Annotated in this window: 48 protein-coding genes and 1 other RNA gene (2 of these 49 running past the window's edge); 11 read left to right on the forward strand and 38 right to left on the reverse strand. The window is 64.8% G+C overall.

The window, feature by feature from the left end; all coding sequences use genetic code 11:
* From F3H41_RS05510 to F3H41_RS05625, 24 genes are all read right to left on the reverse strand, one after another.
* Positions 1–726, reverse strand: the 5' portion of a protein-coding gene (locus F3H41_RS05510; RefSeq protein WP_149737579.1) for an outer membrane protein assembly factor BamD. Its footprint begins 141 nt before the window's first position; only the first 726 of its 867 coding nucleotides appear in the window; its start codon is at positions 724–726; its stop codon lies off the left edge, out of view.
* A 235-nt stretch (positions 727–961) separates the two neighbouring features.
* Complete coding sequence (lpxC, locus tag F3H41_RS05515) at positions 962–1921, reverse strand: UDP-3-O-acyl-N-acetylglucosamine deacetylase (protein WP_149737580.1); 960 nt, start codon at positions 1919–1921, stop codon at positions 962–964.
* A 355-nt stretch (positions 1922–2276) separates the two neighbouring features.
* Positions 2277–4100: a cell division protein FtsZ gene (gene ftsZ, locus F3H41_RS05520; RefSeq protein ID WP_149737581.1), complete on the reverse strand. Its 1824-nt coding sequence runs from the start codon at positions 4098–4100 to the stop codon at positions 2277–2279.
* 95 nt (positions 4101–4195) lie between these two features.
* Entirely contained in the window at positions 4196–5527 is a 1332-nt protein-coding gene (gene ftsA, locus F3H41_RS05525) for a cell division protein FtsA (RefSeq protein ID WP_149737582.1), read from the reverse strand.
* Complete coding sequence (locus F3H41_RS05530) at positions 5524–6426, reverse strand: cell division protein FtsQ/DivIB (protein ID WP_280177036.1); 903 nt, start codon at positions 6424–6426, stop codon at positions 5524–5526. The genes ftsA and F3H41_RS05530 overlap by 4 nt, the downstream gene beginning before the upstream one ends.
* A gap of 29 nt (positions 6427–6455) precedes the next feature.
* Positions 6456–7382 carry a D-alanine--D-alanine ligase gene (locus tag F3H41_RS05535; RefSeq protein ID WP_149737584.1) on the reverse strand — a complete coding sequence of 309 codons (927 nt, stop codon included), beginning with the start codon at positions 7380–7382 and terminating at the stop codon, positions 6456–6458.
* Between the two features lie 356 nt (positions 7383–7738).
* Positions 7739–8713: a UDP-N-acetylmuramate dehydrogenase gene (murB, locus tag F3H41_RS05540; RefSeq protein WP_149737585.1), complete on the reverse strand. Its 975-nt coding sequence runs from the start codon at positions 8711–8713 to the stop codon at positions 7739–7741.
* On the reverse strand, positions 8710–10125 hold the full coding sequence (murC, locus tag F3H41_RS05545) for a UDP-N-acetylmuramate--L-alanine ligase (protein WP_149737586.1): 1416 nt from the start codon (positions 10123–10125) through the stop codon (positions 8710–8712). Before murC ends, murB begins: the two co-directional genes overlap by 4 nt.
* Positions 10122–11246 carry an undecaprenyldiphospho-muramoylpentapeptide beta-N-acetylglucosaminyltransferase gene (gene murG, locus F3H41_RS05550; RefSeq protein WP_149737587.1) on the reverse strand — a complete coding sequence of 375 codons (1125 nt, stop codon included), beginning with the start codon at positions 11244–11246 and terminating at the stop codon, positions 10122–10124. Before murG ends, murC begins: the two co-directional genes overlap by 4 nt.
* A gap of 3 nt (positions 11247–11249) precedes the next feature.
* Positions 11250–12404 (reverse strand): putative lipid II flippase FtsW, encoded by a 1155-nt coding sequence (gene ftsW / locus F3H41_RS05555; protein ID WP_149737588.1) that lies wholly within the window; start codon positions 12402–12404, stop codon positions 11250–11252.
* A 94-nt stretch (positions 12405–12498) separates the two neighbouring features.
* Positions 12499–13887, reverse strand: a complete 1389-nt coding sequence (murD, locus tag F3H41_RS05560) for a UDP-N-acetylmuramoyl-L-alanine--D-glutamate ligase (protein WP_149737589.1) — start codon at positions 13885–13887, stop codon at positions 12499–12501.
* A gap of 4 nt (positions 13888–13891) precedes the next feature.
* Positions 13892–14992: a phospho-N-acetylmuramoyl-pentapeptide-transferase gene (gene mraY, locus F3H41_RS05565; protein ID WP_149737590.1), complete on the reverse strand. Its 1101-nt coding sequence runs from the start codon at positions 14990–14992 to the stop codon at positions 13892–13894.
* Between the two features lie 84 nt (positions 14993–15076).
* A complete protein-coding gene (locus F3H41_RS05570; protein WP_149737591.1) occupies positions 15077–16534 on the reverse strand; it encodes a UDP-N-acetylmuramoylalanyl-D-glutamyl-2,6-diaminopimelate--D-alanyl-D-alanine ligase in 1458 nt (485 codons plus the stop codon).
* A gap of 1 nt (position 16535) precedes the next feature.
* Positions 16536–17996, reverse strand: a complete 1461-nt coding sequence (locus tag F3H41_RS05575) for a UDP-N-acetylmuramoyl-L-alanyl-D-glutamate--2,6-diaminopimelate ligase (protein WP_149737592.1) — start codon at positions 17994–17996, stop codon at positions 16536–16538.
* A 68-nt stretch (positions 17997–18064) separates the two neighbouring features.
* The gene (locus F3H41_RS05580; protein WP_149737593.1) at positions 18065–19798 is read right to left on the reverse strand and encodes a penicillin-binding protein 2; all 1734 of its coding nucleotides are present in this window, start codon (positions 19796–19798) and stop codon (positions 18065–18067) included.
* The gene (locus F3H41_RS05585) at positions 19798–20232 is read right to left on the reverse strand and encodes a hypothetical protein (RefSeq protein ID WP_188129346.1); all 435 of its coding nucleotides are present in this window, start codon (positions 20230–20232) and stop codon (positions 19798–19800) included. The genes F3H41_RS05580 and F3H41_RS05585 overlap by 1 nt, the downstream gene beginning before the upstream one ends.
* A 5-nt stretch (positions 20233–20237) precedes the next feature.
* Positions 20238–21263 carry a 16S rRNA (cytosine(1402)-N(4))-methyltransferase RsmH gene (gene rsmH / locus F3H41_RS05590; protein ID WP_149737594.1) on the reverse strand — a complete coding sequence of 342 codons (1026 nt, stop codon included), beginning with the start codon at positions 21261–21263 and terminating at the stop codon, positions 20238–20240.
* Positions 21264–21277: 14 nt separating this feature from the next.
* A complete protein-coding gene (mraZ, locus tag F3H41_RS05595) occupies positions 21278–21718 on the reverse strand; it encodes a division/cell wall cluster transcriptional repressor MraZ (protein WP_244616125.1) in 441 nt (146 codons plus the stop codon).
* Between the two features lie 474 nt (positions 21719–22192).
* Positions 22193–22638: RNase P RNA component class A (gene rnpB, locus F3H41_RS05600), an RNA gene on the reverse strand.
* Between the two features lie 46 nt (positions 22639–22684).
* Positions 22685–23887: an FAD-binding oxidoreductase gene (locus tag F3H41_RS05605; RefSeq protein WP_149737596.1), complete on the reverse strand. Its 1203-nt coding sequence runs from the start codon at positions 23885–23887 to the stop codon at positions 22685–22687.
* Positions 23888–23971: 84 nt separating this feature from the next.
* Positions 23972–24562, reverse strand: a complete 591-nt coding sequence (locus F3H41_RS05610) for a lytic transglycosylase domain-containing protein (protein WP_149737597.1) — start codon at positions 24560–24562, stop codon at positions 23972–23974.
* Positions 24563–24871: 309 nt separating this feature from the next.
* Positions 24872–25636 carry an N-acetylmuramoyl-L-alanine amidase gene (locus F3H41_RS05615; protein ID WP_188129347.1) on the reverse strand — a complete coding sequence of 255 codons (765 nt, stop codon included), beginning with the start codon at positions 25634–25636 and terminating at the stop codon, positions 24872–24874.
* On the reverse strand, positions 25633–26340 hold the full coding sequence (locus F3H41_RS05620; RefSeq protein ID WP_149737598.1) for a DnaJ family molecular chaperone: 708 nt from the start codon (positions 26338–26340) through the stop codon (positions 25633–25635). Before F3H41_RS05620 ends, F3H41_RS05615 begins: the two co-directional genes overlap by 4 nt.
* A gap of 182 nt (positions 26341–26522) precedes the next feature.
* A complete protein-coding gene (locus tag F3H41_RS05625) occupies positions 26523–27095 on the reverse strand; it encodes a hypothetical protein (protein ID WP_149737599.1) in 573 nt (190 codons plus the stop codon).
* 235 nt (positions 27096–27330) lie between these two features.
* On the opposite strand from F3H41_RS05625, the gene F3H41_RS05630 reads away from it, so the two are divergent.
* The 3 genes from F3H41_RS05630 (at position 27331) to F3H41_RS05640 (ending at position 30581) form a co-directional block, all read left to right on the forward strand.
* A complete protein-coding gene (locus tag F3H41_RS05630; RefSeq protein WP_149737600.1) occupies positions 27331–28545 on the forward strand; it encodes a pyrophosphate--fructose-6-phosphate 1-phosphotransferase in 1215 nt (404 codons plus the stop codon).
* A gap of 131 nt (positions 28546–28676) precedes the next feature.
* Positions 28677–29336: a LysE family translocator gene (locus F3H41_RS05635; protein ID WP_149737601.1), complete on the forward strand. Its 660-nt coding sequence runs from the start codon at positions 28677–28679 to the stop codon at positions 29334–29336.
* 123 nt (positions 29337–29459) lie between these two features.
* Positions 29460–30581 (forward strand): lytic transglycosylase domain-containing protein, encoded by a 1122-nt coding sequence (locus tag F3H41_RS05640; protein WP_149737602.1) that lies wholly within the window; start codon positions 29460–29462, stop codon positions 30579–30581.
* A gap of 127 nt (positions 30582–30708) precedes the next feature.
* Here the strand turns inward: F3H41_RS05640 and F3H41_RS05645 are convergent, their stop codons facing one another.
* Positions 30709–32127 (reverse strand): serine hydrolase, encoded by a 1419-nt coding sequence (locus tag F3H41_RS05645; protein ID WP_149737603.1) that lies wholly within the window; start codon positions 32125–32127, stop codon positions 30709–30711.
* A gap of 192 nt (positions 32128–32319) precedes the next feature.
* The gene (locus tag F3H41_RS05650) at positions 32320–33807 is read right to left on the reverse strand and encodes an EAL domain-containing protein (RefSeq protein ID WP_188129348.1); all 1488 of its coding nucleotides are present in this window, start codon (positions 33805–33807) and stop codon (positions 32320–32322) included.
* Positions 33808–34092: 285 nt separating this feature from the next.
* On the opposite strand from F3H41_RS05650, the gene F3H41_RS05655 reads away from it, so the two are divergent.
* The 5 genes from F3H41_RS05655 to F3H41_RS05675 all read left to right on the forward strand — a co-directional run bounded on the left by F3H41_RS05655 (position 34093) and on the right by F3H41_RS05675 (position 39737).
* Positions 34093–35340, forward strand: coding sequence for a DUF3419 family protein (locus F3H41_RS05655; protein ID WP_149737605.1), 1248 nt, complete (start codon positions 34093–34095; stop codon positions 35338–35340).
* The gene (locus F3H41_RS05660) at positions 35337–35996 is read left to right on the forward strand and encodes a class I SAM-dependent methyltransferase (protein ID WP_149737606.1); all 660 of its coding nucleotides are present in this window, start codon (positions 35337–35339) and stop codon (positions 35994–35996) included. The genes F3H41_RS05655 and F3H41_RS05660 overlap by 4 nt, the downstream gene beginning before the upstream one ends.
* Before the next feature lie 258 nt (positions 35997–36254).
* A complete protein-coding gene (locus F3H41_RS05665) occupies positions 36255–37043 on the forward strand; it encodes a GH25 family lysozyme (protein WP_149737607.1) in 789 nt (262 codons plus the stop codon).
* Positions 37044–37320: 277 nt separating this feature from the next.
* Positions 37321–38550 (forward strand): lytic murein transglycosylase, encoded by a 1230-nt coding sequence (locus F3H41_RS05670; RefSeq protein WP_149737608.1) that lies wholly within the window; start codon positions 37321–37323, stop codon positions 38548–38550.
* A gap of 197 nt (positions 38551–38747) precedes the next feature.
* Positions 38748–39737, forward strand: a complete 990-nt coding sequence (locus tag F3H41_RS05675; RefSeq protein WP_149737609.1) for a DMT family transporter — start codon at positions 38748–38750, stop codon at positions 39735–39737.
* 468 nt (positions 39738–40205) lie between these two features.
* Here the strand turns inward: F3H41_RS05675 and metF are convergent, their stop codons facing one another.
* The 6 genes from metF to F3H41_RS05705 all read right to left on the reverse strand — a co-directional run bounded on the left by metF (position 40206) and on the right by F3H41_RS05705 (position 47749).
* On the reverse strand, positions 40206–41138 hold the full coding sequence (gene metF / locus F3H41_RS05680; protein WP_149737610.1) for a methylenetetrahydrofolate reductase [NAD(P)H]: 933 nt from the start codon (positions 41136–41138) through the stop codon (positions 40206–40208).
* Between the two features lie 2 nt (positions 41139–41140).
* Entirely contained in the window at positions 41141–42163 is a 1023-nt protein-coding gene (locus F3H41_RS05685) for a metalloregulator ArsR/SmtB family transcription factor (protein ID WP_149737611.1), read from the reverse strand.
* A 178-nt stretch (positions 42164–42341) separates the two neighbouring features.
* Positions 42342–43991 (reverse strand): energy-dependent translational throttle protein EttA, encoded by a 1650-nt coding sequence (ettA, locus tag F3H41_RS05690; RefSeq protein ID WP_149737612.1) that lies wholly within the window; start codon positions 43989–43991, stop codon positions 42342–42344.
* A 137-nt stretch (positions 43992–44128) separates the two neighbouring features.
* On the reverse strand, positions 44129–45802 hold the full coding sequence (locus tag F3H41_RS05695) for a thiamine pyrophosphate-binding protein (RefSeq protein ID WP_149737613.1): 1674 nt from the start codon (positions 45800–45802) through the stop codon (positions 44129–44131).
* A gap of 33 nt (positions 45803–45835) precedes the next feature.
* Positions 45836–46798: a DMT family transporter gene (locus F3H41_RS05700; protein ID WP_149737614.1), complete on the reverse strand. Its 963-nt coding sequence runs from the start codon at positions 46796–46798 to the stop codon at positions 45836–45838.
* Between the two features lie 3 nt (positions 46799–46801).
* Positions 46802–47749: an alpha/beta hydrolase gene (locus F3H41_RS05705; RefSeq protein ID WP_149737615.1), complete on the reverse strand. Its 948-nt coding sequence runs from the start codon at positions 47747–47749 to the stop codon at positions 46802–46804.
* A 195-nt stretch (positions 47750–47944) separates the two neighbouring features.
* Between F3H41_RS05705 and F3H41_RS05710 the strand changes: the two genes are divergently transcribed.
* Complete coding sequence (locus tag F3H41_RS05710) at positions 47945–48715, forward strand: ribonuclease (protein WP_188129349.1); 771 nt, start codon at positions 47945–47947, stop codon at positions 48713–48715.
* Between the two features lie 62 nt (positions 48716–48777).
* On the opposite strand, the gene F3H41_RS05715 is transcribed toward F3H41_RS05710, so the two are convergent.
* Positions 48778–49116 (reverse strand): TIGR01244 family sulfur transferase, encoded by a 339-nt coding sequence (locus F3H41_RS05715; protein ID WP_149737617.1) that lies wholly within the window; start codon positions 49114–49116, stop codon positions 48778–48780.
* 223 nt (positions 49117–49339) lie between these two features.
* Positions 49340–50143, reverse strand: coding sequence for a DUF4432 family protein (locus F3H41_RS05720; protein ID WP_244616081.1), 804 nt, complete (start codon positions 50141–50143; stop codon positions 49340–49342).
* Between the two features lie 496 nt (positions 50144–50639).
* Here F3H41_RS05720 and F3H41_RS05725 point away from each other — a divergent pair, with 496 nt between their 5' ends.
* Both F3H41_RS05725 and F3H41_RS05730 read left to right on the forward strand, forming a co-directional pair.
* Complete coding sequence (locus F3H41_RS05725) at positions 50640–52058, forward strand: L,D-transpeptidase (protein ID WP_149737619.1); 1419 nt, start codon at positions 50640–50642, stop codon at positions 52056–52058.
* 476 nt (positions 52059–52534) lie between these two features.
* Positions 52535–53824, forward strand: coding sequence for an FAD-binding oxidoreductase (locus F3H41_RS05730; RefSeq protein WP_149737620.1), 1290 nt, complete (start codon positions 52535–52537; stop codon positions 53822–53824).
* A gap of 83 nt (positions 53825–53907) precedes the next feature.
* On the opposite strand, the gene F3H41_RS05735 is transcribed toward F3H41_RS05730, so the two are convergent.
* The 4 genes from F3H41_RS05735 to F3H41_RS05750 form a co-directional block, all read right to left on the reverse strand.
* Positions 53908–55425, reverse strand: a complete 1518-nt coding sequence (locus F3H41_RS05735) for a globin-coupled sensor protein (RefSeq protein WP_149737621.1) — start codon at positions 55423–55425, stop codon at positions 53908–53910.
* A 199-nt stretch (positions 55426–55624) separates the two neighbouring features.
* Positions 55625–56338: a ParA family protein gene (locus F3H41_RS05740; protein ID WP_149737622.1), complete on the reverse strand. Its 714-nt coding sequence runs from the start codon at positions 56336–56338 to the stop codon at positions 55625–55627.
* A 237-nt stretch (positions 56339–56575) separates the two neighbouring features.
* A complete protein-coding gene (locus F3H41_RS05745) occupies positions 56576–57322 on the reverse strand; it encodes a ParA family protein (protein ID WP_149737623.1) in 747 nt (248 codons plus the stop codon).
* A gap of 271 nt (positions 57323–57593) precedes the next feature.
* Positions 57594–57671, reverse strand: partial view of an iron-containing alcohol dehydrogenase gene (locus tag F3H41_RS05750; RefSeq protein ID WP_149737624.1) — the 3' portion only. It continues 1068 nt past the right edge of the window; 78 of the gene's 1146 nt are visible here — the last part of the coding sequence; the start codon falls outside the window, past its right edge — the gene reads right to left on this strand; it ends in the stop codon at positions 57594–57596.

A 57671-nucleotide genomic window follows, 5' to 3' on the forward strand; every position in this document is an offset into this window, starting at 1 on the left:
CGCCGTCTGGGCCTCGCTCTCAACGCCCATCGCATAATAGGTCTCGACGAGACGGGCGAGCGCTTCCTCGATCTGGTTGGTGTTCTGGTACTGCTCCACCACGGTGCGGAAGCGCGTCAGAGCAGCCAGATATTCCTTGCGCTCCAGATAGTAGCGGCCGATCTGCATTTCCTTGCCGGCCAGCTGGTCGCGCGCAAAGCGGATCTTGGCCTTGGCGTCGTCGACATATTCGCTGTCCGGATAGTTGTCGATCACGGCCTGCATCGCCTCGATCGTCTTCAGCGCCGGCTTCTGGTCCTGTGTGACGGTCGGGATCTGCTTCGAATAGGCAAGACCCTGGATATACTGGGCATAGGCCGCTTCTTCCGACTGCGGATAGAGCGAAAGATAGCGCTGCGATGCCTTGATCGCTTCCGCATACTGGCCCTGACGGTAGGAGACGAAGGAGCTCATCACCAGCGACTTGCGGGCATATTCGGAGAAGGGATGCTGCTTGTCGACGGCCTCGAACTTGCGCTGCGCCTCGCCGGTCTTGCCGGCATTGAGGTTTGCAAGGCCCTGATTGTAGAGCACGTCCGGCGGATCGGTATCGGCGGTGAGCTTCGTGATGTCGATGTCGGGATCGTTCTGGCAGGCTGACAGGAGCCCGCCTGCCGCGATGAGGGTGGCAACCGTGAGGCCGACACGCACCGACTTTTTCAAACCGAACGAAGCTGCAAACACCATAAGACGATCCAAATCCTGGCCAGTACCGGCCCATTTTCGGTATCCTGTTCCCCTCCATCGCAGGAAGTCAGGCAACCGGATACTTACACGAGCGTAGCCGCATCACCGGCGTTTCTAGCCGTAAACGCGGGGCCACCGCAATCACATGATCGGCAATTCATGCAAATTTGTGGCGCGCAAGACATGAAAAAGCCGGCCCATCGGCCGGCTTTGGAAATCGGAGCGGTTCTGGTGCTCACGCCGACCAGGGCGCAAATTCCGGTTCCTTGACGGCAACGAGGTCGCGGGCATAGGTGCGGCCACGCGGCATGGCGGTTTCGACCAGCTCATAGGCGGAGCGATCGGCCATCAGTGCCTTCAGCGCATTGGCATTCATCTTGTGGCCGCCGCGATAGGAGCGGTAGCAACCAATGAAGGGCGCACCGGCGAGCGAAAGATCGCCCACGGCATCCAGCGTCTTGTGACGGACGAATTCGTCGCCGGCGTAACGCAGGCCCTCGACGTTCACGACCGTATTGTCGTCGGAGATGACGACGGAATTTTCCAGCGAGGAGCCGAGCGCAAAGCCGGCGGCCCACAGGCGCTCGACATCGCGCATGAAGCCGAAGGTACGGGCCCGCGACAGCTCGTTCTTGAAGGTGGCGGGCGTCATATCGCCCTTCCAGGACTGACGGCCGATCAGCGGGCAGTCGAAATCGATCTCGACCTCGAATCGCATGCCAAGCTCATAGGGCACGAACTCGGCCCAGGAGGCGCCCGATTCGATACGCACCGGCTTCAGGATGCGAATGTAGCGGCGCTTCTTGGCCAGAGCCTTGATGCCGGCCTGTTCGATGGCTTCGATGAACGGAGCGGAGCTGCCATCCATGATTGGCATTTCCGCATCCGTCACCTCGATGGTGAGGTTGTCGAGGCCAAGCGCGTAGACGGCGGCCATGACGTGCTCGATCGTGGCAACGGCCGTCGCCATCGAAAATCCGAGAATGGTGCAAAGATCGGTGTTGCCGACTTGGGAGGAAATGGCGCGGTGCTCGACGGTCCGGCCATCGGGCAGAACGCGCTGGAAGACGATGCCGCTGTCGACGTCGGAAGGATGGAAGGTGAGCGTCACGTCCTTGCCGGAATGCACACCGATGCCCGACAGGCTGACCGGCTTTGCAATCGTCGTCTGGAAGCCCAGCAGTTCAATTCCCATGATCGTCACTTTCCGTCTCTGCCGGAAAAACCGGCAATACCGAGCCAAGGCGCCACGAGGGGCGCGTCAGGCGCTTTCATTGCAAGGCAACACATGGAGGCCGGGAGCACGGCCGACGGGAGCGTCCTGCTGCCCGAGGCCGGATGGTTCCATGTACGAAGCGGCGGCGTGATGCCTGTCTTCCCTGCTGTCCTGATTCTGAATTTAGCGTCGTGTCCCCGCCAATCCAAATCACTGTTGATGTCGCTTTGTAACGCGTCCTTCACCACCTTCGACCGCGCCAAGTCATTGAAAACACGAAAAATGCCTGGGCGTGAAGCCCAGGCATCCGGCAAGGTGGAAGGAGGAGCGAAGATCAGTTCGACTGACGGCGCAGGAAGGCCGGGATTTCGAGCTGATCGTCGTCCTGCTGACGCGACTGCGGGGTAACGCGGCCGCGGTCGTCAAGCTGGCCCTTACGCGGTGCGTAGAGGCTGGCTTCGGGCGACAGGGGTCTGCGCTGCTGCGAGGCAGCGCTCGGTGCACCGGCCGTCATGTCGGAGGCAACCGACGGTTCCTCCTCATCACGGCGGCTGAGGGACGAGGTGATGCGCTTCAGCAGGCCCATCGGACCACGCTCTTCGGCCTGCGGGGCCTGGGGCTGGGTGCGATGATCAAGCTCGGCCTTCACGACCGGCGAGAAGTCCTCGACCTTCGGCATGCGGACGGTCTCGGGCTCGCGGCGGACGACCGGCTCGAACCGCGGCTCGGCGGCCATCGGCTGCTGCGGCGCGGGCTGGGTCTGCATGACCGGCTCGATGACCGGCTGCGGGCGAGCCATGACGGGCTGGGCTTCTGCCGGCGCTGCGCCTGCAAAGAGCTTGCTTTGCGGGCGGAACTCGGGCTCGGCCTGCTGCGCGACGGGCGCCGGCTGCTGAACCGGGGCAGCGGACGCCTGCTGGGCGGCGGCGCGCTGGGCAAGTTCCAGCTCGCGCTCCATTTCGGCGATGCGGATCGCGCGGGCGATCTCGTCCGTCGTCTGTGCCTCGGGCTGGCGGGCAACCGGCTGCTGGACCGGGACCTGCTGCACGGGAGCCGGTTGGACCGGAGCGGACTGCATTACCGGCTGCTGGACCGGCTGGACGGAGGGAGAAACGGCTGCAGCCGGGCGGACGATGGGCTTTGCGACATTCAGCGGGCGAAAGTCAGCATTCCGGCCAGCCACCTCCGAGACCGCCCGATCGATACCCGTAGCCACAACAGAAACGCGGATGATGCCTTCAAGCTCTTCGTCGAAGGTGGCACCAAGGATGATGTTCGCATCCGGGTCCACTTCTTCGCGAATGCGCGTGGCAGCTTCGTCCACTTCGAAGAGGGTCAGGTCGCGACCGCCGGTGATGGAGATCAGCAGGCCCTGTGCACCCTTCATCGAGGTTTCGTCGAGCAGCGGGTTGGCAATGGCGGCTTCGGCAGCGGCCATCGCACGGCCTTCGCCGGAAGCTTCGCCGGTGCCCATCATGGCGCGGCCCATCTCGCGCATCACCGAGCGGACGTCGGCGAAGTCGAGGTTGATAAGGCCTTCCTTGACCATGAGGTCGGTGATGCAGGCAACGCCCGAATAGAGAACCTGGTCGGCCATCGCGAAGGCGTCGGCGAACGTGGTCTTGTCGTTGGCAATGCGGAAGAGGTTCTGGTTGGGGATGACGATCAGCGTGTCGACCGACTTCTGCAGCTCGGCGATACCCTGGTCGGCAAGGCGCATGCGGCGCTGGCCTTCGAAGTGGAAGGGCTTGGTGACGACGCCGACGGTCAGGATGCCCTTGTTGCGGGCGGCCTGGGCCACGATCGGGGCAGCACCCGTGCCGGTGCCGCCGCCCATGCCGGCGGTGACGAAGCACATGTGGGTGCCGTTCAGGTGATCGATGATCTCGTCGATGCACTCTTCGGCGGCCGCGCGGCCGACTTCCGGCTGCGAACCGGCGCCAAGGCCCTCGGTCACGGCCACACCCATCTGGATGATGCGTTCGGCCTTGGTCATGGTCAGCGCCTGGGCGTCGGTGTTGGCGACGACGAAATCGACGCCTTCGAGGCCTGCGGTGATCATGTTGTTGACGGCGTTGCCGCCGCCGCCGCCGACGCCGAAGACGGTGATGCGAGGCTTCAGCTCGGTAATATCCGGCTTTCTCAGATTGATGGTCATGTTACCCGTTCCTTCCTTGTTTCTGGCCGCCTTGCCGAGCCGGCCAAACCGTGTTGAGTGGCCTTACCCGGCCACCGCAGACGCCGTTTCCAGCGTCAGAAACTTTCCTTGATCCACTGCCCGACCCTCGCGATCCGGCCATTGCCGGAACCAAGTGCGGAGAGCAGACCGCGATCGCCCGCATGCGTCTCCTGATCGGCGACCTGCGGATAGATGATGAGGCCGACCGCCGTCGAAAACGCCGGCCCCTTGGCCGCCGTCGGCAGACCGGCGACGCCGAGCGGACGGCCGATGCGCACGTTGCGGGCGAGAATGCGGCGGGCCGCTTCCGGCAGTCCGGTCAACTGGCTGGCGCCCCCCGTCAGCACGATCCGCTTGCCGACGATCGGCGAGAAGCCGGAGCGCTGGATACGGTCGCGAATGAGTTCGAGCGTTTCCTCGATGCGGGCCTGCACGATGCGCGAGACGAGCGCGCGCGGCACATGCGTCGGCTGGTCGCGGTCATCCTCGCCGATCGGCGGGATGGCGATGATGTCGCGTTCGTCGCCGGCATTGGGAATGGCCGAGCCATGCACCACCTTCAGCCGCTCCGCATCCTCGATGCGGGTCGAAAGGCCGCGGGCAAGATCTGTCGTCACGTGATGCCCGCCGAGATTGACCGCATCGGCATGCACCAGCTTGCCTTCGGCAAAGACCGAGATCGTCGTGGTGCCGCCGCCCATGTCGATGGCGGCGCAGCCGAGCTCGACCTCGTCGTCGACGAGCGCCGCAAGGCCGCTGGCATAGGGCGTCGCAACGATGCCCTCGACCGACAGGTGCGCCCGGTTGATGCACAGTTCGAGGTTTTTCAGCGCCGCGCGCTCGGCCGTCAGCACGTGCATGTCGACGCCGAGACCATCGCCGAACATGCCGAGCGGATCGCGAATGCCGCGCTCGCCGTCGAGCTGGTAGCCGGTCGGCAGGGAGTGCAGGATGGCGCGATCGGCGCGGGCCGACTGCTGGCAGGCCGCCGCCAGAACCTTGCGCAGGTCGTTGGCGTCCACTTCCTGGCCGCCGAGATCGATCGTGGCGGTGTAGACGTCACTCTGCAGGCGCCCGGCCGAGAGGTTGACGATCAGGCTGTCGATGGTCAGCCCCGCCATGCGCTCGGCCGCGTCAACGGCGTGACGCACCACGCTTTCGGCCGCGTCGAGATCGGCGATCACGCCGTTCTTCACGCCACGCGACTTCTGGTGACCGATACCGATTACCTCGATATGGTGCGAGCGGTTCGGCAGGATCTGGCTTTCCTCGCGCGGCGTCAGCCGGCCGATCATGCACACGACCTTGGTCGAGCCGATGTCGAGCACCGAGACGATCTGCGTGCGCTTGGAATTCAGCGGCTTCAGCCGCGGCAGGCCGAAATGGGAGGAACCGAAGATGCTCATAGCGTCGGGGCCTCCAGCTTCTGGCTCTTCTTCAGGGCCTTGGCGCGCGCCTCGACCATTTCCTTGCGTCGCTCGGCGGCGCCCGCCGTCAGCTGGATCGTGGTGCGATCGGCAAGACGAAGATCGACCGCCGCAATGTCACGCTCAAGCAGTTGATGCTCGCCCTCCATGCGGGCCAGCACGTCCATGGCGCGCGGCAGATCGTCTTCCGGCAGCTTCACGACAATGCCATTGTCGAGCTGCAGGTCCCAGCGACGGCCGGCGACACGAATGAAGGCTTTGACGCGGGCATGGAATTCGGGCCAGCGGGAGAATTCGCGGTAGAAATCGGCCGCCGAGGTCTCGGCGTCGCGTCCGACAAAGAGCGGCAGGGCGGCGAACTTGTTGTCGCGCAGCGGCGCGATCACGCTGCCGCTTTCCTCAATGAGCGACAGATCCGAGCCGTGCTGCCAGATGCCGAAGGCCTTGCGCTCCTTCAGGTCGACCTCGATCGTGCCGGGATAGACCTTGCGGACCGAAACGCTCTGCACCCAGGGCAGCTGCGAAATCAGCTTGCGCGCCTCTTCGACATCGAGCGCCACGAGCGAGGTCGTGCCATCGAGGCCAAGCTGCTGGAGAATATCGATTTCCGAGGTCTGGGCATTGCCGGAGACCTTGACGTCCTCGATGGCGAAACCGGCGGCCGTCGTCGTGGTCTGGGCAAAATCCTGCCCGTGGCCACCGAGATGCATGCCGTAAAGGCCGGTTGCCGCGAGAAAGGCGACTGCGGACACGGAGCCCGTGTGGGCCGGAAACTGGACGCGGCCGGTGCCAAGGCTGACGAAGAACCGCACCACACGGCGCAACGGGCGCGGCAACACGATGGCGCCATCACCCTCCGCCATGGCGCGTTCCGCCATGTCACGCTTCCTGCGCGATCTTTTGCCCTTCAACGCGAACAAGACGCATCCTCCACGAGCCAATTGAGAAATTCACCGAAAGAGTAGCCAGCATGAACAGCCATCTCGGGCACGAGGGAGGTCGGGGTCATGCCGGGCTGGGTGTTGATCTCCAGCCAGATAAGCTCGCCTTCTTCGGAGCGGCTGTCATCGAATCGGAAATCCGACCGGCTGACGCCGCGGCACCCGATTGCCCGATGTGCCTCGAGGGCGAGTCTTTGTATTTTTTGGTAAATATTCGGTGAAATTTCTGCCGGGATGACGTGTCGTGAACCACCTTTCACATACTTTGAATCGTAATCGTAGAAGGCATGCCCCTGCGGGATGATTTCGGTGACACCGAGCGCCGTATCCCCCATGATCCCGCAGGTGAATTCCCGGCCGGCGATGTAGCGCTCGACCATGACGCGATCGCCGTATTTCCACTCCGCCGACGAAATGACCTGCGGGGGATGCGACTGATCCTCCTTGACGATGACGACGCCGAAGCTGGAGCCCTCGCGCACCGGCTTCACCACATAGGGCGGGCGCATCGGGTGCACGGTGCCGATCTCGAAGCGATCGACCACCCTCGCCTCGGCCACGGGAATGCCGGCAGCGGCGGCCACGAGCTTGGCCTGCGCCTTGTCCATGGCGAGCGCCGAGGCGAGCACGCCGGAATGCGTGTAGGGAATTTCGAGATATTCCAGGATGCCCTGAATGGCACCATCCTCGCCATAGGGACCGTGCAGCGCATTGAAGCACACGTCAGGCTTCAGCGCCGTCAGCACCGAGGCGATGTCGCGATCGACATCCACCCGCGTCACACGGTGACCGAAGGCCTCGAGCGCATCCGCACAGGCGTTTCCCGAGGAGAGGCTGACCGGCCGCTCCGAGGAAAACCCACCCATCAGGACGGCCACATGCTTGCTGTTCATCACTATCCCCGACATTACCACAGGCTAGGGGCCGGTCCTTGCGTCTGGCTTGTAGGCCGGCCGACTCGTGGCGAAAATCTTGCGCCCAATAGACCCGCTTATGGTTAATGAACCGTTTACTTTGGTTAACCGGATCAACGGGTAGGCACCCGAAAGCGCCAGGGCATGATTCGCCGCCACGCGAAATCGACGCCTTGAATCAAAGTGTTAGGGCGAGCGCAAGGCGGGGGGATGGATTTTTCGCAACACCGGCAGGAAGGTTCGAGGCGGCGCCCCGGCAAGGACCGGAAACGAAAAGGCCCGCCGCATCGACAAACGCGGCAGGCCCTTCAGAACGTGAGAAGGCGGTTCGGACGTCAGGCCGTCAGTTCGCCCATGAAGGCCTTGACCTCGCGTCCAGGCATGAACTGGCCGAGCCGCTTGATTTCCCATTCCAGCATGATGTTCGAGGTCTCGTAGACGCGCTGGCGCACGGTCTCGCCGAGATATTCGAGATCGTAGCCCGTCGCCTGCCCCGTATTGATCATGAAGTTGCAGTGCATCGGTGACATCTGCGCGCCGCCGATCATCATGCCGCGGCAGCCCGCCTCATCGATCAGCTTCCAGGCGGAATGTCCCTCGGGATTCTTGAAGGTCGAACCACCGGTCTTCTCGCGCACAGGCTGCACGGTTTCGCGGTGCAGGCGGACAGCATCCATATCGGCACGGATCTCGGCCTTGTCGCGGGTGAAGCCTTCGAAGATGCCGTAAGTGAAGATGAGGTCGGCGGCCGCGGTCGAGCTGCGATAGCTGTAGCCCATGTCGGCATTATCAAGCACATGCCGGTTTCCCTTGCGATCCACCGCATGCACTTCGACGACACGATCCTTCGTCTCGCCGCCATTGGCGCCGGCATTCATGCGCAGCGCCCCGCCGATCGAGCCGGGAATGCCGTAGTAGAATTCGAAGCCGCCGATGGAATGATCGAGCGCCATGGCCGCAATGTTCTTGTCCGGGCAGATGGCACCAGCCTTGATGCGGTTTTCCCCGACGAGTTCGACATCGCCGAAGCCCTTGGCCGACAGGCGCACCACGACGCCGGGAATGCCGCCATCACGCACCAGAAGGTTCGAGCCGACGCCGGTGACGATCAGCGGCACATCCTCCGGCACGAGCCTGAGGAAGGTGATGAGATCGTCTTCGTCATGCGGCTGGAACATCAGTTCGGCAAGGCCGCCGGCCCGGAACCAGGTGACGCGATCCATCGGCGCATCGGGCGTCAGCCGGCCGCGCAGCGCCTCAACGCCGGGACCGAGCTTTTCGAGGAGCTTTAGACCATCTACCTGTTTCATGCCGTCTTTCCTGCCAATGCCTCAAGGTCGCGTGGCAGAGCCTGCGCCCAATAGGTGATGCTACCTGCGCCCAACAGAACCACGAAGTCACCCGGTTGCGCAATGGAGGCGACGATTGGCGGGATGGCGTCCGGACCCTCGATGGTCCGTGCGTCCCGGTGGCCGCCGGCCTTCATGCGCGAGACCAGCTCTTCCGCGCTAGCACCCTCGATCGGCTCCTCGCCGGCGGCATAGACGGGGGAAATCAATACGGTATCGGCTTCGTTAAAGCAGGCGGCGAAGTCTTCGAAGAGGCTCGACAGACGCGAATAGCGGTGCGGCTGATGCACGGCAATGATGCGCCCGCTGCACGCCTCGCGCGCCGCCCGCAGCACGGCGCGGATTTCCACGGGATGGTGGCCGTAATCGTCATAGACGTTCACGCCGTTCCACTCGCCGGTGAAGGTGAAGCGCCGCTTCACGCCGCCGAACGCGCTGATTCCCTTGGCGATCGCTTCGGCGCTGATCCCGAGACGGTTGGCAACGGCAATCGCCGCCGTCGCATTGGAGACGTTGTGGCGGCCCGGCATCGGCAACTTCAGGTCCTTCAGCTGGATCACCTTGCCGGTGCGGCGGCGGCGGATTTCCACGTCGAAGGTCGAGGTGCCGCGGTCGATGCGCACATTGTGGAAACGCACGTCGGCCTGCGGGTTCTCGCCATAGGTGATGACCTTGCGGTCCTCGATCTTGGAGACCATCGTCTGCACCTCGGGATGATCGAGGCACATGACGCCGAAACCGTAGAACGGCACGTTTTCCACGAACTGGCGGAAGGCCGCCCGCACCGCGTCGAAATTGCCGTAATGGTCGAGATGCTCGGGGTCGATATTCGTGACGATGGCGACATCCGCCGGCAGCTTGAGGAAGGTGCCGTCCGATTCGTCGGCCTCCACCACCATCCACTCGCCCTCGCCCATGCGGGCATTGGTGCCGTAGGCATTGATGATGCCGCCATTGATGACGGTCGGGTCGAGACCACCGGCTTCGAGCAGCGTCGCCACCATCGAGGTCGTCGTCGTCTTGCCATGCGTGCCGCCGATCGCAATCGCATTGCGAAAGCGCATGAGTTCGGCAAGCATTTCGGCGCGGCGCACCACGGGCAGCAGTTTTTCACGCGCGGCGATCAGTTCGGGATTGTTCTTCTTGATGGCGGTGGACACGACCACGACTTCCGCCTCGCCGAGGTTCTCGGCCTGGTGACCGACGAAGACCTCGATGCCCTTGTCACGCAGGCGCTGCACGTTCGCGCTGTCGGCCTGGTCGGAGCCCTGCACGCGGTGGCCGAGATTGTGCAGCACCTCGGCGATACCGCTCATGCCGATGCCGCCGATGCCGATGAAGTGGACGAGGCCGATGCTCTGCGGCATTTTCATGGATGCGTTTCCTTGAATGACGAGACGGAAGCACCGCCGGCAATCGCTTCGACGAGGTCGGCGAGGCGCTTGGCCGCATCGGGCTTGCCGGAGGTCCGGGCGCTTGCCGCCATGCGGGCGAGCTTGTCGGGATCGCCGGAGGCTTCCGTCAGGATGGAAGTGAGACGCTCGACCGAAAGCTCGGCCTGCGCGATGACTTTCGCCCCGCCCGTCGCCGCCAGCGCGGCGGCATTGGCCGCTTGGTCATGGTCGAGCGCATAGGGATAAGGGACGAGCACGGCCGGACGGCCGATGACGGAGATTTCGGAAACCGTCGATGCGCCCGAGCGGCAGATCAGCAGATGAGCGGAGGCGATGCGCTCTGCCATGTCGGTGAAGAAGGGCGCGACATCGGCATGAAGACCGAGCTTGTCGTAGACGGCGACCACAGCATCCTTGTCCTCGGGCCGCGCCTGCTGCGTGATCGTCAGCCGCGAGCGGACGCTATCGTCGAGTCGGCAGATCGCCTGAGGGATCGATTTCGAGAAGAACTGCGCGCCCTGGCTGCCGCCGAAGACGACGAGATGGAAGGCTTCGCCCGCATGCGAGGCTTGGTAGGCCCGCTCGGCGGCCGCCAGCACGGCCGGACGGACGGGATTGCCCGTCACGACGGTCTTGTCCGGATAGGCGCCACCTTCGGGCGGCAGGAAGCCGCCGGCAATCGCCTTGACACGCTTGGCGAGCGCCTTGTTGGCGCGGCCCATCACCGCATTCTGCTCATGGATCACGGTGGGAAGGCCGAGCCCGCTCGCCGCCATCAGGGGCGGTACGGTCGGGTAGCCGCCGAAGCCGACGACGATGGCCGGCTTCTGCTTCAGCATCAACCGGCGCGCCGCGCGCATGCCGCTCCACAGGCGCCACAGCGCCTTGGTCACCGCGACGGGGTTCTTCGACCCGATCGTGGCCGAGGGCACGACATGGATCTCGTCGGCCGGGAAGGTGCCGGCATAACGCTCGGCCCGGCTGTCGGTGACGAGATGCACGACATGGCCGCGCGCCTTCAATTCGTGCGCCAGCGCCTCTGCCGGGAAAAGATGACCGCCGGTTCCGCCGGCGGCAAGAAAGATCGGTCGTTTCGCCATGGTCTACTCCGCGGGAACGCCGACGCCCGCCCGGAACAGGCTGCGCTCCGAGGCGCGTTTTTCCGGCCGGTGGCGGGTCAGCGCCAGGATGAAGCCCGCCGTCACGCAGATCGCCACCATGGACGAGCCGCCATAGGAGATCAGCGGCAGCGTCATGCCCTTGGCCGGCAGCAATTCGAGGTTCACGCCGACATTGATCATCGACTGGAAGCCGATCTGCAGCACAAGACCCGCGACGGCGAAGCGGCTGAAGTCGTTCTTCTCGCGGAAGGCGTGGCTCAAGCCACGCAGGACGAGCACGGCGAAGATCATCACCAGAACCATGCAGAAGATGATGCCGAACTCTTCGGCTGCCACTGAGAAGATGAAGTCCGTATGGCTGTCCGGAATGATGCGCTTGACGATGCCCTCGCCCGGCCCCTGCCCGAACCAGTCGCCGCGAATGATCGCCTCGCGCGCCGTATCCACCTGGAACGTATCGCCCTCGCCGGTGAGGAAGCGGTCGATACGCCCGGCCACGTGCGGCAGCAGCGTATAGGCGACGAAGAAGCCGCCGACCGCGAGGCTGGCGAGCACGATGATCCACAGCCACGGCATGCCGGCCATGAAGAACATGCCGCCCCAGACCGCCGTCGTCAGGATCGTCTGGCCAAGGTCGGGCTGCGCGACGAGCAGCGCCGCGACGATGCAATAGAGGAGGATCGCGAAGAGATTGCCGGGAATTTCCGGCTGGCGCTGATGCTCGGCAAAGAGCCAGGCGCAAACCACGACGAAGGCGGGCTTCATGAACTCCGACGGCTGAATGGATATGCCGGCAAGCGACACCCAGCGCCTGGAGCCCTTGACTTCTGCGCCGAAGAACAGCGCCAGCACCATGGCCCCGAGCGAGAGGACCAGCAGCACGATCGCCGTGCGTCGCACCTGGCGCGGCGTGAAGAAGGAAATGCCGATCATCACCACCAGCGACGGAATGATGAACAGCGCCTGCCGCTTGACGAAGTGGAAGCTGTCGAGACCGATGCGCTCTGCAACCGCCGGGCTTGCCGCGAACGACAGCATCAGGCCGATGCCCATGAGAAGGATGAAGATCGCCAGAAAGAACCGGTCGATCGTCCAGAACCAATCGGCCAAAGGCCCACGTTCGGCTCGGCTCACCATTGTCTGTCCCTCGTCAGGCGCAAGATGCGCGCCGCTTGTCGTTTCGTATGGACCGCCGTCCGCCCCGGCAGCCCGTTCCTGTCGCGCTGGCCGGTCAGACCAGCATGGTCACACCTTCGAGCGCCGCGACATGCCCGACAAAGGCATCGCCGCGCGCTTCGAAGTTCTTGTACTGGTCGAAGCTTGCGCAAGCCGGGGATAAAAGCACCGCCGCCGGACGCCCGTCTGCCTGCGCATCCGCCGCCGCATCGGCCACCGCCGCCTCCAGCGTGGCGGAAATGATGAAGGGAACGGCGTCCCCGAGCGTGGCGGCAAAATCCTCAGCCGCCTTGCCGATCAGATAGGCCTTGGCAATCTTCGGGAAGAAGTCGGAGAGGCTCTCGATGCCCCCCTCCTTGGCTACGCCACCAGCGATCCAATAGATGCGATCGAAGCTCGACAGCGCCGGTGCCGCCGCATCCGCATTCGTCGCCTTGCTGTCATTGACGAAAAGGGTGGCGCCGATACGGCCGACCGGCTGCATGCGGTGCTTGAGGCCCGGGAATGTTGCGAGGCCCGCAAGGATCTCGTCATCCGCAAGCCCGACGGCCCGGCAGGCCGAAATCGCCGCCGCCGCATTCTGCCCATTGTGGGCGCCCTTCAGCGTCGGATGCGCCGCGAGATCGACGAGGACGGATGTCGCCCCCTGATGGGCATCGATGAGCCGCGTGCCCTCGCGATAAAGCCCATCGGCGAGCACCAGGCCCTTGGAGATTCGCACGACGCGCACGCCGTCCCGTTCGATCCGGTCGGCAATGCCGGCGCTGTATCGGTCATCGACGCCGCAGACCGCCGTGTCGCTCGCCGCCACCAGCCGCTCCTTGACGGAGGCGTAGTGCTCCATCGAGCCGTGCCGGTCGAGATGGTCGGGCGTCAGGTTGAGAAGGATGCCGGCCGTCGGGTTCAGCGACGGGGCAAGATCGATCTGGTAGGAGGAGCATTCCACCACGAAGAAGCGCCCAGCCTTCGGCGGCTCCAGCGTCAGCACCGCCGTGCCGATATTGCCGCCGAGCTGCGTGTCGCGGCCGCTCTCTTTCAGAATGTGGGCGATCAGCGCCGTCGTCGTCGATTTGCCGTTGGTGCCGGTGATGGCGATGAAGGGGCAATCGGGCGCAAGGCGCCGGCGCTCGCGCACGAAGAGCTCGACATCGCCGATCACCTCGACGCCAGCCGCCCTGGCAAGGTCCACGGTCCAGTGCGGCTTCGGGTGCGTCAGCGGCACGCCAGGCGAGAGGACGAAGGCGGAAACGCCGGGCCAGTCGATGGTCCGAAGATCCGCCGTGCCGATCCCGGCCGCAGCGGCCTTTGCGACGCTGTCGGCATTGTCGTCCCAGGCCAGCACATCCGCACCGCCCGCCGCGAGCGCCTTGGCCGTGGCGAGGCCGGAGCCGCCGAGACCGAAAAGGGCAACCGTCTTGCCGCGAAAGCTTGTCACCGCAATCATCGGCTTATCGCAGCTTGAGGGTCGAGAGGCCGACCATGGCGAGGATGACGGCGACGATCCAGAAGCGGATCACGACCTGGCTTTCGGTCCAGCCCTTCTTTTCAAAATGGTGGTGGATCGGCGCCATGAGGAAAACGCGCTTGCCGGTGCGCTTGAACCAGAACACCTGGATGATGACCGACAGCGTCTCGATGACGAAGAGGCCGCCGATGATGACCATGACGATCTCGTGCTTGGTCGCAACGGCGATCGAGCCGATAAGACCGCCGAGCGCCAGTGATCCCGTATCGCCCATGAAGATGGCGGCCGGCGGCGCGTTGAACCACAGGAAGCCGAGCCCCGCCCCGATCACCGCGCCGAGGATGACGGCCAGCTCGCCCGTACCCGGCACGAAATGGATCTGCAGATAGTTCGCGAAGACCGCGTTGCCGGCGAGGTAGGCGATGAGCCCGAAGGCGGCCGAGGCGATCATGACGGGCACGATAGCGAGACCATCAAGGCCGTCCGTGAGGTTCACGGCATTGCCGGCGCCAACAATGACGAAACCGCCGAACAGCACGAAGAAATAGCCGAGATTGAGCACCAGATCCTTGAAGAAGGGGAAGGTGACGGACGTTCCGAAGGTCGGCCCGTGCGTGGTGCTGGCAAGCGACGTCTTCATCATGAAGTAGACGGCAATGGCCGCGATGAAGAATTCGATGCCGAGACGCGCCTTGCCGGAGAGGCCGAGATGCGACTGCTTGGTGACCTTCAGATAGTCATCGTAAAATCCGATGGCGCCGAAGCCGAGGGTGACGAGCAGCGTGCAGACCACATAGACGTTGGAAAGATCCGCCCACAGCAGCGAACTGCCGACGATGCCGGCGAGAATCATCAGCCCGCCCATGGTCGGCGTGCCCGCCTTCTTGAAATGCGTCTGTGGCCCGTCGGCGCGGATCGGCTGACCCTTGCCCTGACGGATGCGCAGGCTGTCGATGATGCGCGGCCCGAACAGGAAGACGATCATCAGCGAGGTGAAGAGCGCCGCTCCGGTGCGAAATGTGATGTAGCGGAACAGATTGAAGATTTGAATGTGGTCCGCCAGTTCGACAAGCCAGATCAGCATAAGGGACCTTTCCCCGGGAAGACGCCGCCTGACGGGCGGAGGTGAATGAGCAATGGCCGCAGCGGCCGGACCGGACGGGCGCGATCAGGCGCCGACGCTTCCGGCCCCGGCCGGGGCGGCCTCCGTGTCTGCAATCGGCGGGTACTTGTCAAGCAAGGCCGCCACGATGCGGCCCGATCCTGTGCCGTTCGAGGATTTGACCATCACCACATCGCCCGGCCGCATCGATTTGACGACCATCGGCAGCAGCGCGTCGACGGTTTCGGCATGCACGACGTCGAGATCGCCGGACAGCGAATCGCGCAGGTGCGCCATGTCGGGCCCGGCCAGCCAGATGCTGCGGATGCCGGCGGTCATCAGTGGCCCGGCAAGCGCCGCATGGGCCTCGGCCGAATGCACGCCCATTTCCAGCATGTCGCCCAGAACGGCAATCCGCCGCCCCTCGCCTTCAGGCGCCGTATCCCGCAAAAGCGCGATCGCGGCGCGCATGGAAGCCGGATTGGCATTGTAGCTTTCGTCGATCAATGTCGCCGTACCGCCGCCGACCGAGAGGCGATGGCGCCGGCCCCGCCCCTTTTCGGGCGCCAGGGTGGCCATGGCCTCGACCACCGCGGGCATGTTCGCACCGGCCAGATGCGCCGCACCGAGCGCGGCAACCGCATTCTCGGCGATATGCCGGCCCGGCGCACCGAGCGTCACTTCATAGGTATGGCCGGCAACGGAGGCCCACAGCTGCCCCGTCGCACCATCGGCAACATATTCCGCCAGCCGATAGTCGGCCCGCGCATCGCTACCAAATCCATGAATATGGGCAACGCCCGCCGCCTGCGCCGCCGCTTCGAGCAGCGGATATTTCTCATTGTCGAGATTGATGATGGCATGGCCGCCCGGAGACACGCCCTCGAAGATCTCCGCCTTGGCCGCTGCGATCTCGTCGAGATCGCGGAAATTGCCGAGATGGGCCGCCGCCACGGTGGTGACAATGGCAATGTGCGGGCGCACCATCTTCACCAGCGGACGGATTTCGTCCGGGTGGTTCATGCCGATCTCGAAAACGCCGAAATCGACGTTCTCCGGCATGCGTGCCAGCGTCAGCGGCACACCCCAGTGATTGTTGAAGGAGGCGGCAGAGGCGTGCACCGTGCCGCAGGCCGAGAGCACGTGGCGCAGCATCTCCTTCGTCGTCGTCTTGCCGACGGAGCCGGTGACGGCAATCACCTTGGCGCGCGAGCGATCCCGCGCCGCCATGCCGAGCCGCACCATGGCGGCCAGCACGTCGTCCACCACCAGCATCGGCGCGACGAGGCGGCCCATCGCCGGCAGCTTGCCCTCGGATACGACGAGCATCGACGCGCCGTTGGCGAGCGCGACGCTTGCATAGTCGTGGCCATCGACCCGGTCGCCCTTGATCGCGAAGAAGGCTTCGCCGCGCGAAATCGAGCGGCTGTCGATGGAAATGCCGGAAATGCCGGCGGGCAGATTGCCGATCGGCCGCGCATGCATCGCGGCGATCAGATCACCCATTGTCCAGAGCCAGGCCATCCTATTCTCCTCCCAGTGCCTTGCGCACCTCGTCATGGTCGGAGAAGGGCAGGGTCACCGCGCCAACCGTCTGGCCTTCCTCGTGTCCCTTGCCGGCCACGATCAGCGTATCGCCGGATTTCAGCATGGCGATGGCGGTGCGGATCGCCTCGGCGCGGTCGCCGATCTCCGTCGCACCCGGCGCGCCGGCCAGAACCTCGCTGCGGATCGTGGCGGGCACTTCCGAGCGCGGATTGTCGTCGGTGACGATCACGACGTCGGCGAGCTGGCTGGCGATGGTACCCATGATCGGGCGCTTGCCCTTGTCACGATCGCCGCCGCAGCCAAACACGACCACGACCCGGCCGGTCGTGAAGGGCCTGACGGCCGTCAGCACGTTCTCCAGCGCATCGGGCTTGTGCGCATAATCGACATACACGGGCGCCCCGTCCTTCGTCTGGCCGACGAGTTCGAGACGACCGGAGGCGCCCTTCAGCTTTTCGAGTGCACGGAAGGCTGCGGCCGGCGACACCCCGCAGGAAATCGCAAGACCTGCCGCCACCAGCGCATTGCCGACCTGGAAATCACCGGCAAGCGGCACCTCGATTTCGAAGATATCGCCTTCGCAATGCACTTCGGCGATCTGCTTGTGGCGGAAATGCTCGACACGCTTGAGCGCGATGAAATCGCCCTTGCGGCCGACGGTGCGCACTTCCTGGCCGGCCTTGCGGGCAATGCCCACCACCTTGTCGGACCAGATGTCATCGGCAAAGACGATGGCGGGCGACCCCTTTGGCAGGACACGCTCGAACAGCGCCATCTTCGCCTCGAAATAGTCCTCCACCGTCGGATGGTAGTCCATGTGATCGCGGCCGAGATTGGTGAAGCCGGCCGCCGAGAGGCGCACGCCGTCAAGACGGTACTGGTCGAGGCCGTGGCTGGAGGCTTCCATGGCCGCATGCGTCACCCCCTCTTCGGCAAGTTCCGCCAGCAGGCGATGCAGCGAAATCGGGTCAGGTGTCGTCAGCGAGCCGTAGTCGTTGCGCGTCGGCGAGACGACGCCCGTCGTGCCGATCATTGCGGCCGCAAAGCCGGCGGAGGCCCAGATCTGGCGGGTAAAGGATGCAACGGAGGTCTTGCCGGCCGTGCCGGTCACGGCGACCATGATATCAGGTTGGCGCCCGAAGAAGCGGGCGGCAGCTTCAGCAAGGAAGAGTCGCGGCTCATCGACCGTCAGGACCGGTACGCTGGCGACGGCGCCGGCGCCGGGCGTGGTGACGATGGCGCAGGCTCCGCGCGCCAAGGCATCGGCGACGAAGGACGCGCCGTCCGCCTTGGATCCTGCCAGCGCCACGAAGACGTTCCCCGGCTGCACCTTGCGGCTGTCGGAGGCCAGACCGCTGACATCGAGATCGCCCACCGGGCCGCTCAACTGGCGTTCGAGGTCAGGAAAGCGATGGCCCGCGAGATCTCTGATTTTCATCGACTGTATTTCATCCAGATGGGGAACAACAAACCGGGCACCGAATCGCCCCGATTGTCATTCGACACTCAATAAGACACAAGCAAGGCGGAGCCATCAGGGCCGAATTTCGGTTTTACACCGAGAAGAGCGGCGGAACGGGCAATGATGTTTCCGACGATCGGGGCGGCATTGGCACCGGCCGTGTGACCACCGCCTTCACCCGTGCGCGGATCGTCGATGAAGCTCAGGACCAGGTACTTCGGATCGTCGATCGGGAAAGCCGACAGGAAGGCGTTGAAGTTGTGGTCGTTGGAGTAGCGGCCGTTGACGACCTTGTCGGCCGTGCCGGTCTTGCCGCCCACATTGAAGCCCTCGACCAGCGCGCGCTTGCCCGAACCCGCAACAGCGTTCCAGCGCAACAGGGAGCGCACTTCGTCGCTGGTCTGCTGGCGCACCACGACCTGGGCAAGGCTGTCGGCCTCCTCGCGGCTGCGCGGCAGGAAGGTCGGCTGGATCAGCTTGCCGCCATTGACGAGCGCAGCACCGGCGACGGCGGTCTGCAGCGGCGTCGTCGATACGCCGTGGCCGAAGGAGATGGTGATCGAGTTGATCTTCTTCCATTCGCGCGGCTGCGTCGGCGTCTTCACTTCCGGCAGTTCGGTCTGCATCTTGCTGAGCAGGCCCATGCGCGTCAGGAATTCCTTGTGGCCCTCGATGCCGACGATGTCGGCCATCTTGGCCGTGCCGATGTTGGAGGAATACTGGAAGATTTCCGGAACGGTCAGGACGCGGTGCTTGCCGTGGAAGTCCTTGATGGTGAAGCCACCGATGCGGATCGGGAAGCGCGCATCGAAGCTGTCGGTCATCCTCACCTTGCCGGAATCGAGCGCCATCGCGGTCGTGAAGGTCTTGAAGGTCGACCCCATCTCGAACGTGCCGTTCGTCATGCGGTTCATCCAGCCTTCCTGCGCGCCCTCGGCCGGACGGTTCGGGTCGTAGTCGGGCAGAGAGGCCATGGCCAGCACTTCGCCGGTGTTGACGTCGAGCACGACGGCGCCGGCCGCAATGGCTTCATAGTTCTTGACGGCATCGGCCAGCACGTCGCGCACGATGTTCTGGACGCGCAGATCGATCGAGAGCTTGACCGGCTCGAGCTTGGCATCGCTCGTCATGCCGATGGCGGCAAGATCGGCAAGGCCGATGCTGTCGATATAACGCTCCATGCCGGCAATGCCGCGGTTGTCGATATTGACGTGGCCGAGGATGTGCGAGGCGGTGGGGCCGCCCGGATAGAAGCGCCGCTTTTCCGGTCGAAAGCCGATGCCGGGAATGCCGAGCGCCAGAATGTCGTTCTGCTGCTTCGGGGTGAGCTGACGGCGCAGCCACTGGAAACGCGTGTTCGACTTCAGCTTCTGGTGCATCTCCTTCATGTTGAGATTGGGCAGCACCGTCGCCAGCTTTTCGACAGCCTCATCCGCATCCACGATCTTGTGCGGCTCGGCATAGAGCGAGACGGTGCGGATGTCGGTGGCGAGGATCTCGCCGTTGCGGTCGAGGATATCGGGGCGCGACGCCATGAGGTGGTCAGCCGGGCCGATGCTGGAGACCGTCTCTGGCTGATCGACCGCATATTGCACCAGACGGCCGCCGATGACGCCATAGGCCACGACGAAGCCGGCCATCAGGATGGCGACGCGGCTCTTTGCCTGGCTGCCGCTGCGCTTTCGCGTACCCTCGAAGGCCACTGCGCCGAACCGCGCCGGACCTGCGGAAAAATGCGCCCGGCTTTTCACACCCATGATTCGCGACAGAAAAGACATCAGCGGTCCACCGATCCGGTTGTCATGTTATCGGCCGCGTCCTCGGCAACGATCTCTTCGATCGTCTTTTCGGCAGACTTGGCAGCAACCTTGGTCTTGTCCTTGCCCTTGCCCGTTTCGGCAATCTCTTCCGGCGGCGGCAGATCCTTGCGCAGCATCGGCAGCTCGTTGTCCCGCGCCAGCTGCGTGGAAGCCGTCGGCAGGAGTTGAAGATCCTTTTCATAGACCTTCACCAGCGCCTCCAGGCGACTGGGCTGGGTCAGCAGCGCCCAGTCAGCCCGCAGAAGGTCGATCGTATCTTCCTCGAGCTTGATCGCCGCATCGAGCCGGCGGACCTCGCTCTCCATGATCTCGGCCTTGTGCTTGATCGTGTAGGTGACCGTGGCGGTCGCGGTCATCAGGAGAATGAGCAGGATATCGAATGTCTTGAGCACGGGTCTCAGCCTCCGAACTTTTCAAGGCTTGCAAGATCGGGAAGGTCGAAGATCGAAAAATCTGCACGCTCTGCGGGAGCGGTCGTGCGGATGCCGGCCCGCAGCTTTGCGGATCGGGCCCGCGGATTCTCATCCGCTTCCGCATCGCTCGCCCCGACCAGACCGCGCCCCTGCGGCTCGAAGGTGGCGGCGCGTACGGCCACCATCGGCATGTGCCGGGAGCCCGACGCCTTGCCGGCCCGATCCTGGAAGAAGCGCTTGACGATACGATCTTCCAGCGAATGGAAGGTGACGACGGTGAGAATACCGCCTGGCTTCAAAACACGCTCGGCGGCAAACAGCGCCTGCGCCAGTTCGCCGAGCTCGTCATTGACGAAGACGCGCAGTGCCTGGAACACGCGGGTCGCGGGATGGATCTTATCGGTCGCCTTGCGCGGCGTGACGATCTCGATGAGACCGGCGAGATCCCGCGTCGTGACGAAGGGATCACTCTCGCGGCGCTTCTCGATGGCGCGCGCGATGCGGCCTGCCTGCTTCTCTTCGCCGAGGAAGGAGAAGATGCGGATGAGATCGCCGACCTTGGCGCGGTTGACGACGTCGGCCGCCGACACGCCAGCCGCCGCCATGCGCATATCGAGAGGACCGTTCTTCTGGAAGGAAAAGCCGCGCTCGGCCTCGTCGATCTGCATGGAGGAGACGCCGATGTCGAGCACGACACCGTCGAGCCCCTCCTCCGGGGCATAGGCGGCAAGCTCTGAGAATTGCGCGTGATGCAGGGACAGGCGGCCATCGGCCTTCGCGACCACAGCCTGACCGGCCGCAATCGCCGTCGGATCGCGATCGAGCGCGATGACCCGCGCGCCGCGATCGACCAGCGCCATGCTGTAGCCGCCAGCACCAAAGGTCCCATCGAGGATCACCTTGCCCGCGGCGGGCTGAAGGCTGTCGAGCACCTCATGGAGAAGAACGGGAATGTGACGGACCGGTCCGCCACCGGCTTCAGTTGACCCTCCGCCGTGATCCGCCATCATCCCGTTTCTCCATTCTACCGGACGCCGAGGCCCCGCTGCCTCTGCGCCTCCCTGGCAGCCTTCTGCACCTCGTGAAAAGCAGACGGCTCCCAAAGCTGAAAGTGATCGGCCCGACCGACGAAGGTGACCTCCGTCGTGATCCCGGTGAAAGAACGGATGAACTCCGTGACCATCAGCCGGCCCTCGGTATCGGGCTTCATGAAGACCCCGCCCCCGTGAACCAGGAGCGACATCTCGTTGGCGACCGGCGAGAAGGGATCCTCCGCGGCGATCTGCCGTTCGAAACGGTCGAGCACATCCTGCCCGCCGACACTGATCGCCGGGAAGACGAAATCCTGGAAGCAGTAGAGCTCCACGATGCCGCACTGAGCAATGACCGTGCGAAAGGCGGAGGGGATTGAAACCCTGCCCTTGGCATCGATCCTGTTCGTCGCGTGCGAAAGGAAGCGGCTCACAACGCTCGACATCCGTTTCCCGACCAGTTGCAGACCCTATCCCGGACGGGAACGCAGGATACCCGAAAGCACAGACACGCCCTTCGCCACGACCGAGGTCGTGCCGTTTCCAGAACCTGAACGAGGCGGAAACTTCGGCGGAAGTGGGCTCTGATAGCCCGTGTGCAGTGCGATTTTGGGATAGCATGGGACCATATGGGCGTCAATGGGAAATGCTCTGCACCGAGGCTCGGTATCAGCCTTCGTTTATGACCCGTTAAGTTTAACAAATCGTTACGATGAGGGATTCAACACCTTGGAATCACTGGCAAACGCGGATCGGCTCGCAAGACGGCCGGCCGCGGCCCGGCCAACAAAAGACCAGTAAAATCAACCAGGCCGAACACCCGGAAATATCCCTGAAATTGGCGAGGAAATGCCCCGCGCGGCGGCGGCTGCAACCGCATCGCGCGCGATGGTGGAGAGATGGGGAAAAATGCCAGTCGGCCTGTAAGCCGGGTTCTGTATGGCCCCGCCCCGAAGAGCGGAACGTGGCAGCCATTCATCTGGGACGGCAGTTGCCTGCCGCCTCGCGCAACCCACCCGGACGACGGTCCCGGAAACAGGCTGGCAGGCTTGCGCCTGCCGTGTCGTCCCTATTCGGTCTTGCTCCCGGTGGGGTTTGCCATGCCGACCCTGTTGCCAGCGTCGCGGTGGGCTCTTACCCCACCCTTTCACCCTTACCCCGCCACCTCGGCGGCCATCAAGGGACCCAAGGGTCCGGCGGCCGTCGAGAAGGCGGGGCGGTTTGCTTTCTGTTGCACTTTCCCTGAGGTCGCCCTCGCCGGACGTTATCCGGCACCGTGTTTCCGTGGAGCCCGGACTTTCCTCACCCCGCGGCCTTTCGACCACATGCGGAGCGCGGCTGCCCGGCCGACTGGCAGGGCGTCAATAGACGAGTGGGCCCATGAAGGGAAGCCGGAAACGTCAGACCGGCGTCGTCTCGTCGGCAAAGACCGGGATGAACGCGTTCAGCGCCCGCTCCTCGGTCATCCCGTCGATCATCAGCGCCGCCAGACGCCCGATCTCGTCGGCGCTCTTGGCAGACGCCCCGCAACCGGCCGTCACCACGGCGACGCGCCCTTCGTCCATCCAGCCGATATAGGGATTGCCGTGCCGGCTGAAGGTGGTGACGCAAGGGGCGGAATGGGTGGAGACGGACGAAAAATCCGGCAGAACCGACCGTAGATGCTGCGCAAGATGCGCAACGGTCTCGGCGCGCCCCTCCCCGCGGAACCACGCCTTCACCGCCTCTTCGTTGCCGAGCGCGACATCATCCGGATCGCCGCCGATCTTGATGTAGTGTCGCCCGTCGGGATAGCGCACCGGCGGCAGCATGTAATAGTTGTCTGCCTGCTGCGGCGACCAGCGGATCAGCGATGGCATGCCCGCAAAACGCGCGAGATCGCGCTCGGACACCTCGGCAAAAAGGACCGTGCGGGCCTTGACCGTCAGTGCCAGCGGTCGAGCGAGCAAGCGACGCGACTGGCTGAAGCCGCCGGCCGCGACGAGGACGCGCCCGCAGGACAGCCGCCGGCCGGATTTGGTCTCGACCACCTGCCCTGCACCCTCACCGCCGACGGCGACAGCCTCTTCGTCAACCAGTGTCGCGCCGGCCATTTCGGCAAGCCTGACCTCGGCCGCAACAAAGGCACGGGGATCGATGACGCCGGCACCCTCCGGCTCGAAGACGCCGGAAAGACCCGCGTCAAACGCAAAGTAGGAAAAACGCGCGGCCATGGCCTGCCGATCGAAGAGCGGCGCATGCACATGCAGCGCATCACGCGCCTCCAGCACCCTGTCCAGACTGTCATCCGCCCCGCCCGGAGACCGACCGACGATGAGGCAGCCGACTTCGCTGTAGAACCGGATGCCGCTCCTTTCCTCGATCTCGCCGTAGCGCTCGATCGAGCGGCGCGCGAGGAAGGCCCAGATCCCGCTGCCATCAATGGTGCGGGTGATGCGGCCGCTATCGTAATGGCTGGCGAAGACGCCCTCATGCTGGCGGCGGTCGGCGGGTTCGCCCGGACCGACAAGGGCCACGGAATGTCCGCCCTCGGCGAGGTACCGGGCCGCCGCAGCGCCCATCATGCCCTTGCCGATCACCACCACGTCGAATGTTTCAGTCATCATGTCCTCGCTGGCGGCGACGCGTCCGTCGCCAGCCCTGTCGCTAAAGCCCATCCGCACATGCGGTGCATGGGCGCAGACGGATCAGTCGATGATCGCCTGCACCTTGCCGCAGTAGCGCTTGGAAGTGGGGTTCATGCGCGTTGCACCATGGCCGGCATTGTAGCGCAGGATGGTCCCGCAGGTCACCCCTCCGGAGAGCTCATGCGCCATGGCGAGGTACTTCATTCCAAAGCGAATGTTGGTCTCGGGATCGTACAGACCACGCGTGCTGCCGGAATAGCCGAGCATGCGGGCCGTGGCAGGCTTGATCTGCATCAGCCCGATTTCACCGGCCCGGCCGCGCGCCTTGGGATTGAAGTTGCTCTCGACCTTGATTACGGCGTGGGCAAGCTCGACGGGAACCCCGTACTGGCGGGCATAATTGGCGATGATAGGCGTATAACTCGTCTTCAGGGCGGGATTGACCAAGGGGAAACCGGCGTCGCGGGTACCGAAGCTGAGCTTGGTTTTTCCGAGCGTCTTGCCGTCTCCGTTGAGCTTGGTGTCGGAGGCGGGCGTTGCACCTCCGGAGGTGGCCGAACGATTATCGCCCTTTGCGGCGTAAAGGGGTCCCGTCCCGGCCACGAGCATGCCAAGGCATGCCGCAACCACGGTTGCAGCGGTTCGCTTCATTTGGTGTGACTACTCCGTCATTGGCATCCCGCCGGCGCGTCTGGCCGGCTGGCGATGCAGCGCTTGTCCTTGATCAGACGGTGCCGCGCGCCCCGATTGAACGGGCTCCGGCGATCGTCCGCGGGAAACGTCACCGCCGGCCGATACCGGCAGGCAACGCCCCGTGTCTGGCAGCAGGCCAGCATCATGCTGGGCCAACCGCCGCCGGCCGGGAAATGACGGGAGCAATTTGGTCATCCTGTGGCAGCGCAGCATTGCTGCACGCAAAGCGCGTCTATGAGTCGGACGAAAAATAACCTTAAGATGCAATCACGACCCGAGCCGTGGCAGGCTTGTCAGCAGCCTGTGCAGCGTGTCGATGGTCGAGCTGTCGGCGACGCCGTCGACCTTTTCTGGCCGGAAATGTCGCTGGAAGGCGGCAACGACACCCTCCGTACGAGCGTCGAATTCACCATGGATATCAAGTGCGTATCCATAATAGGCCAGCATCGACTGCAAGGCCTCGACCGGCTGGCCGCTGTCGCCGCGCTGGAAGAAGCGTCCGCCAGTGATCGGCGCCGGTTCCACCAGGTGCCCGACACCGGCGGCATGGAGCGCGGCCCAGGGGAAATTTTCTCCCGGATCGACCTTGCGAATGGGGGCAACATCACTGTGTGCCAGCACTCTTTCAGGGGCGATCTGCCACCGGGCGCCGCAGTCCTGACACAATTCGACGACCGCGGCGATCTGCTTTTCCGGAAAGGGCGGCAGCCCGCCGGGATGCCCGGGATTGGCGATCTCGATGCCGATCGAAGCCGAATTGATGTCGATCTCGCCCATCCAGCTGCTCTTGCCGGCATGCCAGGCACGCCGGCTTTCCGGCACGAGTTGCACGATGCGCCCGTCTTCATAGACCATGTAATGGCTCGAGACTTCGCTTTCGGGCCGGCACAGCCAGTCAAGCGCGGCATCCGCCGTCGGCATGCCCGTGTAATGGAGGACGATCATATCCGGCGAACGCCCTTCGCGCCGCCCGCCATGGTTGGGCGACGGCACGACATCGGCACCGGCAAAATCCGGATCGAACACGCTCACGCCGCCTTGCGCTCGCGGGCGATCGCCTCGTAGGCCGCATTCAGTGCCGCCATGCGGTCGCTGGCGACCCGATGCAGCGTGACTGGCACGCCACGCGCCGCCAGCCTGTCGGGATGGTTCTCCGAGGCGAGCGCCCGGTAGCGCTTGCGGATCTCGGCAAAGTCATCCTTGCGGGAGACGCCCAGCACCTCGTAGGGGTCCGCCTCGCCTAGATCGACGTGCCGGGCCATGATGCCGCGAAAGCGCTGCTCGCTCATGCCGAAGACATCGGCAACGCGCGTCAGGAACGCCAGCTCCTTCTCGTGCAATGCCCCATCGGCCTTGGCAATGTGGAAGAGGCCATCGACAATGTCCTCAAGCATGGAGCAATCGCCGTCGCAGGACACGCAAAGCCCCGCAAGCTTCTCCGCATAGGCCTCGTAGCCGGCTACATCCTGCCGCGCGAGATTGTAAAGCCGCGCCACATTGTGGGCCTGGTCGTCTGGATATTTGAAGATGTCGCGGAAAGCCTGCACCTCGGCCTCGCTCACGGCACCGTCGGCCTTCGCCATCTTGGCCGAAAGCGCGATCATCGAGACGGAGAAGGCAACCTGCCGCCGCGTTTCCGGATCACCTTCCAGAAGCGTGCGCACCGCCTCCACCACCGCGGCAAGCGCATTGCCGGTGGCACCGACGATCGAAACGAGGCTTTCCCAGATAGACATCCGTGATATTCCCTTAGCTCCGACGACCCGCCCCGACAGCATTCGCCGGAGAATGTGCGCCCGGCAAGCATGTGCGCTGCGACGGGTCGTCGCTGAGCCGCGATATTAACAAATTCCTGATGGCCCTCAATAGATGGTACGAAAATATTTCGGGACCCATTCGTTTGCCACCACACCCGTCCTTACGAACGCAGCAACACTTTGGTTCCATCCACGGCGCCGGCAATTTTCTGATAATGGGCGTGACGCTTATCGGAATTTTCGTATGCGCGCAGCAATTCCGTGACGGCTTCCCGGATGATGGCCTGGGCTTCGCGGGTCACGGCAGCGAGCGCTGCTTTCTTCACGGCCCGGTAGCTCCGTGACGCCTTGAAATTGGGATTGGCATTCGGCGCAGCCTTCAGCGGCTCGACCGACGAATCGAGATTGCGCGAGACAAGGCTCGACAGATCCGACGCCGCCCGACTGAGGATGGCGCGCGCCTGCTTGTAATCGCCGCTGGGTAGCCGCTGTGCGATCTGCTTCAGACCGATGGCAAGGCAATCGGTCCGATAAACAGGGTCGTACTGACGGCACTCTTTCGTCACCGAGGCGATCTGCGCCACGATGGCATTCGTCGCCTGCGGCCTTGCGTCCACCAGATGCAGGAGCGTCGCAGGCAGCGGCAGCACGTCACCACCAAACGATGGCATGGCTCCGGCCGGCAGCACACCCCCCGAAACCATCAGCGTCGAAGCGATGGCCAGTCCCGTCATCCGAAACCTTTTTGAAAACAAATCCCCTCTGCGCATGTCGTATCCCCCGAACATGGAAATCCCGGTGCCATCCTCCCCAGGACGGCACCACCGATGCGAGAATGATCGTGTCATGGAATCCGCCGGCAAATCAATCACAACCAAACCGATTTAGCCGCCGGCGCCGTCATTTCGCTGCCATTCGAATTGCGCTAGACAGGGCCCGCATTGCAGTCGAACCGTCCAAGGAGATCCCATGCCGAAGCAGAAAGTGGCCATGCTCACCGCCGGAGGGCTCGCGCCCTGCCTCTCGTCCGCGGTGGGCGGACTGATCGAGCGCTATACGGATGTTGCGCCCGATATCGAGCTTTTCGCCTATCGCTCCGGCTATCAGGGCCTGCTTCTCGGCGACCGGATCGAAATCACCAGCCAGATGCGCGAAAAGGCTTATCTGCTGCACCGCCACGGCGGCTCGCCGATCGGCAACAGCCGCGTCAAACTGACCAATGCGGCCGACTGCGCCAAGCGCGGCCTCGTCAAGGACGGTGAAAATCCGCTGCGCGTCGCCGCCGAGCGCCTCGCCAGTGACGGCGTCACCATTCTCCACACGATCGGCGGCGACGACACCAACACGACCGCGGCCGACCTTGCCGCCTATCTTGGCGCCAACGGCTACAACCTGACCGTCGTCGGCCTTCCCAAGACCGTCGACAACGATGTCGTGCCGATCCGCCAGACGCTCGGCGCCTGGACCGCCGCCGAGCACGGCGCCCGCTTCTTCGACCATGTGTCGAACGAACAGAGTGCCGCCCCGCGCACCCTCGTCGTTCACGAGGTCATGGGCCGCCATTGCGGCTGGCTGACCGCCGCCACCGCCCGCGCCTATCAGACGCTGTCCTCGGCGCATGCGTATGTCGACGGCTTCATGATGAACCGCGATCTGAAGAGCATCGACGGCCTCTACCTGCCCGAGACCGCCTTCGACCTTGAAGCCGAGGCAGAGCGCCTGCGCGGCGTGATGGAAAAGTCCGGCTTCGTCACCCTCTTCGTCTCGGAAGGCGCCTGCCTCGATGCCATCGTCGCCGAACGCGAGGCTGCCGGCGAGACCGTCAAGCGCGATGCCTTCGGGCATGTGAAGATCGACAGCATCAACGTCGGCAATTGGTTCACCAAGCAGTTCGCCGCCCTGCTCGGCGCCGAACGTTCCATGGTGCAGAAGTCCGGCTACTACGCCCGTTCTGCCCCGGCCAATGTCGACGATCTACGCCTGATCCAGAGCATGGTGGACCTCGCCGTCGAGGGCGCGCTTGCCGGCGTCTCCGGCGTCACCGGCCATGACGAGGACCAGAACGGCAAGCTGCGCATCATCGAATTTCCCCGCATCCGTGGCGGCAAGCATTTCGACACGTCCGTCGCCTGGTTCGGCGACATGATGGACGCGATCGGCCAGAGCTGGAAACCGGCGCACTGACCGCCGAAAGGCAACCGACGGACACCTCAAGACGCCGCCTTCGCACCCCGGAGGCGGCGTCTGATTTTTAACTGGACAGTCCTGATACACCCATGGCTTGCTGCCCTCCTGAACAATGAAGGAGTAGGTTGATGGATCTGATCTTCGCGCTTCCCGTTTCCCCCGAGCGCTGGCTTGCCTTCGTGGCGACCTCCGCGGTCATGCTCGCCATCCCCGGCCCGACCATCCTGCTCGTCATCTCCTACGCGCTTGGCCATGGCCGCCGGACCGCCGGCGCGACCGTTGCCGGCGTGGCACTCGGCGACTTCACCGCCATGACAGCCTCCATGCTCGGCCTCGGCGCCCTGCTGGCCACCTCGGCGGCCATCTTCACCGTTCTGAAGTGGGTGGGCGCAGCCTATCTGGTCTGGCTCGGGATCAAGCTGTGGCGCGCCCCCGTCGGGGAAGATGCCATGAATTCTGGCGATACGCGAACCGGCCGCTCCGCGACCGTTTTTCTGCACGCCTACGTGGTAACGGCCCTCAATCCCAAGAGCATCATCTTCTTCGTGGCCTTCCTGCCGCAGTTCCTCGACACGACACGTCCCATCCTCGGTCAGATGATTGTTTTCGAAATCACTTTCCTCGTTCTCGCAACCCTCAACGCCACGCTCTACGCCCTCATGGCCTCCGCCGCGCGCAGCACGATCCGCAAACCCTCGATACAACGCGTGGTCAACAGGACGGGCGGCTCGCTGCTGATTGCCGCAGGTGTCGTCACCGCCGGCCTGAAGCGGGCCCAGGCGAGCTGACGGGGTCGGCGGGTTGCGGTTCACGAAAGCTTGCGTTAAGAAATTCGCGAACCATGGCGGGTGGCGCCGCTGAATCGCCGGACGGTCCACGCCGTCTGGCTCGACAGCTTGAAGGCTTTCAACATGGCGAATGACACCCGCTTCCCGCTGAAAACAGCGCTCGCAGCGGCCACGGCGTCGGTTTGCGTCATCCTTGGCGGATGCTCCACGGCGAACCAGAAGCCCAAGAACACGCTTTCCTCGATCAACACGATTAAGCCCGCCGGCGCCCAGCAGCGGGCCGTCGAGACCGCCGCCGGCGTCCTTCCGGCCACATCGGGACAAGTCGCCTACGCCGCAGGTCAGGTCGCACCGGCCGGCACCACAGCCGCTGCTGCCAATGGCACCACGCCCGGCGTTGCCGCGCCCGTCTCGACCACAGCTCTTGCCGCCCAGACGGCAGCCGCACCGGTCCAGGTCGCAACCGTCATCAACGGGACCGCCGTTCCCGGCACCGACCCGCGCAAGGTCGCGCCGACCACCGCGACGATTGCCCCGCAGGCCCTTCAGAACGAAGCCTCCGCCGCAAGTCCGGCGATTGCCGCCGCCAACATGGCCGTCTCCGGCCAGCAGCCAGCGGCAGCGCCAGCCACAGCCGTTTCCGGCGAGATGGCGGCGACAGCCCCGGCCACCGGCAAGGAAGCGGTGCGGGGCCAGCGCCTTGCCGCCCTGCCGATCGCGGCCAGCTACAGCTTCGGCTCGGTGATGGAATCGACCTTCGACACCGGCGAGCCCGTCGGCCTCGAAACGCTGGTGACCTCGCAGATGATCGTGCCCATGGCGAGGCCGGACTACCGGTCGCGCAAGCCGCAGTCGGCACTGACCTTCTCCGCCGACGGTGCGCCGACGAGCTCGCGTCCGGAGCTCGACAAGCTGATCGCCTATTACGCCAAGCTCAACCAACTGCCGCTGGAACTCGTCCACCGCGTGGTCAAGCGCGAGTCGACCTACAATCCGCGCGCCTATGCCCGTGGCAATTACGGCCTCATGCAGATCCGCTACAACACCGCCCGCGGCCTTGGCTATGACGGTCCTCCGGAGGGTCTGTTCGACGCGGAAACCAACCTGAAATATGCAACGCGCTATCTGCGTGGCGCCTTCATCGTGGCCGACAACAGCCATGACAATGCCGTCAAGCTCTATGCGCGCGGCTACTACTACGATGCCAAGCGCAAGGGCCTGCTGGACCAGCTCGACATGCGCTGAGCTGAGCGCAGCCTATCGTTTTCCTCAAAAGCCCGGCCCGCATCGCAGCGCCGGGCTTTTTGTTGGAGCTGCAGGTGTTCCGGATCCCGCCGCATTGCCGCAGGACAGGCAAGCGAAGAACCGGCGGTTATGGCTGGGCCTGTTTCGTCTCGGCCGGTTGCGTCTCGGCGGGCGGCGCCAGGGCGGAAACGATCCGGGCATTCATGTCGCGCGGACTATAACCGGTCGATGACGGCGTCAGCCCCAGCCGGATAACGGCAAGATCGAGCGTCGGGGAGATCATGATCGACTGCCCGTCGTGACCGCGCATCCAGAAGGTTTCCGGCGGCAACGCGGGAGCGCCGGGATCGGGGACAGCGGCCTCGGTCCAGACCTGCCCGTGACCGTATCGTCCACCCGACGCCTCCGTCGGCTTGCGCATGTAAGCAACGAAGCCCTCCGGCAGCAGCGGCCGCCCCTGCCAGTTTCCATCGCGCAGCAGGAAGAGTGCGAACCGCGCCCAGTCGCGCGCTGTTGCATACATGTAGGACGAGCCGACGAAGGTCCCCCGCGCATCCGGCTCCAGGACGGCGCTCGTCATGCCCAGCGGGCGGAACAGAGCCCGGCGGGGATAGGCCAGCGCCTCGTCCTCGCTCTCGAAACTGTCCATCCAAAGGCGCGAAATCAGCGTCGTCGTACCGGAGGAATAGGAAAAATGCGTGCCGGGCGGGTGCTCGAGCGGCTTCGACGCCGTGAAGGCGGCCATGTCGCTTTCGAGGTAGAGCATGCGCGTCACGTCCGCCACCGAGCCGTAATCCTCGTTGAAGGTCAGCCCGCTCTGCATGGCCATGAGATCGGCAAGCGTAATGGCGGAGCGCCCGTCCGTCGACCAGCTAGGCAGCAGGTCTCTGCTTTCGAGCGTCATCGCGCCTTCTGCAATGCGCCGGCCGACCAGCGCTGCCGTGACCGTCTTGGTCATCGACCAGCCGAGCAGCGGCGTTTCGCGCGTAAAGCCCTTGCCATAGGTTTCGGCGATGATGCGGCCATCCTTGACGACGATGATCGCCCGCATGCCCGGGCCCTGCATCTCCGGCTTGACGATGATGTCCTGGATGGCGGCATTGCCGGCCGTGGTCGTGCCCTCTGGCCAGGGTTTGTCGGCGGGCGGGCGCAATCCGCTGAAATAATTGGGACTGTAGCGCGGCGCCACCGCCACCGTCCCATCCGGCAGCGAGGTGCAGCCTAGCCCCTCCCGGTAGACCGCCTCGGCCGGCGCGGCAAAGCCGAAGATATGCGCCGCCACGCTGCGCTGCTCGCGATCGACGGCAACGGAAACGAAGCGCAGCAGGGGATGGCCCGGCGCCTGCACGTCGAGTGCCAGCACCTCGTCCGGATCGCGCCCCGCGATGAAGACATTGGAGCACACGATTTTCGCGGCATAGCCGTCGCCGATGCGCAGAAGCTCCGGCGGCGCCAGATAGAGCCAGGCCGGAACACCGAGGGCAAGGGCAGCGACAAGAAGCGCCAAGCCGAACAGCGCCTTTCGGATCACCTGATGTCTCCTCATATGGCCATGCCTGTTGCCCGGCGCCTGACCACGCACCGAAACGTGGTCCAGACAGCCGCATGCCGCAGCCTCATGCTGGCGACCGGTTGTCGCTGAGGATGTGCGGCAGCGCGGCGTGGGTTGCAAGCCCGGGAGAAAGAAATGCCGTCGTTTTGATGGGGATGAGGAAGAGAGTCCCGGTCCGCGCGGGGGTCAGGCGGCGGAAGCGCATGCCCCGGGCGCCTTGAAGGCGGCAAGAAGCGCACCGACCTCTCCGGCCGGCACCGGCGGGGAAATCAGGTAGCCCTGCACCTCGCTGGCCCCGAGCGCCCGCACGACTTCCAATTGGCACTCCGTCTCGACCCCCTCGATGATTGCCGGGATCTTGAAGGAGGCGACAGTCTTGAGGATCAGATCGAGCAATTCACCGTCGCGGCGGCTTCGCATCATCGCATCGGTAAAGGAGCGGTCGATCTTGATCTGGTCGATGGGAAAAAGGCCGAGATTGCACACCGCCGAAAAGCCGACGCCGAAATCATCGAGAGCCACCCGCACGCCCATGCGCCGAAGGGCAGAAAAGACGGTGGCGATCCGCTTCGGATCCGGCGAAAAGACCGCATCCGTGACCTCGATCGTCAGACGCGACGGTTGGAGCCCGGCCTCGCGAAGGCAAAGCGCCACGAAATCGACGAAGCTCTCGGCGCCGATCTCATGCTTCGACACATTGACGGATACGCCGACATCCTCCGGCCAGCCCGCCGCCTCGCGACACGCGGTCTTCAGGATCCAGCGCCCGAGCGCGGGCATCGCGCCGGTGCGTTCCGCCTGTACGAGGAAGTCGTCCGGCTTGAGCGCGCCGTGTTCGGCGTCACGCCAGCGCACCAGTGCTTCCATGGCACGGATGCGTCCGCTTTCGACGCCGATCACCGGCTGGTATTCGAGGAAGAAGGCATCCTCATCGAGAGCCTGCTGGATATCCCTTCCCGCCGCACGCAGCGACTGGGTCTGGGTGGAAAGCCCTTCCTCGTGAAACGTCACGCTGTTGCCGACCATCTCCTTGGAACGGCGCAGCGCCAGATCGGCCCGTGACAGGATGTCGGACAGTTGCGTGTCATCGGCCTTCACGAAAGTCACGCCAAGGCTTCCGCCGATCCAGAGCTGGCCGCCGCTGAGCTCGAAGGGCTCGCGCAGCACACCGCCCACGATCCGCGCAATGTCCTCCAGCTTGCCGCGCGACGGCGTACCAGGCACGAGAACCACGAATTCGTTGCCACCGGGGCGGAAGAGCGAGGCGTGGGCGCCGAGCGCCTGGCGCAGACGCTGGGCAAGAATGAGGAGGATCTGGTCGCCTGCCGCTCGGCCGATTGTTTCGTTGACGTGGCCGAACCGGTCGAGATCAAGCAGGATCAGCCCGTCATTGCGGCCAACGGCGGTGTCGCCCGCAAGAATGGCATTGACAGCGCGCTCCAGCGCCTCGCGGTTCGCAAGACCCGTGAGCGGATCGATAAAGGCTTTGTCGGAGAGAAGAGCAGCATTTTGCGCGCGGCCGCGGCGCGCGGCCGCCACACGCCGGCGCAGCAGGCCGAGACGATAGCCGGAGGCCGTCGTAGCGAGCGGAAGAAGCCCGACGGTCAGGTCAAAGCCAAGCGCCAGCGGTGTATCGATCGCGCTCGGCCATAGCCCCGCGCCGATAAAAAACATGGGAACCGTCAGTCCGGCCATCGCACCCCGGACCGCCCATCGCCCTTCATGGCGCCGGTCGGTAATCCACTTCCATCCCATTGTCGCTCCGTGAGCCCTTTCGGCCGGCCGGAACCGCGCCTTCTGGCGGTTCAAAATCACCTCAAGCTTAAACCGCCAGACGTTACCAATCCCTTGCGGAGCAAGCACAATGAGCGCACGTCCGGCAGTTTCCCACTCTGTCCGTCATGAAACTGTAGCGGCCCGGCGTTATCACCCGCAAAACGCCACGGGGACGAGTGCCTGATGACCGAATTTGCGACCGATGTTGGCTACGGCAAACCGAATGAGAAGCTCAAGGATGCGCTTCTGCAACATGCGCCGCTGAGCAAGGCCGGCCTTTCGGAACGCCTGTTCGGGCTCCTCTTTTCAGGCCTCGTCTATCCGCAGATCTGGGAAGACCCGATCGTCGACATGGACGCCATGGAGCTTGCCTCCGGCGGCCATCGCATCGTCACCATCGGCTCCGGCGGCTGCAACATGCTGACCTACCTCTCGGCGCGCCCCGGGCGGATCGACGTCGTCGACCTCAACCCGCATCACATTGCGCTGAACCGGCTGAAGCTCGCCGCCATGCGCCACCTGCCTTCCCATGCAGATGCCGTGCGCTTCCTGTCGCGCGCCGGCCTCAGGAGCAACATCCAGGCCTTCGACCTGTTCCTCGCGCCGAAGCTGGATCAGGCGACACGCGACTACTGGAACGGCCGCCGCCTGACGGGCAAGCGCCGCATTTCCACCTTCGCGGGCAACATCTATCGCACCGGCCTGCTCGGCCGCTTCATCTGGGCAAGCCACCTCATCGCCCGTCTTCACGGCGTCAATCCGGCCGACTTCGTCGAGGCACGTTCCCTGCGCGAACAGCGCCAGTTCTTCGATCGGCAACTGGCGCCGCTCTTCGACACCCGCTCGATCCGATGGCTCACGGCCCGCAAGAGCTCGCTGTTTGGCCTCGGCATTCCCCCGCAGCAATATGATGCCCTCGCGGGCTCTGGCGAGAACCTCGCAGACGTGCTGCGCCAGCGTCTCGAAAAGCTGACCTGCCATTTCCCGCTGCGCGACAACTATTTCGCCTGGCAGGCCTTCGCCCGCCGCTATCCGCAGCCGCACGAAGGCAATCTGCCGGCCTATCTGATGGCCGAGAATTACGAGGCCGTGCGCAACGGGTCCGACAATGTGCGCGTCCATCACGCGAGCTTCACCGAGCTTCTGTCGGCCAAGGCGGCCGAGAGCGTCGATCGCTTCGTGCTGCTCGATGCACAGGACTGGATGAACGACCGCCAGCTCAACGATCTCTGGGCCGAGATGACCCGCACCGCAGCCCCCGGCGCGATCGTGATCTTCCGCACCGCCGCCGAGGAGAGCGTCATCGAAGGCCGCCTTCTGCCCGATATCGCCGACCAGTGGCACTACGACTGCGACCGCTCCCTCGAACTCGGCGTCAAGGATCGTTCAGCCATCTATGGTGGCTTCCACATCTACCGGAGAGCGGCATGAGCCTCGAAACGCTCGCCGATGCCGGCCATGCCGGCCGCATGGACCGCATGTACCGCTACCAGCGGCACATCTACGATCTGACGCGCAAATACTACCTCTTCGGCCGCGACACCATCATTGACGAGCTCGATGCAGGCTATGGCGCCCGGGTTCTGGAAGTCGGTTGCGGCACCGGGCGCAACATGGCGCGCATCGCCAAGCTCCACCCGCACGCCGCCCTCTACGGCCTCGACATCTCCGCGGAAATGCTGACCTCGGCCCGCGCCACGTTGCGCAAGGCCGGGCGCGCGGATGCGGTTCTGGCGGTTGCCGATGCGACGGATTTTTCGCCGCGCGCCTTCGGCACGGATGGGTTCGACCGCATCGTGATTTCCTATGCCCTGTCGATGATCCCGGACTGGGAAGCCGCCCTCGATGCGGCGATCGCCGCGCTCGCACCCGGCGGCTCCATCCACATCGCCGATTTTGGCCAGCAGGAACGGCTTCCATCCCTGGCGCGCCGCCTGCTGCGCGGCTGGCTGACCCGCTTCCATGTGACCCCGCGCGCTCCTCTTTTTGACGTGCTGGCTGAGCGCGCCCGCGCCAACGGCGCGCGCCTCGAGACCCGCACGCTCGGTGGCGGCTATGCCTGGCTCGCCGTCTACCGCGCCGCCTGACATCGACGTCACCATGGTGGAAAGCCTGTCGCAACCTTGCGGCGGGCTGCCCGCTTGTGCGGGCCAAAGACGCTTCCCCCCTTGAGCTAACCGAATATTTACGCTGTTATGGTTAATAGAGGGGGTAAGCCTCGGGGGATTCTCGCAAGGACCGATTTCTGCCATGGCCTGCCGCACGGCGGAGGCTGCAGCAGACGCCGCGTGAAAGACTCCGTCTTGAGGAAAACGCCGTCATCAGTTTCATTTCGCGGGTATTCCATGCGCAGGCTTTCCCTTGCCCTCCTTCCGGTTCTCGCGCTGATGCTCGGCGCTTGCAGCTCGACCGATTACGACCTGATGTCGACGGCCTCGATACCGCCGAAATTTGCCGACCGCGACCCGCAGGATTTCGGCGCGGTCACACCGCACCATCACGACATCCACGGCATTGACGTCTCCAAATGGAACGGCGACATCGACTGGCCGGCCGTCAAGCGCTCCGGCGTCTCCTTCGCCTTCATCAAGGCGACGGAAGGCAAGGACCGCCTGGATGCCAAGTTTAATGAACACTGGCAGGCCGCGCGCGCGGCCGGCATTCCCTACGCGCCCTACCATTTCTACTATTTCTGTTCGAGCGCCGACGAGCAGGCCGACTGGTTCATCGCCAATGTGCCGAAGGCAGCCGTCTTCCTGCCACCGGTGCTGGATGCCGAATGGAACGGCGAGTCGAAGACCTGCACCTACCGCCCCTCGCCGCTGACGGTCCAGACCGAACTGAAGCGCTTCATGAACCGCCTCGAAGCCCATTATGGCAAGCGGCCGATCATCTACACCTCCGTGGATTTCCATCGCGACAATCTCGTCGACCAGTTCAAGGAGCACCACTTCTGGGTCCGCTCGGTCGCCAAGCATCCGTCCGTCACCTATGTCGATCGCCGCTGGGCCTTCTGGCAGTATACGAGCACCGGCGAGATCCCCGGCATTTCCGGCACCACGGATATCAACGTCTTCGCCGGTTCCAAGGCCAACTGGCGCAAATGGGTGGCCGAGGTCAGCAAGCCGAAGTGACGGGCCCTTCGGTCGCGCGATGCGGGTCCTGATCGATACCAGGCGGCTGCCTTGCCGCCGCTTTCTTCTTTCGGTCATAATGCTCTGAAACAGCAGTGCGGAAAGTCCCGGATCCCTGGCCTTCAGGCATGGCCCCGAAAGGGTGCCATCAGCCTGTGCCCGTGTGGAAGACGTGCGGGGGCCGATCCGGGCCGTTCTTGAACGCCGCCGCAGACCGCGCGCGGCTCCGTTTCGACCTGTCCGCCTGAAAGGCGGCACCATCTGGAGAGGACCACCGATGTCATCCCGCCTGCCCCGCCTTGCCGCCTGCCTGACCCTCGGGCTTGCAGCTGCCCTGCCCGCCCATGCCCAGCAAGCCGTCGCTCCCGCGACGGCCAGCACGGCGTCCCCGGTTGCGTGCGGAGGCGATCTCACGAGCTTTCTGGCGGGCGTGAAGGCAGAGGCTGTCGCGGCCGGCGTTCCCGCCGAAGCGGCCGACCGCGCCTTGGCCGGTGCCCGCATCGATGAGAAGGTCCTTGCCCGTGACCGCGCCCAGGGCGTCTTCCGCCAGACCTTCCTCGAATTCTCCAAGCGCGTCGTCAGCCAGGCCCGGCTTGATATCGGCCGGCAGAAGATGAAGGAATACGCCGCCGTCTTTGCGCGCGCCGAGCAGGACTTTGGCGTGCCCGCCCCCGTCATCACCGCCTTCTGGGCACTGGAGACGGATTTCGGCGCCGTGCAGGGCGACTTCAACACCCGCAACGCGCTCGTCACCCTCGCCCATGACTGCCGCCGCCCCGAACTCTTCCGCCCGCAGCTGATCGCCGCCATGGAGATGGTCCAGCACGGCGACCTCGACCCGCAGACCGGCACGGGTGCATGGGCCGGCGAAATCGGCCAGGTCCAGATGCTGCCGCGCGACATCATCCGCTTCGGCACTGACGGCGATGGCGATGGCCATGTGACGCTGAAGTCCAGTGCGCCGGATGTGATCATGACCGCCGCCAAGTTCATCCAGAGCCTCGGCTTCACCCGCGGCCAGCCGTGGATCCAGGAAGTGACGATCTCCGATCGCATTCCCTTCGAAAAGACCGGCCTGCAGCCGGGCATGACGGCCGGCGACTGGTTCGCCGCCGGCGTCGAACCGCGCGATGGCGACAAGAGCTTTGCGGCGCTGCCCGCATCGCTCACCCTGCCGCAGGGTCGCAACGGTCCGGCCTTCATCACCTATCCGAATTTCAACATCTACCTCGAATGGAACAAGTCCTTCATCTACACGACCTCGGCCGCCTATTTCGCCACACGCCTTGCCGGTGCCCCGGTCTATCAGGCGGGCAGTCCCGAGCCGGGTCTCGATGTGGACGGCATGAAAGCGCTCCAGCAGAAGCTGGCCGCAAAGGGACATGATGTCGGCGAGATCGACGGCATTCTCGGCTCCGGGACCCGTGCCGCCATCCAGGTGGAACAGCAGCGCCTCGGCCTGCCCGCCGATGGCTGGCCGAATGCGGCCCTTCTCAACAGCCTCTGATCCCGCCTTTCGGCAAATCCGATGCCCGCGACCCGGTGCACCCCGCACCGGGTCGCAGCGTTTTCACCGGCCGGCGAGGCTGCCGCAAAATGCATCCCGACAAGTTCCGGGTGGCGCGCGTCGCGATGACCGGCTATGCCGCGCGCAGGTGATCCCGGCCGACACAGCCGGATCGCAAAGCGCAAGGGATCAGCATCATGAAGCAGCCGGTCAGCCGTCAGAACACCACCGCCGCGACCGGGCAGCCCGCGATGGCCCCCTCCATGACGCTCGGCACCTGGGCGCTGCTTGCCCTCCTCGGGCTGATCTGGGGCGGCTCGTTCTTCTTCGGCCGGATCGCGGTGCAGCAGGTGCCGCCGCTCACCATTGCGTTCCTGCGCCTCGGCATCGCCGCGCTTGCCCTGCATCTTTACCTGCGCGGGCGGGAGGGCCTCTATCCCGCGCTGAAGGCCCGCGCGCCGGCCTTCCTGATCCTCGGCCTGATGAACAATGCTGTTCCCCACAGCCTGATCCTGATGGGGCAGACGGAGATCGGCGCGGGTCTTGCCGCAATCCTTAACGCCACCACCCCGATCTGGACCGTCATCATTGCCAATATCTGGACGGCCGACGAGAAGCTGACCGCGGCGAAACTCACCGGCACCATTCTCGGCCTCATCGGCACCGTGCTCCTCGTCGGTCCCGCAGCCATTGCCGATCTCTTCGGGGCAGACCACCATGTCCCCTTCTGGGCCCTGCTTCTGCCGATCGGCGCCGCCATCAGCTACGGCATCGCCACCACCTATGGCCGGCGCTTCCGTGACCTGCCGCCAACGGTGACGGCCACCGGTCAGCTGACCGCTTCCAGCCTCATCGTCCTCCCGGTCGCCCTGGCCGTCGACCAGCCCTGGACAATCGCCATGCCGACGACCGCCGCGATCTCCGCCATTCTGGCGCTGGCGCTGATCTCGACGGCCTGGGGCTACATTCTCTTCTTTCGCATCATGGCGCGGGCCGGGGCCACCAACACATCGCTCGTCACGCTGCTGGTCCCGCCAAGCGCCATCCTGCTCGGCGTGCTCTTCCTCGGCGAGAGCCTCTCCCTGCTCGATGCCGCCGGCATGCTGGTCATCGCGCTCGGCCTCATCATGCTGGACGGACGCTTGCCGGGCCGGCTGACGCGCGCCCTGACGGGCAGGGACGCGTGACTGATTCGTGTCCAAAGGGACACATCCAAGCTTTGTCCACACGCTCCGTTAACCGGATAAGGCATTCCGTGAACAAAAAATTAGGGACGTTTTTTCATTGAGCTTCAAGGATTTGATCTGCGTGGAAGCGCCTTTGGGGGCGTCCGATGCCGCAGCGCAGCACAAGATTTCCTTTCAGATGTGACATTTTCGCCTTATCTTTGACACGTCAACATCAGGAGGGTAACACATGGGACTGACCCAGTCGTTCAACATGCTTCTGATCAGTGCAGCCTTCATCTTTGTCGGAACCATGCTCTTCATCTGAGCGAAGACCGAAAAAGACATGAGCAGTAAGGCGTAAAGACTCAACAAAAACAACAATGCGAAGCCGGGCGCAGGCGCGCCGCGGATTTTGCCAGGCGAACGCAAAGCGCCCGAGCCGTTCTGGCCGGGCGCTTTGTCGTTGCATCGTGCTTTCGGCAGGCTTCAGACAGCCATGCGCCGTGCCGGTGCAGGAATGGCGGCGACCGACGGATCCTGCCGGGCGAAGCCGACGAGATCGCAGACAGCGGTGACCAGCGGCGAGCGGTTCATCGTGTAGATGTGGAAATCCCGCACGCCGCGCCGCGCGAGATCGACGATCTGCTCGGCCGCGATATGCGTCGCCTCGTGGAAGCGCTCCTCCGCCTTGTCGTCGAGATGTTCGAGCCGCGCCCGGATCGCCTCCGGCACCCGCGCACCGCAGAGGCCCGCAAACCGCAGGACCTGCGCGAAATTGTTGATCGGCAGGATGCCCGGTACGATCGGGATAGAGATGCCCGCCGCGCGCACCCGCTCCAGATAGCGCTCGAAATCGTCATTGTCGAAGAAGAACTGGGTCAGCGCGCGGGTTGCGCCATTGTCCACCTTGCGCTTCAGCATGTCGATATCGGCGTTGACGTCCGCACTCTCGGGGTGCTTTTCCGGATAGGCCGAAACGGAAATCTCGAAGCCGCCACGCGATGCCAGCGCCTTGGTTAGGGCCGCCGCATTTTCGTAGCCGCCGGGATGCGGCCGATAGGCCGAGCCGATACCATCAGGCGGATCACCGCGCAGCGCCACGAAATGCTTCACGCCGCAGGCGGCGAAGTCGTCGATGACGCGGTCCACTTCATCGCGCGTCGCACCGACGCAGGTCAGATGCGCTGCCGTATTGGAAACGCCGGCATCGCGGATCATGTGGCAGACCGCCGTCAGCGACCGCTCCCGCGTCGTGCCACCCGCCCCGTAGGTGACCGAGACGAAGCCCGGCTGGAAAACGTTGAGATCGGCCACCGTCCTGTGAAGCTGCGCCTCCGCCTCATCCGTCTTCGGCGGAAAATATTCGAAGGAGAGGGTCAGGTTGCCGCGCTCGGCCGGATAAAGCGTGTGGATCGCCATGGTCAAAGTCTCCGCTCTCCGGCCCGGCGCCGGCTCTGTCTTGCTTCCTGGGAAAAGGCGGCGCGCTGGTCGCGCGCAATCCAGATCGTCACGGTCAGCCCCGTGCTGTCTCCGGCCACCGGCGGCACATCCACCACCGTCTCGACAAGAAGGCCGGCCCGCGCCAGCCAGTCCGTCATGGTGGCGTGAGAAATGCCGAGGCGCTGATGGGCGTGCTCCTCGCGCAGGTAATCGAGCCCGTGCGGCGCGAGGTCAACAATGGCGAGCCGCCCGCCCGGCACCAGCACCCGCGCCGCCTCCGCAATCGCCGCCTCCGGCTGGTCGAGGAAGTGCAGCACCTGATGGATGGTCACGAGGTCGAATTCGCCGTCGAGCGGCAGGTTGAAAATGTCGCCATGGCGGATCTGCGCCTTGGAAACGCCGGCGCGATCGAGATTGGCCCGCGCCACTGTCAGCATGTCGCGGCTTGCATCGACCCCGACGCCGCGCCGGTAGGCGGGCGCCAGAAGCTGGAGAATTCGGCCCGTGCCCGTGCCGAGATCGAGCAGGGCATCGACCGGCTCGACGCCGATCGCCTCGACCAGAGCAGATTCCACGGCCGTCTCGCTGACATGAAGCTGGCGCAGCGCATCCCATTCGGCGGCATTGCGGCTGAAATAGGCCTGCGCCCGCTCCGCCCGCGCCGCCTTCAGCGCCGTCAGCCGCTCTGCATCGCGCGCCAGAACGGCATCGTCGCTGGCAGCCGCCGAGAGCACCTGCCGCACGACATGCGCCGCCCTGCCCTCCTGCCGCAGCCGGAAATAGGCCCAGGCGCCTTCCTGATAGCGATCGATGAGATCGACTTCGCCCAGCAGCTTCAGATGCCGGGAAATGCGCGGCTGCGACTGCCCGAGAATTTCGGTGAGATCCGTCACCGTCAGATCGCCGCCGGAAAGCAGCGCCAGCAGACGCAACCGCGTCGGCTCACCCGCCGCCTTCAGCACGTCCACCAGGGGATCAAGCCCCAACCACCGCATCTCCGCCATGACAACCCTCATTTACATATAAAGATATGTTTATGTGATTTTCGGAGGGGTGGCAAGGCTTAACTTAACGCAGGGCGGGACGATTGCCATGGCCCTGCTTGGAAAAACAAAATGGGCCGCATCTTGAGGGATACGGCCCATCATCATTCTGCCTAGAGCGGCCCGCAGGCCGCACCGATCACCGCGTCAGGCGCTTGTAGCTCATGCGGCTCGGGTTCAGCGCGTCAGGGCCGAGGCGACGGACCTTGTCCTTTTCGTAGTCTTCGAAGTTGCCTTCGAACCATTCCACATGGCCGTCGCCCTCATAGGCGAGGATGTGGGTGGCCAGACGGTCGAGGAACATGCGGTCGTGCGAGATGATGACGGCGCAGCCGGCGAAGTTTTCCAGCGCGTCTTCGAGAGCACCCAGCGTTTCCGTGTCGAGGTCGTTGGTCGGTTCGTCGAGCAGCAGCACGTTGTGGCCGCCCTTCAGCATCTTGGCGAGGTGCACGCGGTTGCGCTGGCCGCCCGAGAGATTGCCGACCTTCTGCTGCTGGTCGCCGCCCTTGAAGTTGAACGAGCCGCAATAGGCGCGCGAGTTCATCTCGAACTTGCCGAGCTTCAGGATGTCGTTGCCGTCGGAGATTTCCTCCCAAACGGTCTTGTTGGCGGCGAGCGTATCGCGGCTCTGGTCAACATAGCCGAGATCGACCGTGTCACCGATGGTGATCGTGCCGCTGTCAGGCGTTTCCTGGCCGGTGATCATGCGGAACAGCGTGGTCTTGCCCGCACCGTTCGGCCCGATGATGCCGACAATGCCGCCCGGCGGCAGCTTGAACGACAGGTTCTCGATGAGAACGCGATCGCCATAGGACTTGGTGATGTTGTCGGCCTCGATGACGACGCGGCCAAGACGCTCGCCGATCGGAATGGCGATCTGCGTGTCGGACGGACGACGCTCGGCGGCCGAATCGACCAGCTCGTTATAGGCGTTGATACGCGCCTTCGACTTGGCCTGACGGGCCTTGGGCGAGGAGGCGATCCACTCCTGCTCGCGGGAGATCGCCTTCTGGCGGCCGGCCTCTTCGCGCGCTTCCTGCTGCATGCGCTTGGCCTTGGCCAAGAGGTAGGCCGAGTAGTTGCCCTCATAGGGGATGCCGCGGCCACGGTCGATCTCGAGGATCCAGCCCGTGACATTGTCGAGGAAGTAGCGGTCGTGGGTGACCATCAGGATGGCGCCCGGATATTCGCGCAGGTGCTTTTCAAGCCAGGCGATCGTCTCGGCGTCGAGGTGGTTGGTCGGTTCGTCGAGGAGCAAGAGGTCCGGCTGGCGCAGAAGCAGCTGGCAGAGCGCCACGCGGCGCTTTTCACCGCCCGAAAGGCTCGTCACATCTGAATCGCCGGGCGGGCAGCGCAGCGCATCCATGGCCATCTCGACCTGGTTTTCGAGATCCCAGAGGTTCTGGCTGTCGATGACGTCCTGGAGTTTCGCGCCTTCGTCGGCGGTCTCGTCGGAATAGTTCATCATCAGTTCGTTGTAACGGTCAACGATCGCCTTCTTGTGGGCGACGCCTTCCATGACGTTTTCGAACACGGTCTTTTCCGGATCGAGCTTCGGCTCCTGCGCGAGGTAGCCGAGCGTCGCGCCCTCGGCGAGCCAGGCCTCGCCCGTCCACTCCTTGTCGAGGCCGGCCATGATCTTCAGGATGGTCGACTTACCCGCGCCGTTCGGGCCGAGAATACCGATCTTGGCATCCGGGTAGAAGGACAGGTGGATGTTCTCGAGGATCTTTTTGTGGCCGTAGGCCTTGTTGAGCCCCGACATATGATAGATGAACTGACGCGCCATGAAGAATGCTCCGCAACGGGAAAAGGCATGATTTGGGATGTGCCCGCTTCCTAAAGCAATTGCCCTGACGGAGCAACGCCGAAAGCCGGCCATCCCCGTCAAGACGGAGCGGGCCGGCCTTCAATCGAGAGAAGCGGTCAGGCGCCCCGGATCTCAGAGAGCGTGCGCGTCGGCGTGATCGCCTCCGGATCGAGCTTCACCTCGATGATCGCAGGCTTGCCGCTGGCCCGCGCCCTGAGGAACGCCTCGGCAAACTGGTCCGTCGCCTCCACCGTCTCGCCATGGCCGCCATAGGCGCGGGCAAGGGCCGCGAAATCCGGATTGGTGAGGTCCGTCGCGGAAACGCGGCCGGGATATTCCCGCTCCTGATGCATGCGGATCGTACCGTAAATGCCGTTGTTGACGACGACGGTGATGATCGGCAGCTGGTAGCGCACGGCAGTCGCAAATTCCTGCCCGTGCATCATGAAGCAGCCGTCACCGGCAAAGCAGACCACCTCGCGCGCGGGAAAAAGCTGCTTGGCCGCCACTGCCGCCGGCAGGCCGTAACCCATCGAGCCGGAGGCGGGCGCCGCCTGCGTTTCAAAGCGGCGGAAGCGGTGGAAGCGGTGCACCCAGGTGGCGTAGTTGCCGGCGCCATTGGTGAAGATCGTGTCGTCGGCCGTATTGGCCTCCAGCCATTCCATGATCGGCCCCATCTGCACTGGGCCGGGGCCCGTTGCCGGTGGCGTGGACCAGCCGAGATAGGCCGCATGCATGGCCGCGGTTCTGTCGGCCCAGACGGGCTCGGCCGTCGGCGCGACATCCCGAAGAGCCGCCGCAAAGGCATCGGGTGCCGCCGCAATGGGCAACGCCGCGGAATAGACGCGGCCGAGCTCGGAGGGATCGGGATGAACATGGACGAGCGTCTGCCTGGGATAGGGAATATCAAGCAGCGTATAGGACGACGACGGCATTTCCGACATGCGCCCGCCGACCAGAAGCACCAGATCGGCCTCCTTGATCTCCTTGGCAAGCGCCGGATTGATGCCGATGCCGACATCGCCAGCATAGCTCGGATGCAGGTGATCGAACAGCATCTGCCGGCGGAAGGAGCAGCCGACCGGCAGATGCCAGCGCTCGGCAAAGGCGGTGAAATCCGCAACCGCCCCGGCGCTCCAGCGCGTGCCGCCGAGAATGGCGACGGGACGCTTGGCATCCTTCAGGAGCGCGGTGAAGTCGGCGATCTGCGATGCGCCGGGATAGGCAGCAACCGGCACATAAGCGCGCGCGGCGGGCGCCTCGACCGTCTCCACCAGCATGTCCTCCGGCAGCGTCAGCACCACGGGGCCCGGCCGGCCGGAGGTGGCGATGGAAAAGGCGCGTGTCACGAATTCGGGAATGCGGCGCGCATCGTCGATCTCACCGACCCACTTGGCAAACTCGGTAAAGGCGCGGCGATATTCCACCTCCTGGAACGCCTCGCGCTCGCGCGCCTCGCGCTGCACCTGGCCGATGAAAAGGATCATCGGGATCGAATCCTGCCGCGCCACATGCAGCCCCGCCGAGGCATTGGTGGCGCCCGGCCCGCGCGTCACCATGCAGATGCCCGGCTCGCCCGTCAGTCGCCCCCAGCAATCCGCCATCATCGCGGCACCACCCTCCTGCCGGCAGACGAGCACGTCGATCTTAACGTCGTGCAGCGCATCGAGCACCGCCAGATAGCTCTCGCCGGGCACGCAGGCGACGCGCTTGACACCGTTGGCAACGAGCGCATCGACGATCAGCTGGCCGCCCGTGCGGGTCACGGTCGTGGGGGATGCGGTGGACATGGAGGCTTTCCTTTCAGGGTCGAGCGGCCGCGATCACGCGACCGGCGGCACGGGCGGCATGTCCGGCCGGCTCTCGCGCCGGCTGACGACGCGCTCGCGCCAGATGATGGTGAGGCCGGAGCCGATGATGATGGCGATGCCAAGCCATTTCAGCGCGTCCGGCAGATGATCGAAGACGAGGTAGCCGAAGAGCGTGCCGGAGACGATTTCGAGATATTGCAGCGGCGCCAGCACCGAGGCCGGCGCGGCCCGGTAGGCATAGACGCCGAGCACGCCCGCCACCGTCGCCGTCAGCCCGACGCCGATGAGATAGGCGATCGCCAGCCGGTCGGGCCAGACGGGATCGAAGAGGGCCGACCCCGAACCCGACCCGATCCACAGCGCGATCAGCGAGAAACCGAGCGCCCAGATACCGGCATGCAACTGCATGGCGAAGGGATCCTCGCTCTGCGCCAGCCGCCGGGTGATCAGCACGAAGATCGCCACGCAAAAGGCCGAGACCACCGGCAGCAGCGCCACCAGCCCGACATCTTCCAACGAGGGCCGGATAACCAGCATCGCCCCGCCGAACCCGACCGCGCAGGCGAGATAGCGTCGCCAGCCGATCTTCTCGCGCAGCACGAGGCCGCCGAGAATGGTCAGGATGATCGGCTCCACGAAGAAGATCGCCAGCGCATCGGCAATCTGCATGACGATCAGCGCCGTCATGAAGGAGAACATGCCGATGACGAGCAGGGCGCCGCGCACCGCGTTCAGCCCGATGGCCGACGCGCTCGTCGGCTTCAGCCGCCGCCCGGCAACCACGATCGGCAGCAGAAAGGCAACCTGCAGCACGAAGCGCGTCGCGACGATCTGGCCGGAGGGAATGGTGGCGAGCGCGAGCTTGCCGAAAACGTCGATCAGCGGCGAGACGAGCACGGACAGCACCATCAGCGTCAGCCCGGCCGGAATGTCGTTCAGCGCCGCAACCGGCGTCGGGCGCAGGGTCGCCGCCATGGATCAACGACCTCCCGCAGACACGCGTGCCGCAACGGAAAGCGCCCAGGCAGCAAAGGACTCGGTTGCCGCCTCGCGCCCGACCTCGTTGAGGGTTTCATGACGGAAGCCGTCGAGAATATTCAGGCTGACGTCGCGAAGCCCGGCCGCCTTGAGGCGCTCCGCCAGCCAGCGCGTCTCCCGCCCGCCATTGGTGGCCGGATCCTCGCTGCCGCCGACGAGATGGACGGGGAGATCCTTGGCTAACCGCGCCAGCCGCTCGGCCGAGGCCCCGCCATAGCAGAGCGAAAAGAGATCGCTCCACAGCGACACCGTCGCATCGAAGCCGCAGAGCGGATCGGCGACATAGGCATCCACCTCGACCGGATCCGTCGACAGCCAGTCGAATTCGGTCCGGGCATTCGCAATCTTCTTCTTCCAGGCACCGAACGTCAGCGCTGTCAGCGTCTCGCTCGGCACGTCCGACCCTTTCAGGGCACGCTCGACGGCGAGGATCGCCTGCCCTGCGCGCCCCGCCAGCCCGGCGTTGAAATTCGAGTTCCACACCGCCAGCCCATCGTAGCCTTCGGGCTCCTCCTCGGCCGCATTCAGCGCGATCAGCCCGCCCATGGAATGACCGAAAAGGATGAGCGGCAGACCGGGATGACGGTCACGCACCATGGCGCGCATCGCCGCGACATCGGCGAGCGCCTTCCGTGCCCCGCCCCGCGGCGCGAACTGGCCTTGAATGGCGTCCGGCGCGCGCGTCTCGCCATGGCCGCGATGGTCATGGGCATAGACGTGGAAACCGTGCGACGCCATGGCGGCGGCGAAGCGGGCGTAGCGGCGCGCATGTTCCGACAATCCGTGGCAGACGAGCAGCACGCCATGCTGGGACCCCTCCGCCGCGGCATGGTGCCAGGCAAGGTCCGCGCCCGTCGGGCTCGCCATGCGGCGGGTGTGCGAAAACATCGTCTCTCTCCCGAAACTGAGAGCGCCACTCAAAGCCATTCCGGACGGAAAGGCAATCCGCCTCTCTTGCTCGTTTTGCATGATGTCATCCACACGGGCGCAGCGGAGAATTTCCATCGGACTGCGAATCAAGGGTTGCATTTCTCCCGCTTTTGGCGATTATGTTCTTATATTGTTCTTTTCGGAGATGGTCCCATGAAGCGCATGCCTTTCCCGGCGGCAATGGCTGCCTGCGTCCTGCTGATCCTATCTCTGGCGCCGGGGACCACCCGCGCGGCCGAGCCGGAGCCGCCCGTGAAAACCGCGCTGATCCTCTCGGTCAGCTGGCAGCCGGGCTTTTGCGAAACGCGCCGCAGCCGCACCGAATGCCGCAGCGAGCAGGCGGAGAGCTTTGAAGCCACGCATTTCACCCTGCACGGCCTGTGGCCCATGCGGCAAAGCTATTGCGGGGTGGACGAGGCGACGAAAGCGCTGGACAAGACCGGCAAATGGACCGATCTCGCGCCGCTGACACTCACAGCCGCCAATGCCGCCACGCTTGATGCCCGCATGCCCGGCCGCCGCTCCGGTCTCGACCGCCACCAGTGGGTCAGAAGCGGAAGCTGCACGGGCCTGACGCCCGACGACTATTTTGCGCTGCAGGACACTTTTCTCGAAAAGCTGAATGCCTCGCCCGTGCTTGCGTTGTTTCGCAGCCGGAGCGGACAGATCGTCACCGCCGCCGAGGTGCGCAGCGCCTTCGATCAGGGCTTCGGCCCGGGCGCAGGTCAGCGCCTGCGCCTCACCTGCCGCAAGGCCGGGGATCGCCAACTCGTGACCGGCCTGACGATCGGCCTTGGCGCCCTTGCTCAGCCTGCGGCAGCGACACCGCTCGCAGACCTCGTCCTCAAGGCCGCCGCAACGTCGGAAAAATGCACGCAGGCAATCGTCGACGCTGCCGGGCTCCAAGCGCCGGCAACACGGTGACAGGGTTGGTTATCCCAAACGTGACCGAGCGAAGACAGATAGCGGCTGATGGGGACGAAGGATCAGCTGCGCAGATGCTCGGTCTGCTGGTAGATCGCAGTGGACCGGGCACCGGAACGGCAATAGCCGAGCATCGGACGCGGCAGCGTGTCGAGCGCGTCGACCATGGCATGGACCGCATCGGCAGTCACACCCATGGGTCCGACCGGGATGTGGGTGATTTCGAGGCCGAGGGCTCCCGCACGGGCGGCGATTTCGGAAAATTCCGGCTGGCCGGGCTGTTCGTGGTCCGGCCGGTGGCAGACCAGCGACTTGAAGCCGAGCGACTTGATCGTGTCGAGGTCCTCGGCCGTGATCTGGCCGGTAACGGAATAGTCGTCGTTGATCGCGCGAATGTCCATGTGTGCCCTTCCCGACGGTCGCCAATAAACAGAACCGGGCTGCGGCTCTTCCCCTGGGGTCCGCCAAAGCCTCGTGCTGGCGGAGATGTAAGGCCGCCAGCGCCCGCCGTCAATCACGCCGGCATGCGCCCGCCCGCCCGCCCCCGGGGGACCGCCGGCGCTTGCCGAAGGGATGCCGGCGTTCCCCTTGGCAGTGCGGCCGTCACCGTCCCCGTGGCAGGACTCACACCATCCGGAAGGCGATCGAATAGTGCCGGCTCTCTCCCGGCGCAAGCAAGGTCAGTTCGCCGCTCTCGATGAGGTCGGGACGTCCGGCGAGCCGATGCGACGCGGGCTCGATCGAGAAGACATGACCGCCCTTCAACTGCGAGCGCCACAGTTGCAACCAGGGAAGACCGTCGGCCGGGAAGCGGACGGCGAGCGTGCGCCCGGAGAGCATGCGGATCGGCCCGAGCGCGACAGTCACGAAACCGTCCGCAGCAAGGGTCGGCCTTGTATCGAGACACAGGTGCGCGCGCTCCCCCTCCCCAAATCGCCAGCCGCGGGGCTGCGCCCCGAGCGCTGCCGCCTCGACATGCGTTTCGTCGTCAAAGAGCCAGGAGCCGAGATTGAGGTGATACATCCACATCGGGCGAAAGGCACACTCGCCCGTATTGGTCAGCCGGTCGTCGATCGTCACGAAGCCATCGGCGGCGGTCCGGATGCACCGTTCCAGCGTCGCCTCGCCGCCCTCCGCCAGTGCGACCACCGTGGTGGCGCGGCAGATCGGCCCGTCCGGCCCCGCCTCGATCGCGGCCTCGGCAACCGCCGTGCCCGGCAGGGAGCCGTGCAGGGGATAGGCGCCTTCGCCGCGATCGAAGGGCTCGGGATGGCGAATGTGATCGGGCCCGCAGGTGAAGAGGAAACCCTTGAGCAGCCGGGCAATGCGCGGCTCCTCGCCGGCAGGAATGTCTTTGCCGGGTGCAATATCGATCCCGTCGACCAGGAAAGCGGCGATATCGAGGGTCGAATGACGGTTGAGGCGCACCTGCCCGCCGGGCGAAGAAGGGGCGTGCGCTGGCGCAGGCGCGTCCGTGTGACGTGGCGCCCGATCCTCATGCGACGGAGCGCCGCCGCCGTGCGAAACGGTGCGCGCCCCTTCGCACTGAGCCCTCTCCGCGGCAGCACCCCCAACCTCACGCGGCTGTTCACGCACCTGTGTACATCCCTTTGCGCATTCGACCCGCCTCTGCCTTTGCACGCCCGGTCGCGGCCTTTGCCCGACCGCGCAGCGCGTGGAGGCGCCCATCCGGTGGCGTCCGCAGCATGTTTTCGCCGGAGCCGGCAGGCCGCGAAAGGCGTCACCAGCCGGGTCCGCCTTCACCCGCAGACCATTCTTCGGTATAAGCCGCAACCAAGCGATTTAGCAAAGCGTTTACCGTGAGTTCAGCTTTTTCACATTAACGTCCAAATTCGCTTGTAGCGCAAGTTGTGAACCCGAGAGTACAGGTCCCGCCGTGACATCCATCCGACGCAAGAGCCTCATGCTTCTGACCGCCGCGAGCCTGCTCGCGCTTGGCGCCGGCGGCGCCGGTGCGCAATCGGCGACCGGTAACATGCTGCTGGTGACGCCGGATGGCGAGATTCTGGATTACGTCCCTGAAGGTCCCGACATCCAGGTCCAGCGCGACCGCCGCGGCCGCACCGTCTTCGTCGACAACTGGGGCAATGTGATTGCCACCGTCATGCCGAACCGGCAGGTTCGCCAGCCCGATATCTATGATGAGGGTGGTCGTCGCTACGGCTACGCGCAGCGCGACCCCTATTACGGTCCCGAAGCGACGGACGCCTATGGAGCCCCCATCTATGGCGAGCCTTCCTATCGCGAACCCGGCGCCGTCACCGGTTCCGTCCCTCGTTACCGCGAACCCGCGCCCGTTGCAGTCGAGCGCGAGCCGCTGCCTGCCTATGACGCGGACACGGCCGCGCTGGGCGGCGGCGCGCCGACCGATGACAGCAGCACCGACTTTTCTGACCCTTCCGGCTCCGGCGCGGTGATCGAACAGACGCAGCCTGGCCGAACCCTGTCCTTCCCGCCGGCCGCCGCCATCACCAAGAAGTCGAGCTTCGAGATCACGGCCCTGCAGGTCTTCCTCGACCGCGAGGGCTTTTCGCCCGGCGTGATCGACGGCAAGATGGGCTCGAACGTCACCAAGGCGATCGAAGCCTTCCAGCAGGCGACCGGCGAAACGCTCGATCCCAACAACACCGAAGCCATCCTGGAGCGGCTGCGCCTCAACGGCGGCATGCCGATCACCAGCTATACGATCACGGCGGCCGACGCGGCCGGCCCCTATGTGGCCTCGATCCCCGAGGATTACGCCCACAAGGCGGCGCTGCCGGCCCTTTCCTTCACCTCGACCTCGGAAATGCTCGCGGAGCGCTTCCACATGGACGAAGCCTTTCTGAAGGAACTCAATCCGGGCGTCGATTTCACCGTGCCCGGCACCACGATCAAGGTCATCAGCCCCGGCGCAAACCGCACCGGCAAGGTCGCCAAGATCCTTGCCGACAAGGGCCGTAAGCAGGTTCTGGCCTATGATGCCGAAGACCGGCTGATCGCCGCCTATCCGGCATCGATCGGCTCGGCCGACACGCCCTCCCCCTCCGGTACCGTGACGGTGGAGCGCATCGCCTTCAATCCGGGCTACACCTACAATCCGAAGATCAACTTCAAGCAGGGCAACAACGACAAGGTCCTCGCCATTCCGCCGGGCCCGAACGGCCCCGTCGGCACAGTCTGGATCGCGCTGTCGAAGCCGACCTACGGCATTCACGGCACGCCCGAACCTTCGAAGATCGGCAAGACCCAGAGCCACGGTTGCATCCGCCTCACCAACTGGGACGCCACCGAACTCGGCAAGATGGTCAGCCCCGGCGTCACCGTCGAATTCATCGACTGAGCCGGGCCAGGATTCGGATATTCCGGCGAAACCGGAATTCCGCATGCTCCTTCTTCTTGTGTGCGCCGGTCCTTGACGCAGGACCGCGCGCGCGCCTTTGCCAGGCAGGCTGTCCCGACGCCACGCCACACCGGTCCGCTTTGAAGGCAGCGAGGAGTGTGGTTGCGTGTTTTCGCGTTTCGGAGAGCGTCGGCGCAAGCAACCGATTGGCCCCGCACTCCGCAACGACCTTGCACGCACCCCGACAGGCGATAAACTCATGCCGAATTGTCATGAGCAGGACGCGCCCCGCCTGCGCTACAGCTTGTGACACGGCGTCATCCAAACCGAAGGAAGCGGCGGCGCGATGCGCAAATGCCGGACGGTTCCTTGATCAGCGGCTGGAAGAGGCGGCGACTGACGACATCAATTTCCCGCTGCGTCGTGCCGCGCCCGCGCCGCCGACCCGCCGCGCGGCATCATAAGGCACGGCTACCATGGCTCCCCCACGCGCCCAGCAGAATCTCTGGCAGGCGACCGCTCCCGCCGCCCCGACCACCCAGCCCTTGGCCGGGGACCTCACCGTGGATGTCGCCGTCATCGGCGGCGGCTATACCGGGCTTTCGGCTGCGCTGCACCTTGCGGAAAAAGGCGTCTCGGTCGCGCTCGCTGAGGCGATGACGATCGGCCACGGGGGCTCGGGCCGCAATGTCGGCCTCGTCAATGCCGGCATGTGGGTCAAGCCGAAGGACCTGATCGGAACGCTTGGCGAAAGCGAGGGGGATCGCCTGCTGACGGCGCTCGGAGACGGTCCCTCGCTGGTCTTCGACCTCATCGAGCGGCACGGCATCGATTGCGAGGCGGTGCGCAATGGCACGCTGCACATGGCAATCGGCAAGGAGGGGTTGAAGGACATCCGGGACCGCGAGGCGCAGTGGCAGGCCCGCGGCGCGCCGGTCAGCGTCGTCGGGGCCGATGAGGCGCAGCGACTGACGGGCGCCGAAGGTTTTGCCGGCGCCCTCCTCGACAAGCGCGCCGGCACGGTGCAGCCGCTCGCCTATGCCCGCGGTCTTGCCCACGCGGCGATTGCCGCCGGGGCAAAGCTCTTCACCAATACCCCGCTCACCGCAGCGACGCCGACAGGAACGGGCTGGTCGCTCAGCTTCCCGGGCGGGCGCATCACCGCCGCCAAGGTCATCCTTGCCACCAATGCCTATGGCAGCCTCGTCGCCTCCGCGCCATGGCAGGCCCATGTCAGCGAACTGACCCCGCTCGGCTATTTCCAGTTCGCGACCCAGCCGCTCTCCGGAAATCTCGCGGCAACGATCCTTCCGGAACGCCAGGGCTGCTGGGACACCGGCATGGTCATGACCTCCTTCCGGCTCGACAGACAGAACCGCATGATCTTCGGCAGCATCGGCAATCTCGATGCCATCGCCGAAGGCACGCACCGCGCCTTTGCGCAGCGTGCCCTCGCCAAGCTCTTCCCGCAGATCGGTCCCGTGCGCTTCGAATACTGGTGGGATGGACGCATCGGCATGACGACGACGAACCTGCCGCGCCTGCACGAACAGGCTCCGGGCGTCATCTCCGTGAGCGGTTACAATGGCCGCGGCATTTCACCGGGCTCCGTCTTCGGCAAGGCGCTGGCAGCCCATGTGACGGGTGAGACGAGCGCCATTCCGCTGGCGCCGACGCCGGTGGTGCCTGACCCCTGGAGACAGGCACGCGCCCTCGCCCTCGGCCTTGGCTCCAAGGCCAAGCACATGATCGACCATCGGTTCTGAGGCAGATTGCGCAACACGCGCCGCAGACATGCCCCCGGCGCCACAGCTAATGCGCTTGAAATGTCGAAGCGCCGTTCAGCGCCTCACGCCACCTGCCGGTAGCCCGGTGCAGACGCTGCGCCCGTGGTGCGGAACGCCCGCAGGCGAGTGGCGATCTGTTCGGATTCGCTCGTCAGCGCCTGGCTGGCAGCATTGGCCTGCTCCACCATGGCGGCGTTCTGCTGGGTGATCTGGTCCATCTGCCGCACGGCGCTGTTGACGGCCTGAAGGCCCGTCGCCTGCTCGGCGGTGGAGGCGCGGATCTGGCTGAAGACCGCGGACACTTCCACCACCTGCTGCACGATGCGATTAAGCGAATCGGCAACCTGGTTGACGGAACTGACGCCATCCTCGACCTGCTGCTGCGATTTTGCGATCAGCGCCTGGATGTCCTTGGCAGCGTCCGCGCAGCGCTGCGCCAGTGCCCGCACTTCGGCGGCAACGACGGCAAAGCCGCGGCCGGCCTCCCCGGCGCGCGCGGCCTCGATGCCGGCATTCAGCGCCAGAAGGTTGGTCTGGAAGGCGATTTCGTCGATCACGCCGACGATCTTGCCGATGCTGGCCGAGCTTTCCTGAATGTCGGTCATCACCTCGATGGCGTGCTCGACCACCGAACCGCTTTCCTCGGCATTGCCACGGGCGGCCATGACAAGCGAATTGGCCTGGTCGGCGCCTTCGGCCGTCTGGCGCACAGTGCGCGTCACCTGCTCGACGGCCGCTGCGGTTTCCTCAAGGCTTGCGGCCTGCCGCTCGGTGCGGCGCGCCAGATCGTCGGCGGCGGTGGCGATTTCCTTCGCGCCGATATGGATCTGGCTGGCGCCGGCGCCGATGCCGCCAATGGCGCGGGCAAGATCGGCGATCGCCGCGTTGAAATTGTCACGCAGTCCGGCATAGGCTGGCGGCAGATCGGCCGTAATGCGGGCCGTCAGGTCGCCTTCGGAGATGCGCTGGATGGCGGCGCCAAACCCTTCGGTCACCGTCTGGCGCTCGGCATCCTGAACCTGATCGGCCACCTTCTCCTGTAGCGAACTGTCCACCGCCTCGTTATAGACGGAAATGGCGATGTCCATGTCGAGCATCAGGCCCTTGATCACGGCCGCAAGCCGCTTCGCCATCACCTCCGGTCCCTCATCCTTGCCGGCGAAGAGGCCGCGCTTGGGCCAATGCGCCTTGAGGATCTCGGTCACGAGATGTTCGGCAATCATCGCATAGCCGCCAATGTACCAGCGCGGCTCGAGGCCGATGCGGGCATGGATGCGGCCGATCTTGCTCACCCGTTCCGCGTAGCTTGAATCGAACTGGCCGGTGGAGAGCGCTGCCCAGTGACCGACCTGGGCGGCCTTGGCGCCCGCCATATGCGTGTCGGAGGCAAAGAAATGCGAAACCTCGGGCGTCTCGCGGATCCGGCGGTAAAACAGGTCGAGCGCCGTCGGCATCGCTTTTTCAAGAACCGGACGGAGCGCGACGAGCGCATTGCGGGTCTCATCATCCAGACCCATGAAGGACAGTCGTCCCTGCATGTCGGTTGCCTTGCCGCGCGCGTTTGCCGTGTCCATTGCCATGCTGGTTTTCCCCGATGCCCTTCCCTCGGCCGCGGCTCCCCCAAGAGCCGGGCCGCGACGCCATGCCCGTGGCGCCTGATCTCTGAACGTTAGTCAAGCATGGTAAAGGAATGCTTAGTTTAAGTGGCGACTTTCCGATGTGAAAAGGCCGGCATTGCCCCCGCAACGCCGGCCTCACATATCGAATGACGCGAATGGATCACGCCGCGCGCGACGGGAGCCAGGTGCGGCGGGTGAAACTGCTGGCGGCCCGGACGGGCACGAGCCGCATCACTTCGGCCGCGAAGGCAGCGGCATTCTCGCGCGCCTTGGCAATGTTGCCAGACCCCTTCTCGTCCATCATCTGCAGCGTACCGCCGAGCTCGAATAGATCGCGATAGGCGGTGCGCTCGACAATCGCCGTGTCGAGGACATTGACGCCGCGGCTGGCCAGCAGGGACTTGATGACCTGCATGGCGCGGGTCGTGACGATCGAGTTGACGCGGGTCAGCACGACGGAATGGGCAATGGTGATGCCATCGCGCGCTTTCATCTGCTGCAGGATTTCCAGAACCTGCGCCGCACCGCGCGCGTCCATGGCGCAGCCCTGGACCGGGATGAGCACATGATCGGAAAGGCCGAGAGCCGTTGCCAACAACGTGTCGCGCTGGCCGGCGAGATCGATGATGAAGACATCCACCGCGTCCTTCATCTCGCGGATATGGGTTTGCAGCGACGATGGCGTGACATGCGAGATGACGGTGACGTTGGCCACTGCACCGGAGACCTCGGACCAGCTCGTGATCCACTTCTGCGGGTCGCCATCGAGAATGGCCACGCGCTTGCCCTGCCGCGCACAGTCCATTGCAAGAAGAAGTGCCGCCGTCGTCTTGCCGGCACCGCCCTTAGTGTTGGCGAAGGAGATAACCGCCATTTCAAATGCCTCGCTGCTTGGAGCCCCAGCCCGTCATTGCTGTTCCGGCACATCCTGTCCCTCATGGCGGCCGTTAACAAAGTCTTTCACGAGATGGTTAACAAAACGGAAAACCGGGCACCCGAGAAATGGTTAAGGGAACCCCCAAATCCTTGTATTTCGGCAAGAAATCGCCGCCTCGGCCTCCCGAACTCTAGGGAGGCGAGCAGCCTTATTGTCTGGTGGGGAAGATGGATGTTAACGAAGAGCGGCGTCGGCGAGATCCGGGCGCGACTGACGGAAACACAGCGAAGAGAAGGGTGCAGGCTTGCGTCCCTCTCCGCCCGCATCAAGCATGGCGAGCACATCATCGGCAAACTGGGCGGCGTTGCAGCGCGCATTGGCGATGTTGCCGCCGAGCGCGGCAGGAAGTGTGGCAAGGGCGCCGCCATGGTCGAACACGGCGCGGTAGGCTCCCCGTTCCACCAGGGGCGTATCAAGCACCTGCACCCTGGCGGCCCGCAGCGTCTCGATGGCATGGCGCAGCGACCGCGTCGCGGCGATGGGGCTGACACGGCTGAGAAGAATGGCCTGGCGCACCGGGGCCTGGGCGTTCTGGGCGACATACCGCACCAGTTCCAGCGCCCGCGAAGCGCCTCTGGCATCCATGGCAGAACCTTGAAGCGGCACAAGCACAAGATCGGAAAGGCCGAAACACATGGCCGCCAGAACATCGCTGGCACCCGAGAGATCGATGACCGTGACGCCGGTGTTCTCGCTGAGGCGGCGCAGGAGGTTGGGAAGCCCGGCGGTGGTGATGTTGCCAAAGACCGGCGGCTGATCGGCGGAACGCTCCAGCAGCCGCCATTGCGTCAGGTGGCCCTGCGGATCGCAGTCGAGCAGGGCAACCGTTTCTCCCCGCCCCGCAAGCTCTGTCGCCAGCAGCAGCGAGGCCGTCGTCTTGCCCGATCCACCCTTCATGTTGGCAATGCCAACAACGCGCATTGATTTCACTTTCCCGCCCGGAGCGACTTACCACCTAAGCCCGCCCGAGGCCCCTTCCCGAAGCAGTCGTCTATGGCGAACATGAGACGGAATTAATACGTATTTTGCAAGTCATAAAATTAGCCGGCAAAACTCTGTATCGTCAAAAGCCCCATCGGCAGCCTTGCCGCACAGGACATTGGCATGCCCCAATATAAAAATGCGCCGCGCAATCGGATGATTGCGCGGCGCCTTGATCGACGATTGCCAGAGGGGAAATGCCCTCGGCCGATCAGATCGTTTCGTGAAACAGTGCCTTGGCAGCATCGAGCGTCAGCTCGACGGGATTGCCGCCGGCCGTCGGATCGAC

This window comes from Rhizobium sp. RU20A (assembly GCF_900155885.1).
In the GTDB taxonomy this organism is placed as follows: domain Bacteria; phylum Pseudomonadota; class Alphaproteobacteria; order Rhizobiales; family Rhizobiaceae; genus RU20A.

Bases quoted from the DNA above. Each gene is read 5' to 3' on its own strand.
- lpxC (WP_149737580.1), bottom strand. From the start codon at position 1,921: ATGGGAATTGAACTGCTGGGCTTCCAGACGACGATTGCAAAGCCGGTC.
- ftsZ (WP_149737581.1), bottom strand. From the start codon at position 4,100: ATGACCATCAATCTGAGAAAGCCGGATATTACCGAGCTGAAGCCTCGC.
- ftsA (WP_149737582.1), bottom strand. From the start codon at position 5,527: ATGAGCATCTTCGGTTCCTCCCATTTCGGCCTGCCGCGGCTGAAGCCG.
- F3H41_RS05530 (WP_280177036.1), bottom strand. From the start codon at position 6,426: ATGGCGGAACGCGCCATGGCGGAGGGTGATGGCGCCATCGTGTTGCCG.
- F3H41_RS05535 (WP_149737584.1), bottom strand. From the start codon at position 7,382: ATGAACAGCAAGCATGTGGCCGTCCTGATGGGTGGGTTTTCCTCGGAG.
- murB (WP_149737585.1), bottom strand. From the start codon at position 8,713: ATGAAACAGGTAGATGGTCTAAAGCTCCTCGAAAAGCTCGGTCCCGGC.
- murC (WP_149737586.1), bottom strand. From the start codon at position 10,125: ATGAAAATGCCGCAGAGCATCGGCCTCGTCCACTTCATCGGCATCGGC.
- murG (WP_149737587.1), bottom strand. From the start codon at position 11,246: ATGGCGAAACGACCGATCTTTCTTGCCGCCGGCGGAACCGGCGGTCAT.
- ftsW (WP_149737588.1), bottom strand. From the start codon at position 12,404: ATGGTGAGCCGAGCCGAACGTGGGCCTTTGGCCGATTGGTTCTGGACG.
- murD (WP_149737589.1), bottom strand. From the start codon at position 13,887: ATGATTGCGGTGACAAGCTTTCGCGGCAAGACGGTTGCCCTTTTCGGT.
- mraY (WP_149737590.1), bottom strand. From the start codon at position 14,992: ATGCTGATCTGGCTTGTCGAACTGGCGGACCACATTCAAATCTTCAAT.
- F3H41_RS05570 (WP_149737591.1), bottom strand. From the start codon at position 16,534: ATGGCCTGGCTCTGGACAATGGGTGATCTGATCGCCGCGATGCATGCG.
- F3H41_RS05575 (WP_149737592.1), bottom strand. From the start codon at position 17,996: ATGAAAATCAGAGATCTCGCGGGCCATCGCTTTCCTGACCTCGAACGC.
- F3H41_RS05580 (WP_149737593.1), bottom strand. From the start codon at position 19,798: ATGTCTTTTCTGTCGCGAATCATGGGTGTGAAAAGCCGGGCGCATTTT.
- rsmH (WP_149737594.1), bottom strand. From the start codon at position 21,263: ATGATGGCGGATCACGGCGGAGGGTCAACTGAAGCCGGTGGCGGACCG.
- F3H41_RS05605 (WP_149737596.1), bottom strand. From the start codon at position 23,887: ATGACTGAAACATTCGACGTGGTGGTGATCGGCAAGGGCATGATGGGC.
- F3H41_RS05610 (WP_149737597.1), bottom strand. From the start codon at position 24,562: ATGAAGCGAACCGCTGCAACCGTGGTTGCGGCATGCCTTGGCATGCTC.
- F3H41_RS05620 (WP_149737598.1), bottom strand. From the start codon at position 26,340: ATGTCTATCTGGGAAAGCCTCGTTTCGATCGTCGGTGCCACCGGCAAT.
- F3H41_RS05625 (WP_149737599.1), bottom strand. From the start codon at position 27,095: ATGACGGGACTGGCCATCGCTTCGACGCTGATGGTTTCGGGGGGTGTG.
- F3H41_RS05630 (WP_149737600.1), top strand. From the start codon at position 27,331: ATGCCGAAGCAGAAAGTGGCCATGCTCACCGCCGGAGGGCTCGCGCCC.
- F3H41_RS05635 (WP_149737601.1), top strand. From the start codon at position 28,677: ATGGATCTGATCTTCGCGCTTCCCGTTTCCCCCGAGCGCTGGCTTGCC.
- F3H41_RS05640 (WP_149737602.1), top strand. From the start codon at position 29,460: ATGGCGAATGACACCCGCTTCCCGCTGAAAACAGCGCTCGCAGCGGCC.
- F3H41_RS05645 (WP_149737603.1), bottom strand. From the start codon at position 32,127: ATGAGGAGACATCAGGTGATCCGAAAGGCGCTGTTCGGCTTGGCGCTT.
- F3H41_RS05650 (WP_188129348.1), bottom strand. From the start codon at position 33,807: ATGTTTTTTATCGGCGCGGGGCTATGGCCGAGCGCGATCGATACACCG.
- F3H41_RS05655 (WP_149737605.1), top strand. From the start codon at position 34,093: ATGACCGAATTTGCGACCGATGTTGGCTACGGCAAACCGAATGAGAAG.
- F3H41_RS05660 (WP_149737606.1), top strand. From the start codon at position 35,337: ATGAGCCTCGAAACGCTCGCCGATGCCGGCCATGCCGGCCGCATGGAC.
- F3H41_RS05665 (WP_149737607.1), top strand. From the start codon at position 36,255: ATGCGCAGGCTTTCCCTTGCCCTCCTTCCGGTTCTCGCGCTGATGCTC.
- F3H41_RS05670 (WP_149737608.1), top strand. From the start codon at position 37,321: ATGTCATCCCGCCTGCCCCGCCTTGCCGCCTGCCTGACCCTCGGGCTT.
- F3H41_RS05675 (WP_149737609.1), top strand. From the start codon at position 38,748: ATGAAGCAGCCGGTCAGCCGTCAGAACACCACCGCCGCGACCGGGCAG.
- metF (WP_149737610.1), bottom strand. From the start codon at position 41,138: ATGGCGATCCACACGCTTTATCCGGCCGAGCGCGGCAACCTGACCCTC.
- F3H41_RS05685 (WP_149737611.1), bottom strand. From the start codon at position 42,163: ATGGCGGAGATGCGGTGGTTGGGGCTTGATCCCCTGGTGGACGTGCTG.
- ettA (WP_149737612.1), bottom strand. From the start codon at position 43,991: ATGGCGCGTCAGTTCATCTATCATATGTCGGGGCTCAACAAGGCCTAC.
- F3H41_RS05695 (WP_149737613.1), bottom strand. From the start codon at position 45,802: ATGTCCACCGCATCCCCCACGACCGTGACCCGCACGGGCGGCCAGCTG.
- F3H41_RS05700 (WP_149737614.1), bottom strand. From the start codon at position 46,798: ATGGCGGCGACCCTGCGCCCGACGCCGGTTGCGGCGCTGAACGACATT.
- F3H41_RS05705 (WP_149737615.1), bottom strand. From the start codon at position 47,749: ATGTTTTCGCACACCCGCCGCATGGCGAGCCCGACGGGCGCGGACCTT.
- F3H41_RS05710 (WP_188129349.1), top strand. From the start codon at position 47,945: ATGAAGCGCATGCCTTTCCCGGCGGCAATGGCTGCCTGCGTCCTGCTG.
- F3H41_RS05715 (WP_149737617.1), bottom strand. From the start codon at position 49,116: ATGGACATTCGCGCGATCAACGACGACTATTCCGTTACCGGCCAGATC.
- F3H41_RS05725 (WP_149737619.1), top strand. From the start codon at position 50,640: ATGCTTCTGACCGCCGCGAGCCTGCTCGCGCTTGGCGCCGGCGGCGCC.
- F3H41_RS05730 (WP_149737620.1), top strand. From the start codon at position 52,535: ATGGCTCCCCCACGCGCCCAGCAGAATCTCTGGCAGGCGACCGCTCCC.
- F3H41_RS05735 (WP_149737621.1), bottom strand. From the start codon at position 55,425: ATGGCAATGGACACGGCAAACGCGCGCGGCAAGGCAACCGACATGCAG.
- F3H41_RS05740 (WP_149737622.1), bottom strand. From the start codon at position 56,338: ATGGCGGTTATCTCCTTCGCCAACACTAAGGGCGGTGCCGGCAAGACG.
- F3H41_RS05745 (WP_149737623.1), bottom strand. From the start codon at position 57,322: ATGCGCGTTGTTGGCATTGCCAACATGAAGGGTGGATCGGGCAAGACG.